At 47.1% G+C, this 57,671-nt stretch carries 51 protein-coding genes (2 of these 51 only partly in view); 19 read left to right on the plus strand and 32 right to left on the minus strand.

Annotated features, from left to right (window positions below; translation table 11 throughout):
• The 7 genes from G9U52_RS17085 to citZ form a co-directional block, all read right to left on the minus strand.
• Nucleotides 1-115, minus strand: the beginning of a protein-coding gene (locus tag G9U52_RS17085) for a DUF4253 domain-containing protein (RefSeq protein ID WP_166151665.1). 827 nt of this gene lie to the left of the window's left edge; the window shows 115 of its 942 coding nt (coding positions 1-115); it begins with the start codon at nt 113-115; its stop codon lies beyond the left edge, outside the window.
• A 134-nt stretch (nt 116-249) separates the two neighbouring features.
• On the minus strand, nt 250-666 hold the full coding sequence (locus tag G9U52_RS17090; RefSeq protein WP_166151667.1) for a hypothetical protein: 417 nt from the start codon (nt 664-666) through the stop codon (nt 250-252).
• Between the two features lie 111 nt (nt 667-777).
• Nucleotides 778-3,984 carry an efflux RND transporter permease subunit gene (locus tag G9U52_RS17095; protein WP_166151669.1) on the minus strand — a complete coding sequence of 1,069 codons (3,207 nt, stop codon included), beginning with the start codon at nt 3,982-3,984 and terminating at the stop codon, nt 778-780.
• Nucleotides 3,985-3,991: 7 nt separating this feature from the next.
• On the minus strand, nt 3,992-4,576 hold the full coding sequence (locus G9U52_RS17100; RefSeq protein WP_166151671.1) for a TetR/AcrR family transcriptional regulator: 585 nt from the start codon (nt 4,574-4,576) through the stop codon (nt 3,992-3,994).
• 207 nt (nt 4,577-4,783) lie between these two features.
• Nucleotides 4,784-5,725 carry a malate dehydrogenase gene (gene mdh, locus G9U52_RS17105; protein ID WP_166151673.1) on the minus strand — a complete coding sequence of 314 codons (942 nt, stop codon included), beginning with the start codon at nt 5,723-5,725 and terminating at the stop codon, nt 4,784-4,786.
• A gap of 509 nt (nt 5,726-6,234) precedes the next feature.
• Nucleotides 6,235-7,530, minus strand: coding sequence for an NADP-dependent isocitrate dehydrogenase (icd, locus tag G9U52_RS17110; protein WP_166151675.1), 1,296 nt, complete (start codon nt 7,528-7,530; stop codon nt 6,235-6,237).
• A gap of 137 nt (nt 7,531-7,667) precedes the next feature.
• Nucleotides 7,668-8,780 carry a citrate synthase gene (gene citZ, locus G9U52_RS17115; protein ID WP_166151677.1) on the minus strand — a complete coding sequence of 371 codons (1,113 nt, stop codon included), beginning with the start codon at nt 8,778-8,780 and terminating at the stop codon, nt 7,668-7,670.
• A gap of 695 nt (nt 8,781-9,475) precedes the next feature.
• Between citZ and G9U52_RS40070 the strand changes: the two genes are divergently transcribed.
• On the plus strand, nt 9,476-9,595 hold the full coding sequence (locus tag G9U52_RS40070) for a DUF6254 family protein (RefSeq protein WP_243767382.1): 120 nt from the start codon (nt 9,476-9,478) through the stop codon (nt 9,593-9,595).
• Between the two features lie 299 nt (nt 9,596-9,894).
• Nucleotides 9,895-11,433, plus strand: a complete 1,539-nt coding sequence (locus G9U52_RS17120; RefSeq protein WP_166151678.1) for a Ppx/GppA phosphatase family protein — start codon at nt 9,895-9,897, stop codon at nt 11,431-11,433.
• A 43-nt stretch (nt 11,434-11,476) separates the two neighbouring features.
• On the opposite strand, the gene G9U52_RS17125 is transcribed toward G9U52_RS17120, so the two are convergent.
• From G9U52_RS17125 to G9U52_RS17155, 7 genes are all read right to left on the minus strand, one after another.
• Nucleotides 11,477-13,564 carry an RNA degradosome polyphosphate kinase gene (locus tag G9U52_RS17125; RefSeq protein ID WP_375790259.1) on the minus strand — a complete coding sequence of 696 codons (2,088 nt, stop codon included), beginning with the start codon at nt 13,562-13,564 and terminating at the stop codon, nt 11,477-11,479.
• A 141-nt stretch (nt 13,565-13,705) separates the two neighbouring features.
• Nucleotides 13,706-14,134 (minus strand): acyl-CoA thioesterase, encoded by a 429-nt coding sequence (locus G9U52_RS17130; protein WP_166151682.1) that lies wholly within the window; start codon nt 14,132-14,134, stop codon nt 13,706-13,708.
• Between the two features lie 94 nt (nt 14,135-14,228).
• Entirely contained in the window at nt 14,229-15,986 is a 1,758-nt protein-coding gene (gene pyk / locus G9U52_RS17135; protein ID WP_166151684.1) for a pyruvate kinase, read from the minus strand.
• Nucleotides 15,979-16,959: an acetyl-CoA carboxylase carboxyl transferase subunit alpha gene (gene accA / locus G9U52_RS17140; protein WP_166151686.1), complete on the minus strand. Its 981-nt coding sequence runs from the start codon at nt 16,957-16,959 to the stop codon at nt 15,979-15,981. Before accA ends, pyk begins: the two co-directional genes overlap by 8 nt.
• Nucleotides 16,949-17,872, minus strand: a complete 924-nt coding sequence (gene accD, locus G9U52_RS17145) for an acetyl-CoA carboxylase, carboxyltransferase subunit beta (protein ID WP_166151688.1) — start codon at nt 17,870-17,872, stop codon at nt 16,949-16,951. The genes accA and accD overlap by 11 nt, the downstream gene beginning before the upstream one ends.
• A 64-nt stretch (nt 17,873-17,936) precedes the next feature.
• Nucleotides 17,937-18,128 (minus strand): glutamate decarboxylase, encoded by a 192-nt coding sequence (locus G9U52_RS17150; protein WP_166151690.1) that lies wholly within the window; start codon nt 18,126-18,128, stop codon nt 17,937-17,939.
• A gap of 458 nt (nt 18,129-18,586) precedes the next feature.
• Nucleotides 18,587-22,651: a DNA polymerase III subunit alpha gene (locus tag G9U52_RS17155; RefSeq protein ID WP_166151692.1), complete on the minus strand. Its 4,065-nt coding sequence runs from the start codon at nt 22,649-22,651 to the stop codon at nt 18,587-18,589.
• A 133-nt stretch (nt 22,652-22,784) separates the two neighbouring features.
• On the opposite strand from G9U52_RS17155, the gene G9U52_RS17160 reads away from it, so the two are divergent.
• Together G9U52_RS17160 and G9U52_RS17165 are read left to right on the plus strand one after the other, a co-directional pair.
• Nucleotides 22,785-23,117, plus strand: coding sequence for a YtrH family sporulation protein (locus G9U52_RS17160; protein ID WP_166151694.1), 333 nt, complete (start codon nt 22,785-22,787; stop codon nt 23,115-23,117).
• Complete coding sequence (locus G9U52_RS17165) at nt 23,087-23,614, plus strand: sporulation membrane protein YtrI (protein WP_243767383.1); 528 nt, start codon at nt 23,087-23,089, stop codon at nt 23,612-23,614. Before G9U52_RS17160 ends, G9U52_RS17165 begins: the two co-directional genes overlap by 31 nt.
• A gap of 80 nt (nt 23,615-23,694) precedes the next feature.
• Here the strand turns inward: G9U52_RS17165 and G9U52_RS17170 are convergent, their stop codons facing one another.
• Nucleotides 23,695-24,525, minus strand: a complete 831-nt coding sequence (locus tag G9U52_RS17170; protein WP_166151696.1) for a VOC family protein — start codon at nt 24,523-24,525, stop codon at nt 23,695-23,697.
• 103 nt (nt 24,526-24,628) lie between these two features.
• On the opposite strand from G9U52_RS17170, the gene G9U52_RS17175 reads away from it, so the two are divergent.
• Nucleotides 24,629-25,108, plus strand: a complete 480-nt coding sequence (locus G9U52_RS17175; protein ID WP_166151698.1) for a hypothetical protein — start codon at nt 24,629-24,631, stop codon at nt 25,106-25,108.
• A 44-nt stretch (nt 25,109-25,152) separates the two neighbouring features.
• Here the strand turns inward: G9U52_RS17175 and G9U52_RS17180 are convergent, their stop codons facing one another.
• Together G9U52_RS17180 and G9U52_RS17185 are read right to left on the minus strand one after the other, a co-directional pair.
• The gene (locus G9U52_RS17180) at nt 25,153-27,108 is read right to left on the minus strand and encodes an ATP-dependent DNA helicase (RefSeq protein WP_166151700.1); all 1,956 of its coding nucleotides are present in this window, start codon (nt 27,106-27,108) and stop codon (nt 25,153-25,155) included.
• Nucleotides 27,109-27,135: 27 nt separating this feature from the next.
• Entirely contained in the window at nt 27,136-27,417 is a 282-nt protein-coding gene (locus G9U52_RS17185) for a DUF1294 domain-containing protein (RefSeq protein WP_207953026.1), read from the minus strand.
• Between the two features lie 135 nt (nt 27,418-27,552).
• Between G9U52_RS17185 and G9U52_RS17190 the strand changes: the two genes are divergently transcribed.
• Complete coding sequence (locus tag G9U52_RS17190) at nt 27,553-27,840, plus strand: YtpI family protein (RefSeq protein ID WP_166151702.1); 288 nt, start codon at nt 27,553-27,555, stop codon at nt 27,838-27,840.
• Nucleotides 27,841-27,878: 38 nt separating this feature from the next.
• Here the strand turns inward: G9U52_RS17190 and G9U52_RS17195 are convergent, their stop codons facing one another.
• The gene (locus G9U52_RS17195; protein WP_166151713.1) at nt 27,879-29,222 is read right to left on the minus strand and encodes a DRTGG domain-containing protein; all 1,344 of its coding nucleotides are present in this window, start codon (nt 29,220-29,222) and stop codon (nt 27,879-27,881) included.
• A gap of 144 nt (nt 29,223-29,366) precedes the next feature.
• On the opposite strand from G9U52_RS17195, the gene G9U52_RS17200 reads away from it, so the two are divergent.
• The gene (locus G9U52_RS17200) at nt 29,367-29,702 is read left to right on the plus strand and encodes a hypothetical protein (RefSeq protein WP_166151715.1); all 336 of its coding nucleotides are present in this window, start codon (nt 29,367-29,369) and stop codon (nt 29,700-29,702) included.
• A 146-nt stretch (nt 29,703-29,848) separates the two neighbouring features.
• On the opposite strand, the gene G9U52_RS17205 is transcribed toward G9U52_RS17200, so the two are convergent.
• Nucleotides 29,849-30,127 carry a hypothetical protein gene (locus G9U52_RS17205; RefSeq protein ID WP_243767384.1) on the minus strand — a complete coding sequence of 93 codons (279 nt, stop codon included), beginning with the start codon at nt 30,125-30,127 and terminating at the stop codon, nt 29,849-29,851.
• Between the two features lie 165 nt (nt 30,128-30,292).
• Here G9U52_RS17205 and G9U52_RS17210 point away from each other — a divergent pair, with 165 nt between their 5' ends.
• Nucleotides 30,293-31,534, plus strand: coding sequence for a S8 family peptidase (locus tag G9U52_RS17210; protein WP_243767385.1), 1,242 nt, complete (start codon nt 30,293-30,295; stop codon nt 31,532-31,534).
• A gap of 96 nt (nt 31,535-31,630) precedes the next feature.
• On the opposite strand, the gene G9U52_RS17215 is transcribed toward G9U52_RS17210, so the two are convergent.
• Nucleotides 31,631-32,521: a helix-turn-helix domain-containing protein gene (locus G9U52_RS17215; protein WP_166151719.1), complete on the minus strand. Its 891-nt coding sequence runs from the start codon at nt 32,519-32,521 to the stop codon at nt 31,631-31,633.
• A gap of 134 nt (nt 32,522-32,655) precedes the next feature.
• Between G9U52_RS17215 and G9U52_RS17220 the strand changes: the two genes are divergently transcribed.
• Nucleotides 32,656-35,361, plus strand: a complete 2,706-nt coding sequence (locus tag G9U52_RS17220; RefSeq protein WP_311764881.1) for a family 78 glycoside hydrolase catalytic domain — start codon at nt 32,656-32,658, stop codon at nt 35,359-35,361.
• 114 nt (nt 35,362-35,475) lie between these two features.
• Here G9U52_RS17220 and G9U52_RS17225 read toward each other — a convergent pair whose 3' ends face one another.
• Entirely contained in the window at nt 35,476-36,615 is a 1,140-nt protein-coding gene (locus G9U52_RS17225) for an acyltransferase (RefSeq protein ID WP_166151721.1), read from the minus strand.
• 230 nt (nt 36,616-36,845) lie between these two features.
• On the opposite strand from G9U52_RS17225, the gene G9U52_RS17230 reads away from it, so the two are divergent.
• The 4 genes from G9U52_RS17230 to G9U52_RS17245 all read left to right on the plus strand — a co-directional run bounded on the left by G9U52_RS17230 (nt 36,846) and on the right by G9U52_RS17245 (nt 40,046).
• The gene (locus G9U52_RS17230; RefSeq protein ID WP_166151723.1) at nt 36,846-37,616 is read left to right on the plus strand and encodes a DeoR/GlpR family DNA-binding transcription regulator; all 771 of its coding nucleotides are present in this window, start codon (nt 36,846-36,848) and stop codon (nt 37,614-37,616) included.
• Between the two features lie 5 nt (nt 37,617-37,621).
• The gene (locus G9U52_RS17235) at nt 37,622-38,440 is read left to right on the plus strand and encodes an HAD family hydrolase (RefSeq protein ID WP_166151725.1); all 819 of its coding nucleotides are present in this window, start codon (nt 37,622-37,624) and stop codon (nt 38,438-38,440) included.
• Nucleotides 38,437-39,627, plus strand: coding sequence for an MFS transporter (locus G9U52_RS17240; protein WP_166151727.1), 1,191 nt, complete (start codon nt 38,437-38,439; stop codon nt 39,625-39,627). The genes G9U52_RS17235 and G9U52_RS17240 overlap by 4 nt, the downstream gene beginning before the upstream one ends.
• 116 nt (nt 39,628-39,743) lie before the next feature.
• Nucleotides 39,744-40,046, plus strand: a complete 303-nt coding sequence (locus G9U52_RS17245) for a hypothetical protein (protein WP_311764882.1) — start codon at nt 39,744-39,746, stop codon at nt 40,044-40,046.
• 193 nt (nt 40,047-40,239) lie between these two features.
• Here the strand turns inward: G9U52_RS17245 and G9U52_RS17250 are convergent, their stop codons facing one another.
• The 3 genes from G9U52_RS17250 to G9U52_RS17260 form a co-directional block, all read right to left on the minus strand.
• A complete protein-coding gene (locus tag G9U52_RS17250; protein ID WP_166151875.1) occupies nt 40,240-40,455 on the minus strand; it encodes a hypothetical protein in 216 nt (71 codons plus the stop codon).
• Nucleotides 40,456-40,660: 205 nt separating this feature from the next.
• Nucleotides 40,661-42,628, minus strand: coding sequence for a GAF domain-containing protein (locus G9U52_RS17255; RefSeq protein WP_166151731.1), 1,968 nt, complete (start codon nt 42,626-42,628; stop codon nt 40,661-40,663).
• Between the two features lie 17 nt (nt 42,629-42,645).
• Nucleotides 42,646-44,229: a flagellar assembly protein A gene (locus G9U52_RS17260; protein ID WP_166151733.1), complete on the minus strand. Its 1,584-nt coding sequence runs from the start codon at nt 44,227-44,229 to the stop codon at nt 42,646-42,648.
• A gap of 226 nt (nt 44,230-44,455) precedes the next feature.
• Here G9U52_RS17260 and G9U52_RS17265 point away from each other — a divergent pair, with 226 nt between their 5' ends.
• The 5 genes from G9U52_RS17265 (at nt 44,456) to G9U52_RS17285 (ending at nt 50,968) form a co-directional block, all read left to right on the plus strand.
• Complete coding sequence (locus tag G9U52_RS17265; protein ID WP_166151735.1) at nt 44,456-45,823, plus strand: YheC/YheD family endospore coat-associated protein; 1,368 nt, start codon at nt 44,456-44,458, stop codon at nt 45,821-45,823.
• 60 nt (nt 45,824-45,883) lie between these two features.
• Entirely contained in the window at nt 45,884-47,212 is a 1,329-nt protein-coding gene (locus G9U52_RS17270; RefSeq protein WP_243767386.1) for a YheC/YheD family endospore coat-associated protein, read from the plus strand.
• An 83-nt stretch (nt 47,213-47,295) separates the two neighbouring features.
• Nucleotides 47,296-48,663, plus strand: a complete 1,368-nt coding sequence (locus G9U52_RS17275) for a YheC/YheD family endospore coat-associated protein (protein ID WP_166151737.1) — start codon at nt 47,296-47,298, stop codon at nt 48,661-48,663.
• Nucleotides 48,664-49,845 carry a YheC/YheD family endospore coat-associated protein gene (locus tag G9U52_RS17280; RefSeq protein ID WP_166151739.1) on the plus strand — a complete coding sequence of 394 codons (1,182 nt, stop codon included), beginning with the start codon at nt 48,664-48,666 and terminating at the stop codon, nt 49,843-49,845.
• A gap of 13 nt (nt 49,846-49,858) precedes the next feature.
• Nucleotides 49,859-50,968: a YheC/YheD family endospore coat-associated protein gene (locus tag G9U52_RS17285; RefSeq protein ID WP_243767406.1), complete on the plus strand. Its 1,110-nt coding sequence runs from the start codon at nt 49,859-49,861 to the stop codon at nt 50,966-50,968.
• A gap of 73 nt (nt 50,969-51,041) precedes the next feature.
• Here the strand turns inward: G9U52_RS17285 and G9U52_RS17290 are convergent, their stop codons facing one another.
• Nucleotides 51,042-51,686 (minus strand): HAD family hydrolase, encoded by a 645-nt coding sequence (locus G9U52_RS17290; RefSeq protein WP_166151881.1) that lies wholly within the window; start codon nt 51,684-51,686, stop codon nt 51,042-51,044.
• A gap of 243 nt (nt 51,687-51,929) precedes the next feature.
• Between G9U52_RS17290 and G9U52_RS17295 the strand changes: the two genes are divergently transcribed.
• The gene (locus G9U52_RS17295) at nt 51,930-52,364 is read left to right on the plus strand and encodes a DUF6526 family protein (RefSeq protein ID WP_166151741.1); all 435 of its coding nucleotides are present in this window, start codon (nt 51,930-51,932) and stop codon (nt 52,362-52,364) included.
• A gap of 134 nt (nt 52,365-52,498) precedes the next feature.
• Here G9U52_RS17295 and G9U52_RS17300 read toward each other — a convergent pair whose 3' ends face one another.
• The 7 genes from G9U52_RS17300 to G9U52_RS17330 all read right to left on the minus strand — a co-directional run.
• Nucleotides 52,499-53,068, minus strand: coding sequence for a manganese catalase family protein (locus G9U52_RS17300; protein ID WP_166151743.1), 570 nt, complete (start codon nt 53,066-53,068; stop codon nt 52,499-52,501).
• Nucleotides 53,069-53,095: 27 nt separating this feature from the next.
• Nucleotides 53,096-53,359, minus strand: a complete 264-nt coding sequence (locus G9U52_RS17305) for a spore coat protein CotJB (protein ID WP_166151745.1) — start codon at nt 53,357-53,359, stop codon at nt 53,096-53,098.
• Nucleotides 53,360-53,383: 24 nt separating this feature from the next.
• Nucleotides 53,384-53,593 carry a spore coat associated protein CotJA gene (locus tag G9U52_RS17310; protein ID WP_166151747.1) on the minus strand — a complete coding sequence of 70 codons (210 nt, stop codon included), beginning with the start codon at nt 53,591-53,593 and terminating at the stop codon, nt 53,384-53,386.
• A gap of 244 nt (nt 53,594-53,837) precedes the next feature.
• Nucleotides 53,838-54,884, minus strand: a complete 1,047-nt coding sequence (ytvI, locus tag G9U52_RS17315; RefSeq protein ID WP_166151749.1) for a sporulation integral membrane protein YtvI — start codon at nt 54,882-54,884, stop codon at nt 53,838-53,840.
• Nucleotides 54,885-54,947: 63 nt separating this feature from the next.
• Nucleotides 54,948-56,288, minus strand: a complete 1,341-nt coding sequence (locus G9U52_RS17320; RefSeq protein WP_166151751.1) for a hemolysin family protein — start codon at nt 56,286-56,288, stop codon at nt 54,948-54,950.
• A 42-nt stretch (nt 56,289-56,330) separates the two neighbouring features.
• Nucleotides 56,331-57,455: a radical SAM/CxCxxxxC motif protein YfkAB gene (gene yfkAB / locus G9U52_RS17325; protein ID WP_166151753.1), complete on the minus strand. Its 1,125-nt coding sequence runs from the start codon at nt 57,453-57,455 to the stop codon at nt 56,331-56,333.
• 179 nt (nt 57,456-57,634) lie between these two features.
• Nucleotides 57,635-57,671: the 3' end of an HD-GYP domain-containing protein gene (locus G9U52_RS17330; RefSeq protein ID WP_311764883.1), read on the minus strand. 1,013 nt of this gene lie beyond the right edge of the window; 37 of the gene's 1,050 nt are visible here — the last part of the coding sequence; its start codon lies off the right edge, out of view; the stop codon is at nt 57,635-57,637.

The raw sequence follows: 57,671 nt of genomic DNA on the forward strand, positions 1-57,671 counted from the left end.
GCTCTTGGGGAGCGGGGGATTGATTGCGCTCCCGCTCCAGCTTTTTCTTTCTTTCTCTGCTATTCAGCCATTTAACAATAATAATCCCGACCAACACACCCATCAAAATCCACAATGTGATCACCCACCTATTGGAATAAAAAGCTTGGTTAAACCAACTACATCAAGCACCATAAGACAGAAAGGCCCAAGGGCATTCAATCCCTTGGGCATCTATCTGGTTATCGTTCATATACCGGCATGTTACCTTTAAAACTGGAACATCATAATGCCAACCATCAGGAAAAATAGGATTCCGCTAATGACACTCATCGATTTTATTTTGCCAAGATGCTCTTGGATCTTTGAACCAGAGGGTTCGCTTAACGACTTGCGCATCGCTCCGCCAAGCACACCTGTGATGGCTCCAAGCGCCAAAAATATCACAATTGTTGCGATTAACCAAGCCAAGGAATGTGGGCTTTTACTAACGAGGTAGCCACCCGAGAGCAAAGCGATAATTAACGCCATTTGACCGGTACGATTCAACGCGAACAACACACTTACAAAACCGAACTGAGCATGACCTGTAAGAACCTGGATTCGCATCGACAGGAAAGGCATCATCAAGTAAATCCCCATCATTATTGCTGATAGCACATGTAAAAACACAAAAAGTTGAATCATCAGGAAGCCCCCATATACATAATTAATGTACCTTCAGTATACCTGATTGTATGAAGTGTACGCAAATGAAAATGGTTATTTCTGTTCGTTTTCGCCGTTTTTTCGCCATAATTAAGCCTTATTCGTAGGTTCATGAATAATGATGCCCCTCCGTGCTGCCCGCTTCTCACGCCAGGTTTCCAGAATCACGAATAACGAAGGAACCACAATGAGCGTAAGCAATGTTGAATAAAGAAGTCCAGAGATAATCGTAATCCCCATTGGCCTCCATAAATTTCCACCCATTATCGTCATCGGCAGCAGCCCCCCGATAGCTGTCGCCATCGTTAGCAGGATCGGGCGCAGCCTTGCTCTGCCAGCTTCTGCGACTGCTTCGTGCAACGGCAGCCCACGTTTTCTCGCTTGCTCGATAAATTCAATAAGGATAATGCCATTCCTGACGACAATACCCGCGAGGCTGACCAGACCCATTAAAGCCATAAAGCCAATGGGCGAATCCGTGAGATAAAGCCCAATAACCGCCCCGCCAGCAGCCAAATATACCGTAGATAAAATAAGCAGCGGGATCGTTAAGGAATAAAATTGCATAACCATCAGAATATAAATAAGAAGTACAACGATAATAGATAGCTTGCCAATCGCTATAAAAGCATCATTACGTTCTTCATTTTCGCCTCCAAATTCAACCGTATAGCCACTCGGGAACGAATAATTGTTTAGCTTCGCCATAACCTCTTTCACAACATCATCCGGCAAGCGATCCTGCGTGTAGCTCCTCACTATGACTGTTCGGGATTGGTTGCGATGGTGGATGGCTTTAATCATGGTGCTGGGACGAATATCGCCCAGCTCTTTAACCGCCACAGTGCCACCATTTTGCGTAGGGACATACATTTTTTTCATCGTTTCAAGCGGATCAGCAGTGAATGCTTTAGCATAAAGGGTCACATCGATTAATTTATCACCCTGCTGCATGGACGCAACCTCCAAGCCCTCCGTGGCTATCCGTATAGTGCGTGTCAAATCCTTGTCCGTTACAGCAAAAAGACTAAGCTTAGCCGGGTCGGCTTGCACTTCAAAGGTAAGCATATCACTGCCCACATCATCCGAAACACTTGATGTACCCGGAATTTGCTTTAACATATCCTGCACATCATTGGATAATTGGCGAAGCTGCTCTAAATCATCACCGCTAATCCTTATCGCAATAGGCGCCCCGACAGGAGGTCCTTGCTCCAGCTCCCTTGGTGTAATCTCTATTTCCTCAGGCAAAAGCTGCTTCAGCCCTTGTCTCCACTCGCTTATCACTTTAGTCGTCTGGATCACCGTAGGATCGATTTTCACAAAAAGCTGGCCCACATTCGTGCCGCTGCGGTCCGACTCCGAATAATAGAACTTCGGTGTTGCTCTGCCTGAGTAAGCAGAAACGAACTTGACACCGTCTTGCTCCTGCAGCCAATCGGCTGCTTTACGCATCGTAAATTCCGTTTCTGCAAATATACGACCTGTTGGCAGCTTGAAATCAATCAGCATTTCGTCCTTCTCTGCAGGCGGAAAATATTGTACCCCCAGCAGCGGCAGCAGCCCAAAGCTGCTCGTTCCGATCAACAATGCCGCGATGCCTGTTAGCAGCGGCCTTTTCAGAAAGAGATAAATTTGCTTGCTGTAAAAGGAGCTCAGCCGTTGTATCGGCCGTCCAAGCAAGCCTGGCGACAGCTCCTCCTGCTTCGAGGCATCTTTAAAGGCAGCCGCGTTCTCTATGCCAAGACCAGCAGAGGGACTAGGCCTGGTGTCAAGGTCTAGGCTTACCTTTAAACCTTCAGCCGACGTAAGCTTTCTCTGCTTCTTATGTAAAGCGCGCTCGCCCACCCATTGGCGAAAAATCGGGATAATCGTCAATGACATCATCATCGAAGCTGCCAATGTCAACGAGATCACAACCGGCAAAGGCCGGATAAAGCTCCCGATATTGCCTTCGAGAAATAACAAAGGCAAGAAAGCGGCAGCTGTACAAATCGTAGCCGTCAATATCGACACTGCCACATCACGGCTCCCCTGCAGGGATGCCTGTGCTGGGGAATCGCCCAGCTGCAAACGCCGTTGGATATTATCATTGACGACAATCGCATCGTCAACCAAAATACCCAACACGATCACAATCCCTACAATCGTAATTTGATTCAAATCAATGCCCAGAAATTCAACAGGTATAAATCCGACTGTAATAGAAATAGGAATCGCTAACGCAACCACCCATGACGTACCAAACGTCAGCCCCAAGGAGCACACCACAATCACTACTGCAATACCAATTAGCAGTTCTTGGGCAAGATCGCTAAATAAGTGATCAAGGCTTTCTTTTTGTGTAAATAAGGATACCAATTGTACCTCGGAAGGCAGCGACTTCTGTATTTCAGCTACTTTGATATCAATCCGTTTTTGTAAGGACGGTATATCCGCACCTTTTTCCGCGTTAATGACCAGATCCAGTGCCGGCTTCCCATTGTGTATAATACTGATTTCTTGCTTTTTCGGACGCAGCTTAATGTCTCCAACATCTTTAATTTTCAATGTATTGCCGCCTGGCAGCCCTAAAATATCTGTATTTGCAACATCATCAGCAGACTTCCATTCTCCCGGCATATTCACATAATACGACTTAGCTGTTTGATCTACCATGCCTAGTGGTACGCGGTCGTGTCGGTTCATCAGTGCTTGGGCGACAGCACTCCAAGGAAGCTTGAAGGTATCCAGCTTCTCGGTATCGATCAGGATCGCGACCTCTTGCTCAGCCAAACCGACAATTTCCACATTACTTACACCCGACAACGTACTTAATTGCTTTTTCCAAAGCTCCATAACCGGACGCAAGGGCTCCAACTGCTCAGGGCTCTCCACTACAAAATGCAGAATCTGCTCGGCGATTTTATCCAACTCATTATTTACCACTGGCTTATTCGCTTCTGCTGGAAGCTCACTTTCGGCGGATTGAACCTTTTGTCGCAATGTGTCCCAGGTTCGTTTAATATCATTGGGGTGAATTTCCACCGTAATAACAGAGACATTCGCCATGGAAGTAGAGTTTAAAATCGAAATCTCGCTCATTTCCTTAATCTTCTGCTCAAGTGGATGGGTCACGAACTGCTCCACCTTTTCAGGCGATGCTCCTGGGTAAATGGTTCTGACAACCGCTGTTGTTAAATCGACCTCGGGGTTCTCCCTCTGCTTGAGCGTAAACACATTAACGATCCCCATCAATACAGCTACAACAAAAAACAACAAGGTAACCTTGCGGTATTTGATCAGCTTCTCGATCATCCTCCACTCACTCCATTGCTTTGAATTTGCATGGTCCAAGGTCTCCAACAATAATTTGTGCGAGGGCATTGATCGTCTCGCTTCCACAGTTTTTAACTACAAACCACTGGTAGGCCACCATTTCTACCATACCAATTTTGGAAAAGGCAATAATTTCCAATTGATCCTCTGAATAATTGGCATACATCGCTTCGTCTCGCAAGGCTTGTTTAATGACCATCATAATCTGCTGATAAAAAGCCTCCGATACGCCCGCTATTTCCTGGGAGCCTACACCATGCCTATTTATAATTTTTAAAATCGTTTTGTTTTCATGGTAAACCTCAAGCGCCCTACGGATCATCAAATAATCCTTTTGCTCATCCGTATCTTTACTCACACCACCTTGCTGTAAAGCCACAACAATTTCCTCAAGGCATGCTTCAGCTATGCTGCGAAACATATCCTCCTTACTTTTAAAATACAAATAAAATGTACCCTGCGCCACACCCGCTTCACGAACGATATCCGATATCTTCGTAGTATGGTAGCCCTGCTCCTCAAAAAGCATAAGCGCAGCTTGAATTAAATTATCTTTCTTGTCTTCTCCCAAAGGAAAGACCTCCTTAAAATGTACTTATGCTTTTATGCTTATGTATTTTTATGCTACGACCAACATGTTAAAGCTAAGTATCACCATTATGACTGACTCGTCAGTCATTTTATATTAACATGTTTTTCCAGCCTAAACAACAAGTAAAATAACCAAAAAACCAGCACGGCTTGGTTAGCCGAATGCTGGTTTGTACGGATTATTTAATTAAATGGTAACGATCTTAATTACACTTCTAACCGCATCAGCGGATTTGTCCAGCGCCGCTTTTTCTTCATCCAGCAATTCCAGAACAAAAATCTTCTCGATGCCTTCGCCACCAAGCAAAGTTGGCACACCCATGAACAGGTTGTCGTAGCCATATTCGCCTTCAAGCAAAGCAATCGCAGGAATAATGCGTTTCTTGTCTTTAATGATGGCTTCAGCCATTTGGACAAGGGATGCCGCAGGTGCATAATAGGCGCTGCCGTTTCCTAATAGGTTAACGATTTCGCCTCCGCCTGTACGAGTACGCTTAACAATCGCTTCAATACGTTCAGCCGAAATCAGCTTCTCGATAGGAATACCGCCAACGTTCGAATAACGAACCAATGGTACCATATCGTCGCCATGTCCGCCCAATACGAAGCCGCGAACATCTTCAACCGATACATTCAATTCTTGGGCGATAAATGTGCAATAACGAGCTGTATCCAATACGCCGGATTGGCCGATTACACGGCTTTTCGGGAAGCCTAAGGTTTCGTAAGCTACGTAAGTCATCGCATCAACCGGATTACTCAAAATAATCACGATGGAATCTGGGCAATGTTTCTTAACGTTCTCACAAACGGATTTAACGATCCCTGCATTGGTATTAACCAAATCATCGCGGCTCATCCCTGGCTTACGGGCGATACCAGCCGTAATAATAACAATATCGGAACCAGCTGCATCTTCATAATTGGATGTGCCTACGATATTGCTGTCAAAGCCTTGAACTGGAGAAGCCTCCAGCATATCCAATGCTTTGCCTTTAGTTGGGTTTTCCAGCTGTGGAATGTCTAGTAGAACGACATCTCCCAGCTCTTTTTGTGCTAGTAAAAATGCAGTTGTTGCACCTGTAAACCCTGCACCAACTACTGTGATTTTTTTGCGTTGGATTGCCATGAATATAGCCTCCTGATATGGTTTTATTGGAAAGTAAGGATGTAGAGCAGCAGTGAGTGTCCAAAAGATGCTATCAGGATCAGGTTTGTGCCTCCGCGGGAACAAACGTTCAAAGGCGGTACGTACTCTCTACGGCACAAACCCTAACTCCTAAATGCACAATTTGGAAATTAAAGCTTTCATTCAACCTTTCACTCGTTGAGTCAAAAAATCAAGACCAAGAGCTAAACCAAGACCCACATTCGCCGCGCATGAAGCTTATCAATACGATTGCTTCGCGAAGCTGAAGCAAAGCACTTATGACACACGCGCTCGTACAACTTAACAACCATCCACGTTCCGCTCACTTGGAAGCGGGTCAGCGGATAGCTTCACATAGGGAAGCTATCCGCTGATAGTCGCGTTCCACGCCACCCAAACCTACAAGCCCGCCCTGTCGCAATATCGCTCGTAATAAAGCTCTATCATCGTCCAGGGGGATTAACTTCGATTTAGGGGATGAACCACACTTACATATGCTTAATAATTTGGTTAGCGAACTCGGAGCATTTTACTTCAGTAGCGCCTTCCATCAAACGTGCGAAGTCATAAGTAACAGTTTTGTTGTGGATCGAAGTTTCCATACCTTTGTAGATCAGGTCAGCAGCTTCCAACCAGCCCAAATGCTCAAGCATCATAACGCCGGACAAAATAACGGAACCCGGGTTAACAACGTCCAAACCAGCATACTTAGGAGCAGTACCGTGAGTAGCTTCAAAAATAGCATGCCCAGTTACATAGTTAATGTTAGCTCCTGGTGCGATGCCGATGCCGCCAACTTGTGCAGCCAAAGCATCAGATAAGTAATCGCCATTCAAATTCAATGTTGCGATAACATCAAAGTCTGTAGGGCGTGTCAATACTTGTTGAAGAGCGATGTCAGCAATTGCATCTTTAACGATGATTTTACCAGCAGCTTCCGCTTCTTTTTGTGCTTGGTTAGCAGCGTCTGTGCCTTTTTCTGCTTTGATTCTATCGTATTGGTTCCATGTGAAGGTTTGATCAGCAAACTCTTTCTCAGCAAGCTCATAGCCCCAGTTTTTGAAAGCACCTTCTGTATATTTCATGATGTTACCTTTATGAACCAATGTCAAAGTTTTACGTTTGTGCTTGATCGCATGCACGATAGCAGCACGCACTAAACGCTCTGTACCTTCGGAGGAAACTGGTTTAACGCCGATACCGGAAGTTTCAGGGAAACGGATGTTTTTTACGCCCATTTCATTTTGCAGGAAATCAATTACTTTTTTCACTTCAGCGGAACCCGCTTCCCACTCAATACCTGCATAAATATCTTCAGTATTTTCGCGGAAAATGATCATGTCTACAAGCTCAGGACGTTTAACAGGTGAAGGAACGCCTGTGAAGTAACGAACTGGACGGGAGCATACATACAAATCCAATTCCTGGCGCAATGCCACGTTCAAAGAGCGAATACCGCCGCCAACTGGAGTTGTCAGAGGCCCTTTAATAGCCACTATGTATTCACGGATTGCTGTTAATGTATCAGCAGGTAACCAGCTTTCAAATTTATCGAATGCTTTTTGACCAGCAAATACTTCATACCAAGCAATTTTCTTCTCGCCGTTATATGCTTTCTCAACAGCAGCATCCAATACACGCTTGGAAGCAGCCCAAATGTCAGGACCTGTGCCATCGCCTTCGATGAAAGGGATAATTGGGTTATTAGGTACGTTAAGTACACCATCAACGATCGTAATTTTGTCGCCTTCAGTAGGTAGTGAATATTGTTCGAACTGTGCCATTATAATTTCCTCCTTAGAATAGGTGCTTTGTTTACACACAAAATTGAACGGGAGCTACAACGCTTGTCCCGCTTCCTTGAGAATGGGACAGACCTCGTTGTAACAACCCGTTGATAGCAATAGCTAGAAGCCAGGTACTAGCGATTTTCGATAGAGACGTACTTCTGGTTAACTGGACCTGTGTATTCAGCACGTGGGCGGATCAAACGGTTGTTATCGAATTGCTCCAGAATATGCGCGGTCCAACCAGATGCACGGCTGATCGCAAAGATCGGGGTGAACAAGTCACGCGGGATTTCCAAGGAAGTGTATACGGACGCGGAGTAGAAATCCACATTCGGCTTCAAACCTTTTTCTCCGGTAACGATGTCTTCGATCTTGATCGACATGTCATACCAATTCATGTTGCCTGTAATTTTACCGAGCTCTTGAGACATCTTTTGAAGATGCTTAGCACGTGGATCGCCGTTCTTGTAGACACGGTGACCAAAGCCCATAATCAATTGTTTCTTGGCCATCTTATCATGAACATAGCTGTCGACATTATCCACTGTGCCAATATCTTCAAGCATGGCCATAACCGCTTCGTTCGCACCACCATGAAGTGGTCCTTTCAATGCGCCGATCGCTGAAACTACACCAGAATAAATGTCCGACAAGGTAGCTACGGTCACGCGTGCAGCAAAGGTCGATGCGTTCAGCTCGTGGTCAGCATGAAGCACTAAAGCTGTGTCCAATGCTTGTACTGCTACTTTGTCAGGCTCTGTGCCAATTAGCATATACAGAAAATTTTCTGCAATGGATTGGCTTTGTTTAGGGGCAACAGGTTCTTTGCCTTCACGAATGCGAGCAAATGCAGCTATGATTGTCGGAATTTGTGCCTGCAGCTTAATCGCTTTACGCAGGTTAGATTCAGGTGTCATATCGTTCGCTTCTTCATCATACAAAGCCAAACAGGAAACGGCTGTACGAAGAGCTGCCATAGAATTCGCATCTTTTGGGTAAAGCTTTAATTGTTCAATAACTGCTTTCGGAATTGGAGCGTACGTATTAAAATCTTTAATTAATTGTTCCAATTCTGCAGCATTAGGCAGCTTGCCATACCACAGTAAATAAGCAACTTCTTCGAATGTTGCATTCTCGGCCAAATCGTCGATGTCAATTCCCCGATAAGTTAGAACACCATCAATTATGGAACTGATTGAGGATGTTGTTGCGACAATACCTTCTAAACCTTTGGTAGCAGTCAAAGCAATCTCTCCTTTATTCAATTCATATACTTAACTATATCACACATCACGTACCCCGTTGCAACTCATGAATGAGAATCAACTGCAAATCAGCTGCAAAAGCCTGATTTGGCAGTAAATAACCTTGTTGATAAACCACATAGAATTGACGCAGATTAATGCTTACTCTTCTACTATAAATGATTTGGCACGCAAAGTGAACAAATACAGACATAAAAGTTCATTATCAGTATCATAAACAGATGCTATCTAAAGGAATTCTCATATTGACCATTAAGAGTGGTTGACAATGAATGTTATGAGTTATGTATGCTCAGTATGAAAATAGAAAAGAAAAAAGACCCCTTTCGGAGTCCTTTTCAACGGTGAATTGATTTGGTACTACTGCCTTGAACCTCATTTGAAAACTTAGGTCTCACCAACATTAACACTATGCAGTACGGGTACTACCATAACGTCTCTGGGGCACATCCCCTCGCTTCTATTTGGATTCTAACAACTTCCCAAGATTGTTCGTTGAATAGCTCAACGGAACCACACCTCTCTTTTCACCGTTAAATATAGTATGGCTATCACGATGTGATTTTATACATGTATTTATTCGAGTGCTTGACCATAGTGAGTATATAATATTTATAAAATTCACAAACTAAATAAGCAACACCTATCCCAAATAAAGGAGTGTGTATATAGCGATGAGCACATCAAAGCGCCGTGAAGAAAATCAACGGAAAATTCGCAAGCAAACACAAAAGCCCCACGGAAAAATTAAATCGCTGGCGGAACACTCTGACGAATACGATGCGGGAAAGTAATTAAAGCTGTACTTTTGCCCAGCGTTCTGAAATTATCGTGTGGAAACATTTTCTGGCCCTCATAAACACAAAAAACCCTCGATCCTGATGAAGGAGAGAGGGTTATACCTCTAAATATCTAAACTTCCCCCCAGCAGTATTAGTCTAGCCTAACACTTCCCTATGCTCGTTTTCCTTTTAACACAATCATCAAAATTGTTTCTTAGCGACGATCAAAATTATACTTAAAGGTTTGCGTAAGGAGCATTCGGTGGTAAAATGAAGCTTGTTTGCAATCATTCAACGCTACGGGGGCTATCATGCATAATAATCGCAGAATCGGTATTGTCGATATTGGTTCCAATTCGATTCGGCTTGTTATTTACGAGCTTAACCCCCAGCAGGCTTATCGAGTTATTGGTGAGTTCAAAAAATCTGCGCGGTTAAGCCAAAGAATCGGAACGGATAATATACTTCACGCACCGGATATACGGGACATCGTAATTATTTTAAATCAATTTAAATTGATTTGCCAAGCACATCAGGTTACAGAAATTCGCGCCGCGGCAACCGCAGCCATCCGCAATGCGGTCAACGCCCAGGAAATTATCGACCAGCTAGTCCGGGATAGCGGAATCTTTGTTGAGCTTCTATCCGGCCAGGATGAAGCCTTGGTTGGCTTTCTGGGCATGAGCAATTCGCTGGATATTGAGGATGGCATCCTTGTCGATATTGGCGGCGGCAGCACAGAGGTTAGTGTGTTTCGCAATAGCAAGCTGGAGCAAAGCGTCTCTTTCCCTTTTGGAGCTGTTAACACTACAAAGCGATTTTCGCCTAATGGCATTTTTAGTGAAGAACTGTTGAAAAATATCAGGCTTATGGTAGTAAATGCGATTGCGGAGGAGCCGTGGATAGGGCAAAATCCGGACCTGCCCTTGATCGGAATGGGCGGGACGATTCGCAGCCTATGTAAAATTAGCCAAAAGAGACGGAAATATTCGTTGCCGCTTACTCACAATTACAAGATAGACACGGACGAAATGGATATGTTGATGAAGTGGCTGCCGTCGCTTTCAGCGGAGAAAAGGAAAAAGGTTGATGGCTTGTCCAAAGACCGCCACGATATTATTGTTCCGGGGATCATTATCCTGGAAACAATTTTTCAAGCAGCACGCTGCAGCCATTATGTAATTAGTGGAGCGGGTCTTCGGGATGGGCTTTTCCGCGAAAAATATTTGTCCAGTCTTACTAATGACAGCCATAGCATCTTGGAGCAAAGCACCAACAACCTGCTGGGGCTGCACTCCACTGCACCCTCCGAGCATTTGGCACAAGTCGCACGCCATGCCGTTGCGCTATTTGATGCCCTGCAGGATACGCATAAATATGATGCCAGAATGCGCCTATGCCTGCACACATCCAGCTTGCTCTATCGAATTGGGGTTTCGATGAACTATTACCAGTTCGCCAAGCATTCGTTTTACCTGATAGCCCATTCCCGTTTGGATGGACTGAGCCATCGGGAAATTTTGTTATGCGCTTGTATAGCGTCCTATAAAACTAAAGGCCGAGTCCACCAAATCTACAACCAGTACCCTGATATTTTGTTGGAGTCGGACGTCGACATGATCACGAAGCTGGGGACGTTGCTGCAATTGGCGGTGGCTTTGGATGCATCGGAAACGCAGGCGATTCCAGTCATTTCAGCAAAAAGCGATGGTGGGCAATTAAGCATACGTGCTGAAACCCAAATCGACCACTCTGCTGAACGCAAAGAGGTCGATGAAATCCAAAAGGATTTTATGAAAGCATGGACGATGAAATTTTCATTTCAAACCAATCAAATTTCAAACCAATGAATTTCAAACCAAAGAAGCTTCTGAAATCCCTCAGGGCTACGCTCTATAGGGGGCGGTGCGTTTTCTTCCAGGATTTGATTTTCATGGCTTCAAATTGGCTTCGGATCCGCGGAGAATCATTAACCACTCGGGTATACATGCTATTGGATTGCAGCTTGCGGGCCTTGACATTATCGTTAAGGCTTAGCTCCAATATGCGGATTAACGATTTGCGTAAATCCTTGTCAAACACCGGACAGATCAGCTCAATCCGCTTCATTAAATTCCTCGTCATCCAATCAGCGCTGGATAGGTAGACCTCTTCGTCCCCCCCATTGGCAAAATAAATAATTCGGGAATGCTCCAAAAAGCGGTCCACGATACTGATCACAGTAATGTTTTCACTCAAACCCTCAACACCCGGACGCAGACAGCAAATCCCGCGGACAATCAGGTCAATTTTGACACCCGCTTTGGAGGCTTCATATAGCTCATCAATCATTTCCTGATTCGAAACCGAGTTGAGCTTGGCAATAATATGTGCCGGCTTTCCTTCAGAGGCATGCTTCGCTTCACGGCGAATTTTCTCGAATAGCTTGTCCTTCATGTCTGTAGGGGCAACGCCAAAGGCTTTCCAGTTATGCGGTGCGGAATACCCCGTAACCTCGTTGAAAAGGGCAGACGCATCCTCACCAATAATAGGATGCGAAGTGAACAAGCCGATGTCCGTATACAGCTTCGCTGTGCTGTCATTGTAATTGCCAGTGCCCACATGCACATAACGGCGTAAGCCCTCAGGCTCCTGGCGGACAACCAGCGTTATTTTGGCATGCGTTTTTAAACCTACAAGCCCATAAACCACATGGCAGCCCGCTTGCTCCAGCTTTCTGGCCCAGGCAATATTACGCTCTTCATCAAACCGCGCTTTTAATTCAACGACCACAGTAACCTGCTTGCCTGATTCCGCCGCGCGCGCCAGCGCCTGAATCAAGGGGGAATTTCCGCTAACGCGATAAAGTGTCATTTTGATCGCAAGGACATCGGCGTCATAAGCAGCCTGGACAATAAAATCGGTTACGGCATCAAATGATTCATAAGGATGATACAGTAAAATATCCTGCTGTTTGAGCTTTTCGAAAATCTCTTCAACTTCCAGCAATTCAACAGGGTATTTGGGCTCGATTGGCTTATATTTTAGATGCTCAAAGCCTTTAAGTACGCCTGACAGCCTCATCAGAAAACTTAAATCCAAGGGACCGTCGATCTCCATAATGTTTTCGGCAACCTCGAATTCTTCCTGTAATCGACCCAGTGCATAAGGATGAATACCCTTCTGGACCTCAAGGCGCACGGCTGTCCCCCAACGCCGACGGCGAAGCTCTTTCTCAATCTCCTCAAGCAGATCCTCGGCGCCTTCCTCATTCAGTGTCAGATCCGCATTACGCGTTAAGCGGAAGCCATGCACGGCTTGCGGTGTGTAGCCAGAGAATAAGGTTTGAATATGGTGCTCGATTAAATTTTCCAGCAATACAAATTCATGCTTTTTACTATTCGAACGTGCGGGAACCTCGATCATGCGGGCCAGATTAGAAGGAACCTGGACGATAGCAAAATAAGGCTCTTCCTCCGGGTCATCCGTTTCCTTGCTTAAGACAACAGCCAAATAAACCGCTTGCGTATGAACTAAAGGAAACGGCCGGCTTTGATCAACTGCCATCGGCGTCAGCACAGGAAATACAATTTCATGAAAATAAATGTCCATCGCTTTTCGCTGGCTCATATTCAAATCTTCATAATCCGTAAATAAAATGCCCTCTTTGGCAAGCTGTCGGGAAACATCCCGATATGATTTGTATTGTTCATTCACCATTTTGGATGCACGCTTGGTAATTCGTTTGAATAAACCTGCTGGTGTGTATCCGGTGAAGTCTTTTTTGATATAACCTGCTTTGATCTGGTCTTTAATGCCTGCAACCCTTACACTCATATACTCATCCAGGTTGCTTGAAACGATAGAAAGAAACTTGGCCCTCTCCAGCAAAGGCATCTCCGTGTCCTGCGCTTCCTCCAAAACTCGCAAATTAAATTCAAGCCAGCTTAAGTCGCGGTTTATGTAATTCGATGAAGCTTCTTTGTCTCTAGGCGCCGCCATCTCTGCCATATTGTTGCGTTACCTCCAAGGATTGACTCAAATTTAAAATGAAAACAAGCAGCTTTCGCGCAATTTCTGTTTCATTCTTCTATTTTCATCCTAGCTCGACTTTGTAATCAGAAGATGCGACTTTTGTTAATTTTATGTAAACTGTTGAGAATTGTCCTGGATCAAGGTATATAGCGCCGGTGCTGCTCGATCAATACGTGAAAGCTTCCACTCCCGATTCAACCAAACATGGTTCGTCGAACCGCTCACTAGCAACTGCTCTCCACGGTGAATCTCCGAGTTAAATTGAATGCGCACATGCGTATATGTGGCAATTTGGGTGCGAATCGTAATAAGATCATCATAGCGGGCCGGAAGCTTAAATTGCATTTGCAGATCAATTAATGGCAATAACAAGCCCATCTCCTCGATGGAACGATAGGTCATGCCTAAGGAGCGGATTAATTCGGTACGCCCAATTTCAAACCAATTGACATAGTTCACATGATAGACAACACCCATTTGATCGGTTTCTTGATAGCGTACCCTTATATGATGCTCGAACCACGCAGACTCTTTCATAATAAGCCCCCTTATATAGGAATCAGGTAGTTAACCCAAAAAAGAGCGAAGCCGATATAGAGAATCGAGTTCACTCTTATGTGGACAAGCTTGTTTAAAGAATGTGTGCACGACCTGAGTAGATTACGCCAACTTCTGGGTAAATAGACACTTCGGTGCCATCTTTAATAAGCTCCAGAACCCGGTCTACGCCTACCACTACTGTTTTGCTTAGCGAGATGCCAACTACTGCCGCGTGAGAGGTAATCCCACCTGTTTCGGTTATAATCGCGCAAGCCTTTTCGATTGCAGGCATATAATCCTTGTCCGTTGTAGTAGTAACCAGAATACAACCTTCTACCGCCTTGGCGTTAGCTTCCTCAGCACTTCTGGCTGTAACTACCTTGCCTGAGGCGATTTGTGTACCAATCCCTTGGCCTTTAGCGATCATTTCACCAATTTGGTGAACTTTAATTAAGTTCGTAGTTCCTGAGCGGCCTACAGGCACACCCGCCGTAATAACAACAATATCACCAAGGCTAACAAGCCCTGCTTTCAAGCTGCTGTCTACCGCATGGTCGAATAATTCATCGGTAGTGGTACAATATTCACCTTTAAGTGGAATAACGCCCCATACCAAGGACAGTCTGCGAAGCACGTAGTCAATCGGAGTCACCGCGATAATCGGCGCTTTCGGGCGGTATTTCGATACCATACGTGCGGTGTAGCCACTTTCCGTTGAGGTCAAAATCGCTTTCGCTTCCAAATCCAGCGCCGAATTGGCAACCGCTTGGGAAATTGCCTCGGTTACTGTCTTCTGCTGGGCATTGCTTTGGCGAATGAAAATTTCACGATGCTCCAATGCACTTTCCGCGCGCTCCGAGATTCTTGCCATCATCAGTACGGACTCTACAGGGTATTTTCCGGCAGCAGTTTCACCCGAAAGCATAACTGCATCTGTACCATCAAAAATCGCGTTTGCCACGTCGCTTGCTTCTGCACGGGTAGGTCGTGGATTGCGTTGCATGGAATCCAGCATCATCGTTGCTGTAATTACCGGCTTGCCGGCTTGATTACATTTTTTAATCATCGCTTTTTGGACAATCGGCACGTCCTCGGCCGGGATTTCTACGCCAAGATCACCACGTGCTACCATCAATCCATCCGATACCTCAAGAATTTCGTCCAAATTATCGACGCCTTCTTGATTTTCAATCTTCGAAATAATTTGAATATGTGTAGCATTGTGGCGTTCGAGAATTTCGCGGATTTCAATAACGTCGCTTGCTTTGCGCACGAAAGAAGCTGCGATGAAATCAACGCCTTGCTCGATACCGAAAATAATATCGTTGGCATCCTTTTGGGTAATGCCCGGAAGGTTGATTTTAACGCCTGGGACGTTAACACCTTTTTTGCCGCCCAACAAACCGCCATTCACAATCCGGCATTGGATTTCAGTAAACGATTTCTCCACAACCTCCAAGCCAATAAGGCCGTCATCAATCAAAATCGTCGAACCCACTCTTACGTCTCTTGGCAAATCTGCATACGTGATATGCACACGATTGGCATCGCCAATAATTTCTTCTGTGGTTAAAGTAATAAATTGATCCTGTACCAGCTCAACCTTTTGGTCGTCCTTCAGCTTGCCCGTACGAATCTCCGGTCCTTTGGTATCCAACAAAATCGCAACGGTTTTATTCAATTCCTTGGCGGCTTGGCGGACGTTAATGATCCGGTTCCCGTGCTCTTCAAAATCACCATGTGAAAAATTAAGGCGGCAAACGTTCATGCCCGCATTAATCAGTTTTTTAAACATGTCCAGCGATTCACTCACAGGACCAATGGTACATACAATTTTCGTTTTACGCATGATTATGATTACCCTCCTGAATATAAGTAAAGCGACCGATTTTTCTAAATTTGTTATATCGGTCTTCCACTAACTCTTTCTTTGATAGCACAGCTAATTCCTGCAAATGTTTTATTAAGGTTTGTTTAACGATATCCGCAGTAGAAGCTACGTTGCGGTGGGCGCCCCCACGGGGCTCGGGGATAATCTCATCGATTACACCTAAGCGCAAAATATGGTCAGCCGTAATCTTCATCGCCGCCGCAGCTTCACCTGCCCGTGTTGCATCCTTATACAGGATGGAGGAAGCGGCTTCCGGCGTGCTAACGGAATAAATCGCGTTCTCCAACATCAATACCCGGTTGCCTACACCTAAAGCAAGCGCACCTCCGCTGCCGCCTTCGCCGATCACCACGCACAAGATGGGCACACCAAAGCCAGCCATCTCCATCAGGTTTCTGGCAATAGCCTCCCCTTGCCCCCGCTCTTCAGCCGCACTGCCTGGATATGCGCCTGGCGTGTCGATAAAAGTAATGATTGGGCGATTGAACTTGTTCGCTTGCTTCATTAACCGCAAACCTTTGCGCAAGCCATCTGGATGTGGCATCCCAAAGTGGCGAGCAATATTATCCTTCGTATCCTTACCCTTCTGGTGGCCGATTACGGTTACAGGAATCCCGTTCAAACGTGCTAACCCACCCACAACAGCCAGGTCATCGCCATACAGACGGTCTCCGTGCAGCTCCATAAAATCGGTAAAAATATGCTGGATATAATCAAGCGTCGTAGGACGCTGAGGATGACGTGCCAACTGCATTTTCTCAGCTGTCGACATCCCGCTGTAGAGCTCTGTTGCCAATTGCTCATAACGGCTCTCCAAGCGGGCTATCTCCTCGGACAGATCCATCTGCTTGTCTGCTCCTAGCTTGCGCAGCATCTCAATATTATTTCTCAGCTCCAGCAATGGCTGTTCAAAGGGCATTTCAGCTGCCATGGGCCACATCCCCCTTTACCACATGCAGATCCAGCAGGCGGACCAGCGTGTTCTTAATGTCCTTGCGTACCACAACCATATCCACTTGTCCGTGGCTCAAGTTAAACTCGGCTGTCTGAAAATTATCAGGCAGCTTCTGGCGGATTGTTTGTTCAATAACGCGTCGTCCGGTAAATCCAAAAGCCGCTCCTGGCTCGGCAATAATATAATCGCCTAACATCGCATAGCTTGCGGATACCCCTCCAAAGGTTGGATCTGTAATAACAGACACAAACAAGCCACCTTGTTCATTCATTTGCGCCAAGGCAGCACTCGTTTTGGCCATCTGCATCAGGCTGAGGATACTCTCTTGCATCCGTGCCCCACCCGAGGTAGAGAAGATAATAATCGGATACTTCTTCTGCATCGCGTGCTCAATAGCCGAGGTTACCTTTTCCCCCACGACTGAGCCCAGCGATCCGCCCATAAAATCAAAGCTCATCACAGCAGCAACAACCGGAAATCCACCAATCGTTCCTTCGCCTGTAATGACAGCATCATTCATGCCTGTTGTTTCTATAGCTTTACGGTATTTACTGGCATACTCAGGAAATTCGAGCGGATCCTCGGATATCATCTCACTGTCATACTCAAAAAAGCGGCCTTCATCCATAACCATCTGAATGCGTTCAACCGCACTTAATTTGAAATGGTATCCACAGGAGTTGCATACCTTTAGATTTTTTTCTAATTCCTTCGAAAATTGAATCGAAGCACACTTCGGGCATTTGGTCATGATCCCTTCGGGAATCTCCCGTCTTGGCTTGTCTTCTGCAATAATTTCACCGTTCTCGCCAACCCGATTCGATGTTCGCTCAACACCGGGAATGGTCGCGTACTTTCTTTTCTTCTGAAACAGATCCTTGAATGGCACGGCTACACCTCACTTGCTGTTGTTGTTCATATGCAACCCATGTAAGCTCATGTAAGCTTTGGCTTTATGGTCGATGCAAAATGGAATTTAATACATCCTGAACCTCTTCCACTTCACCTTCTGGGACTACAATCTCAAATTGGTTCTTAGTCATATTGATTGCCCGAACTTGAACAAGAAAGCCCTCTTCCGTCAGCTTTTCCCTAATCCGCTCTGCAATTTTGGGTGTTGGTGCAATATAAATAACGGTCCACATGAAAAAAGACCTCCCGAACATAATGCACTAATGATATCATACCTTCTCTTTTTATCGCAAGAAAGGCGAAAAAATAGTTATAGAGGATTAATACCCTCATATTCGGAACTGATCGGAGGGGCATGGGGCATGGATGGAGAAGATGATTGAGCGGGAAAAATTTACGTTAATTCTTTCGAAAATCTCTATTTCGAAGAAATAAATGGAAAAAATACCGTTAATTTGAACCGAATGGACTCAAAGCTGAAAAGCAGGCGATTTTAGCTGGATTTTTCCAGTTACCTTCTTTTTGCCAGAGTTTCAGCGCAATTAGCGATAGTTTTTCCCTGTAATTTGAAAACAAGTATACTGGTGCTGATCCGACTGGATACGAGGCAACATTCAAGAATAGGTTAGTTTGTGATGTATCTGGGCGATAACTGAGATGCTTGTCTGGTGCAGGATAGTCTGCTAATTATTCACTTTACTTTCGCTGTATCCTTACCCAGCAGCCCTTCAATCGCTTGGATCAGCTTCTCGGAAGGCTTGACCTTAAATTGGTCGTTAAGGCTTAACATTTTTTGGCTTTTCTCGTAGTACAGCAGTACGGAGAGTGGCCCCTCATGCTGGACAAGCAGCTGCTTTAAGCTGGTTAATATATCAGGCTTCTCATGTAAAGGAGAAATTTTGATATATACCCGCTGGCTGCGGTCAGTTGCAGGCACCTCTGCCTTGCCGACTGTAGACCGGCTTGGGGTGGAAGCCAGCTGGTTCCCTTGGGCTTCTGTTGGACGTGCCGGTGAGTGCTCCGCTGCGCTTCTAGCCGAGTCGTTGCGCTTGCCTGAACCTCCCGCTGCGCTAAGGCCACCTGCGCTTCCTGCAACGCTGTGCTCGCTCAGGCTGCCACCTGCGCTGCGCTGACCTGTACTTGCGGCTGCGCTGCGTTCACTCAAGCTTCTAGCCATGCTGCGCTCACCCGCCTTGTTCTCGCCTGTCGTGTTAGGGCCACCAACGCTTCCTGCCGTGCTGCGTTCGCCTGCATTCCCTGCTGCGCTGCGCCCGCCTGTGCTCCTAGACGCAGGGCTGCTGGCCTTCGCCGCTGCACCGCCTCGGCTTGCGGCAGGCAAGCGGCGTGCCGCATTTTGCAGCAGGTTTGGGTCATTCAAAGCGTAGACTTGCTCCGCAAGCAGTTTAACTTCTTCATCGCCCTGCTGCAGCTTTGCTTTAATCAGTATCGGGTTACCCTTCTGGACAAGAGGAGCGTATTGCTTCCATACTTCTGGAAACAGTACAACCTCCACCTTGGACACACGATCCTCCAGCTCCATGAAGGCCATGGGTTTGCCATTTTTAGTAACAATTGTTTTGTTAGATAGCACCAAGCCTGCGGCCATAACCTCGCTATGATCTGGCATTTCCGGTAGAAAATGCAGCAAATCAATATCAAGCTTGCGCAGCACCTCCTCGTAATCATCAAGAGGGCTACCGGAAATGTACAACCCTAACAGCTCACGTTCATGCTCCAGCTGCTGCGTCATTGTATAAGGCGTAATCTGCGGGTATTCGACATCCCAGTTTACATCCTCAACAAAACCAAACAGGTGAAGCTGGAGGTCATCGCGCTCTTTGCGCCATTTGAGGGCAGCATTGATCGTATCCTCCAGCATCGCAAGCTGTTGGGCGCGGTGCCCAGGCAAGGAGCCTGTTGCGCCGCCTTGAATCAGCGATTCCAGCACCCGCTTATTGCAGACACGTAAATCCACCCGGCGGCACAAGTCAATCAAGCTCTCAAAAGGACCTTCGGTGCTTCGGCGTACCTGCATAATGGATTCTATCGCATGGGTGCCTACGTTTTTGATTGCGGCAAGCCCGAAGCGAATCGCATTAAAGTTCAAGGATGCGGTTTGCGACTGTGAAGGATCTAAATACGTATTTGCTATGGTCACCCCTTCAGGGCCAATAGCGTCTCTGGAAGCGTCCTCAGCCAATGTACCTTCTATGGCTGCTCCCTCTTCCTGAGCATTCACGGCCTCGAAAGGATCTGCCACGCCAGCCGCTTTGGCAGCATCGCCAGCTTCAGCAGGCTGCACGGCAGGCGTGAACACCACGCCGCTTTCGTTGACGTCCGGCGGCAAGACGGCAATGCCCATCCGGCGGCACTCATCGACATATTCTGCCACCTTGTTATGGTTGCCCATGACAGCGGTCAGCATGGACGCCATAAACTGCACGGGATAATGGGCTTTTAGGTAGGCGGTTTGGAACGCCAATACACCATAAGCGGTAGCATGTGCCCGCGGAAAGCCATAATCGGCGAAACGGACGATCATATCGTAGACCTTGTTCGCCTCGGCTTCGCTGTAGTTGAGCGACAGGCTGCCTTTAACAAAATGTGCGCGCTCCTCATCGAGCACCTCGCGTTTCTTTTTGCTTACAGCCCTGCGCAGCAGATCCGCTTCACCTAAGCTAAAGCCCGCCATTTTTGATGCAATTTGCATAATTTGCTCTTGGTACACGATGATACCATACGTATCACGAAGAATAGGTTCCAGCTCCAGATGCGGGTATTCTACTTCGATTTCGCCGTGCTTGCCTTGGATAAATCGTGGAATAAATTCCATCGGCCCTGGGCGGTACAACGCTCCTACCGATATGATATCCTCAAATTCGGAGGGACGCAGATCCCTCAGTACCCGTCGCATACCTGGTGACTCTAATTGAAAAACACCAGTGGTATCGCCGCGTTTGAGCAGTTCGTAGGTATGTGGATCATCCATATCAATTTTATGAAAATCGATGGTTCGTCCGGTCTGCTCCTTGATCCAAAGTAACGTCCGTTCGATAATCGATAAGGTTCGCAGTCCTAAGAAATCCATTTTAAGCAGCCCGATTGCTTCCAGATGCTCCATCGAATATTGTGTTAAGGCCGTTTGCTCATTCCCCTCCTGGAGGGGCACATATTGGGTGAGCGGCTCACGTGAAATGACCACACCTGCGGCGTGGGTTGATGCATGGCGGGGCATCCCCTCAACCTTCATCGCAAGTTCCAGCAGCTCCGCCGTCTTGGGCTGCTTCGCTACAAGCGACTTCAGATCGGGATTTTGCTCAACTGCCTCCGCAAGCGTCATGCCTAGCTGATGGGGAATCATTTTCGCAGCGCGGTCAACCTCACTATAGGGCAGGTTCAGCACCCGCCCCACGTCGCGAATAGCAGCTTTGGCGGCCATCGTCCCGAAGGTAATGATTTGCGCAACATGCGCTGTCCCATACTTGGCAACCACGTATTCAATCACTTCATCGCGCCGCAGATCGCTGAAATCGATATCAATATCCGGCATCGAGACGCGCTCTGGATTCAAAAACCGTTCAAACAACAGCCGATAACGGATCGGATCAACATCCGTAATACGCAGCACATAAGCAACAAGGCTACCGGCAGATGACCCGCGGCCAGGCCCTGTTACAATGTTCTTCTCATGGGCGAAGCGAATAAAATCCCAAACAATCAGGAAATAATCTGAGAAGCCCATTCGCTCAATAACGGACAGCTCGTATACAAGGCGCTCCTCTACTTCCTTACGGTAGCTTGGATCGTTCCAAGAATCCGTGTCCTTATAACGCATTCGCAGCCCTTGGGTACATAATTCGGCAAGATACGACCCTGCTGTCATATTGGCGGGAATCGGCTCGAATTGAGGCAGGATGGATCGGCCGAATTCGATCTCTAGCTTGCAGCGCTCTGCCACTACCAACGTGTTGAGAATCGCTTGCGGCACATGAGGAAACAGCCTGTTCATTTCCTCGGCGCTCTTCAAATAGAGCTGGCTCGACTGCATGCGCAGACGATCCTTGTCTTCTACGGTTTTGCCTGTGCCAATGCATATTAGAATGTCTTGCATGACATGGTCCGGCTCTCGTACATAATGCACATCATTGGTCGCGATTAACGGAATACCCGTATCCTCACTGAGCTTCAGCATGCTTTGCATCACTTTTTTCTGCTCCATCAAGCCATGGTCCTGCAGCTCCAGAAAAAAATCCTCGCCGAATATCGCCTGATAACGCAAGGCCGCTTCCTTTGCTTGCTCGTAGCGGTCGTTCAGCAGATGCTGGGAAACCTCGCTGCCCAGGCATGAGCTCGTACAAATAAGCCCTTCTGAATACTGCGCCAAATGAAGCGGATCGATCCGTGGTTTATAGTGATGCCCTTGCAGGTGACCGATTGAGCATAGCTTCATCAGATTCTGGTAGCCCACCTGATTTTTGGCAAGCAATATTAAATGATAGATGGGCTGCTCCTTGCGTGTGCCTTTATCACGAAGTGAGCCCGCTGTATAGTAAACTTCGCAGCCGATAATTGGGTTAATCCCGTGCTGCTTGCATGCTTTATAAAAAGGAATAGCTCCGTACATAACACCATGGTCAGTTAGGGCAAGCGACTTCATCCCTAATGCTGCTGCTTGTCCAACTAAATCGTTGATGCGTGCCGCGCCATCCAGTAAGCTGTATTCGCTATGCACATGCAGATGGACAAAACCACTCATCTGCCCCGCCCCCTTAAATAGTCCGAGTCCCTATATTCTTTTATTTTATCATAATACGAACACGTGTACCATACAATTTATAATAGAAGAAAAGTGGACTTGCATGCAAATGTAGGAGAGGGCGAGAGGCGAAATGGCGAGTTTTTTAACGAAATGTGTGATGGATTTCTTTATTTCATTTGGAGTAGTTCTCGGGGGAACCATGCTTGGCGGAATCGCTGCCACACTTGTCTTGGAGCCACCAACCACAAGAATGCTGATCATTTCCGAGCAAATTAAAATATGGGCGGTTGTAGCTGCAGTAGGCGGCACGATCGATCCCCTCCGCTTCATCGAGAGCAATCTGACCGAAGGCTATATTTCCCCAGCCCTTAAACAGATCCTGTACATCGTATTCGCCTTCATCGGGGCGCAGATGGGCACTACGTTGGTCCAATGGATATGCAAAGGAGGCAGCAGCAGTTGAAGGTGCCCCCTTATGAACAATTTAGCGGTATGCTCCAAGCAACGGGTTTGCTCATCGCTGGCATGATTATCGGCAGTGCTTTATTTTTGGGCATCTACCATCACCACCTCAACAGCACGCTTATTTATAACCGTGAGCTTCAGGATGCAAATGAGCAGCTTCTCCAGGACAATAGCTCCTACAGGTCCAACAAAAATGTACAAAGCCGAATCAATCGCTTGGATGTTGTTATTGAGTCCGGTGTAGCCGAGCCCTTGGACAAACTGGTGGAACAAGAACTTGAACGGCGCATACGTAATGACCTCAATGTGATCAAAGGGCAAAGGATTAGCAGCTTCAGCGAATCGCCCCATCTGTTCCAAGCTCTTATCGCTCAAAAAACGTATCATAATGTTCTGGACAAGGATTACTCCGTGCATGTGACTACCATGGTGCTGGTGCAGACGGAATTGAAGGTGTGGGTGACCGCCAAGGAATGGAAGCGAAGCCCAACTTAGGCTTACGACTCCGTAGCTGGCCTCTTGTCCCCTGTTATCATGGGGCACCTTTAGACGCACAAGATTTAGAAAAAGGTTTTCTAATTATTGGAAAACGCATCCTTAGCCCTAGACAATGGCAAATTCAACATCGCGGGCAGGGTCTGCGCGAACTGCGTAGGAACCAAGCGAAAGTGGTAGCCATTAAAGGCAAAATGCAGCGCTCCTTCCGTGCACTCGAGATCGTCAAGCATATGCTCGATCCCCTGCTTCTCCAGCAAAGTACGAACATGCTCAATAAACCGCTGGTCCGATACACCAAAGCTTACGACCATCCGAGGTGGCAAAGCCATCATCGCAATAGGTACCCACCTTCTATGTATAGAGGTGACAATCGCATGGGCGGTTCCACTTATAACAAAATTAAACGTATCCGTTTCTTTTATCGTTTGGAGCTGGAGTGTGCTTTTTAACCATTCTCTAAATCCCACTACGTCCTCCACAGGTAAGCCAATTTCACGTAAATACATCACCTTCAACACACCGCGCGGCGGAAGAATGCCTTCTTTAATATAATGATGAGCAATGATTTCCAGCAAATTTCCATCGCTATCCCGGAAGTAAATATTTTTACCTGTTTCGAATTCGTCAATTTCTCGGCTGTCCGGCCATCGCAATAAACAAACTCCTGCATTCCTAAGTGCATCCACACTACAATCAAATTCCGAGAATGGCACCTCAAAAGCGATATGCGCCGGAGAAAGCGGCTCGTTGACCTCTGTAAATGACAAAGTAAAATGCTCGGTCGGTTGAAAGCTAATTTCATGATCCGATTCTGATACCACGGGAAATTGCAGCTGCCCTTGGTAAAATTGCTTTATTGCCTGCTTGGAAACCGTATTCAATTGTAGCCCCGCAAAATGAGTGATCATATAAACCCGCCCTTTGAGTTTCAATTTGTTAGGCTGATCCTGATGTTTCCGTCCCGAATGTGTTATAATCACTACCACAATAATTAACTTATGGAGGTAGTGTATGCTTACTTTTGAACAAAAGCTAGAGGTATTGGAATCATTCCCTGAGCTGCAGCGCAATAATGTATCGATGGGTCGCGTTAATTTTCATTATGAGGATAGTGGCTTTGATAAAAAAAACGTCGCCTATCATCTTCATCCCAATGGTAACGGTTATGTATATGGAGGTCGGCTGCACGATTATGAAACGGATGATAAAGGGTTTGTGAACATTCGTGAATATAGCGCCGAGGAGCTTCGTGCTTTGGTTGCCAAGTCGATTCAGTCACTTACTGTCAAAAGGTCGAACAAGCCCCTCGCCAGCAGCGAAGGCGTGCAGGAGGAGCTATGGACCGGACCTAATAACGAATCGTTGCTTGTCAAATATGAAGACGAGCTTTGGTATATTTATGCAGGCGTGAACCTAGAGTCTGCGTTTGAAACCTATGAAGAAGCCGAGCAGTATTGTGAGGAGGAAGGCTTCTCGAAGGCTCAGGACTAACGACCAAGCCCTGTGGGATCAAGTCCGGCATAAAGCCTAACCACTTAATCCAGCGAATCCTTAAGCTGCACGCCAGCTGGCAGGATCGCTTCGATATGCTCCCGCACCGCTGGCTGCCCTTCCTGCTCGACACTGAGGATAGCGACGATGCCGCTATCCCCATGGGTGCGGATCAACCGTCCCATGCCTTGTCGAAGGCGCAGCAGCATGTAGGGAAGATCCACTTCCTCAAAGGGAGCAGCAGACGCATTGCGCTTTGCCATAAATACCGGATCTTGCGGAGGAAACGGCAACGACCAAATAATTACATTGGATAGTGATGGACCGGGCACATCAAGCCCCTCCCACAAAGTAACCGCGCATAGCACGCTTTGTTCATCACGCTGAAACGCCGAAATCAGATGGCTGATTTCTTGGTCGCCTTCGAATAGAAACCGCAGCTCAGAGAGGGCTGGGTACAGCTCCATTTCTTTTTTAAACTGCCGCAGCTCTTCTTTAGTCGGGAATAACAGCAAGGCTTTACCTTGCGTCCGCTCCAGAAGCTGCGCAGTAAACTGCATTTTCTCCGTAAACGTTCCCCCTTCGTTCCACTTGGGAGCCACCGCTTGCATTTGCTTCGCATAATCATAGGGCGAGGCGACAGAGAAGGACAAATACTGCTCAACTCCAAGGCTTTCGCTCACATAATCGAAGGAGCCTTCAACAGACAAAGTTGCCGACGAGAAAACAATCGGGATTTTGCTGGATTTAAACACCTGCTCACGCAGCACTTCCTTGACCGTGCGAGGCATAATGGAAAGAGTAAGCCCATCTTTGCTATCCGTAACCCAGCAAATTAAACCATCAGCTTGCTCGAACAGCAGCAATGCCCTCTGCAGCATCTCCAAATGCTCTTCGACAATACGTAGCTGGTAATCATTTAAGGTGTACATTTCGCTTTCAAAAACAAGCTCCTCCTCAATCGCTGTAAGCACACTGCGGAAGCGCTGCACCTCTTTGATCAGCCTGTTATTCAGAATGACCTGCTTGCGATCCGTGCCGGGAATGTCCCTGCTCTGGCGAGCCAGCACCTCAAACATCGTTTCGCTGCGCAAAATCGCTTCATCTATAAGCACAGCCAGTGTTTCGCGCACTTCTCCCTCAAGCAACCGGATAACCAGCTCTTCAAAGATCACATGCTTCAATTTAAACGTTAGCGCCTTTTGTCCAGCCGATTCCAGCAAATGCCCTTCATCGAACACAACTGCACAGTGGTCCGGCAATAACGGCAGCTGACCCTCCCGCTTCCTGCCCTCATAGGTCCATACATGCTCCATATAAAAGTCATGGGAGCAAATAATCAAATCGCCCGATTTGCGGTAATGCTCACGCGACAACGTCTGCCCACAACGATGCCGCTTCTCACAGGTGAAGCAATCCTGGAAGGAATCCCAGTTGATTTTTTCCCATTGGTCATCATTCATATGCGGGTAATGCTTCCTGTCGCCATAAGCTTCGAACGACTGCAGAGGCTTGTACGTATGAACGAACTCCGGCAGGCTCTCATAAATCTCCTGGAACAGGTCCGCCTCTTCGTCGCGGATTCTCGCATCCTCCAGCTTGACTAGACATACATATTTATCCGGCGACTTGCCTAAACGGGCATCAATTGCCAAGCTGAGATGCTGGGCCAGCTTCGCAATATCACCTTCTGGCTTCACTAGCTGCTCGATTAAGGACTCATCCGCACAGGCGATAACGGCCGGTTTACGCATATAACGTGCATAACAAATCGTGTACAGCAAATACACCAAGGTTTTGCCAGTACCCACACCTGCTTCTGCAAAAATCGTTTGTTTATCCGCAAATGCCCGTTCCAGCTGGAACGCCATATAAATCTGTTCGTCGCGAACCTCAAAGCCGGATTCCGGCAATATATCGTAAAATACATCTGCGATCCAGTCACCGGCCTGTTGGGTGAAGGACTGTTTGGGGTCATAAGTAAAAGGGTAACGCTCCACTATAGCTGTGCCTCCATAAAATAAATTCTAGTTCAAATAGGTGATCGCCAAATAAATAACACCCACATTCACAACAACTAGCAGCGGAATACCGATTGTGAAGGAACGGTGGTTGGTTTTATGGCGCCAAACCCTCATACCGATCCATGAGCCTATCGCTCCACCAAGTAAAGCGATCATGAAGAGCTGGCGCTCGGACACACGCCGCCGCCTTTTCTTGGCGTATTGCTTATCTTGGCCCATACGGATAAAGCCTATTACATTCATGATGATAAGGATGATCGCAAGTATGACATATAGGTTATTCATTCGAACCTCCAATTTAAGGCCATTTTGTTATCACTTCAACAATGAACCCTGAATGAAATGGGTCTATTCGTTGCTTTTCAGAAGAAAAATCGTTACATTTGTAACAACGATAACAATAAAGGATGTGCGGCTCTCATGCAAACGATTCAAACTATTTTATTTGCGCTTTTAGTTGTAACCTTGGTTATGTCCGTTTATTATAGCTTCCGCTCACGTAAACAAATCGATCCAAAGCTACGGGGTATCTATAGCTCAAGAACGAATATCATGATGGGCCTGATGCTGATTATTATCGCGATTACGCAGCTCTTCTTTTTTACCGATTCCAATACCCGCCGTGTATTTGGCGTGATCTGCTTCCTGCTTGGCGCCTTCAATCTATTCGCAGGCTTGCGCAACCACTCTCATTTTAATCGGCAATAAGGCAAGCTGCAAGCCTTCAAGCTGTATCTCCTGTATGCCTAAGCCTGGTCGATAAATTGGGCAGTCAGCATCGCCTTGGCGACGAGGGTGTTCGTATTTCGATGATAAATCGCCACATCGATTTTCCCGAATTTACGGCTGACTTCGATTATTTTCGGCAAAATATCGATTTCACTCTCGATCTGCACAGGCTTCACGAAATAGGAGGACATATTGTCCATTACCAAATCGCCCTTTTTTATACCCTGTACGACATGGTAAGCGGCTTGTGTCATCAATATCGTCAATACGCCCTCCGAGACTGTACCGAGTTGGTTCGTCATCTGCGGCGTGATCGCACCCCGAAATACCGGCTGCCCCTCTTTATTCCGTTCTTCTGCAAAGCCCGCCCAAATTAAGTCTTCAAAGGTTTCGCCGTTCTGCGGCTGCCGTTGAATATGCTGCATCGCCTTCAGCACGTCCTTACGGCTAATAACAGCCATCAGCTTGCGGTTAGCATCAATGATCGGGAGCAGATCAATCCCTTCCCACACCATCATGTGGGCAGCGGTAGCCACCGAGGTATTCGGTGTGGCCGTGACTGGATTGCGCGTCATCAGCTTGTCCATCGTTTGCTCAGGCTCCGCGCCGATTAAATCCTTCGAGGTAATCATGCCCAACACACGGTTCCATTCATCAACTACCGGAAAGCGGCTATGCCCTGCCTGTTCATGCAGGCGTTGCCAATCCTTTAACGTGTGATGGCTTTTCAAGGCAATGACCTCCATGGACGGAGGCACGATATCTTCGATGAGTAATATTTTTTTCTTAATCAGCCTGTCATAAATGGCACGATTAATCATGGAAGCTACGGTGAAGGTATCATAGCTGCTCGAAATAATCGGAAGCTCCAGCTGGTTTGCGAGCTTTGTCACCTCTTCACTAGTACCGAATCCACCCGTTATTAATACGCCGGCGCCCTGCTCTAAAGCGCAAATATGGGCTTTACTGCGGTTACCCACGATCAGCAGGCTGCCCGGATCAATATAACGCATCATCGCATCCTGCTGCATAGCGCCGATCACAAATTTATTCAATGTTTTTTGCAAGCCGCCAAGCCCGCCCAACACTTCGCCGTCCACCATATTAACGACCTCGGCAAACGTCAGCTTGTCGATATTGTCACGCAGCTTTTTCTCCACACGAACCGTCCCGACACGCTCTTTGGTACTGACCAAGCCCAAATTATCGGCTTCCTTAATCGCCCGGTATGCCGTGCCTTCGCTGACGGCGAGCTTTTCGGCTATTTTTCGCACAGAAATTTTCGTGCCGATTTTCAAGCTTTCAATATACTTCAATATTTGTTCATGCTTGGTTGCCGATTCCTGTGCGGTATGCTCCATAACTGTACCACCATTCTTATTTTATCTGTATTAGTCTGTACGACCTATTATATACGTTCTTCGCTATAAAAAATAGTGGGCATTCCGCGAACCAAATCTAGGCTAACGCATAGGATGAAGTAAACACTTGGAGGTGCTCAACCGATGTACAATCAACCCGCAGTCGTCCAAACGGCCCCTAAAGAAGCGATTTACAAAATGGATCCGGCTATGGTCCAATCGCTTCACAACATGAAGCAGCAAATTCATGGCCTTTGCCAGGAGCATATGAATCGCCCGGTACGCGTGCAAACCATCCACGGCCAAACCTTTGAAGGGCATATTGTCCATATTGACGCAGTCATTATGTATTTGAAGCCCATGCAGGGCCACGTACGGAGCTTCTTCAATCCCATAGGCGCGTTCGGGCAGCAAGCCGCTTTTAATAACATTATTTTGCCATTGGTGCTGTATGAGCTGCTAGTCATTTCCTTGCTGTAGTGAGCGATTGCCTGGTAACTCCAGTAAAGGTAAAGGTTCGCAAGCTTTACTTATATACCAAAACGCAAAAGAACCGAACAGCCCAAAGGGCATGTTCGGTTCTTTTGCGTCTGGAATGACTACGGGGAAGCCGGCATCACCCAGCCTTATTTTTTAAATTGCATCAGCTTGCGGCGACCCAGCACCAGCTGCTCCAGCTGCCAGCTTTTCATTTTTTTGACCCGTGAGAGCTCCTGCTTCTTCTGCTCATCTACCCCAATCAGCTCATACAGATGCGCGGCAACAATCATTAAGGCAAACAGCACCCAAACTACACCAAAAACCGTTGGCAGCGTCAAGCCCGACCGCAGGTCTAGCCTGGGGACGGCAAAAAATAACATGCCCAGCGCCAAACCCATGTACATCATTGACTTTATCCCTTTCAAGCAAGCATCCCTCCGCTTCGTTATTCCATCTCATGTTCCATTTTTAAAAAAGCTCGTACCCTATAGCCTATGAGGCTTACCGGAAAATTAGCCCAAAAATAAGCGGAATAATAGAATAAAATGGAATTTCTGCATATTTTGATGGCAAAGGAGATGCATATTCATTTGAAAAAACACCGAAAGCTAACCAAGTCGCTCTACCATGCCGCTTGCCAATGCGAACGCTCGAAGAAGCAAAAAACCGTACGCGTCATTGTCCGCTTCTCAGGCTCCCATCACAAACAACAGGTGGCATCCCTCAAACGAAAGCTGGATAAAAGTAAGCACCATTTCAAGGAAAAAAGCCGTCTTCGCCTCATTGGCTCATGGGTAGCCCATGTTTCACCCGATTGCCTGGAAACCATTTGCTCACATAAAAGTGTCGCTAAGGTCGTGCTTGACCGCAAAAACCGCATAAATCTAGACATAGCCACACCTGCTGTAGGCGCGGCTGCCGTCCGGCAAAGCGGGACGACTGGACGCGGGGTCACTGTAGCCGTGCTCGATACGGGAGTAGCACCTCATCCTGATTTGGTTAAGCCTACGAATCGGATTAAGGCATTTAAGGATTTTGTCAACAATCGCACAAGTCCTTATGACGACAATGGCCACGGCACACATGTAGCAGGAGATGTAGCAGGCAATGGTTATTCCAGCAAGGGCAAATATAGAGGGGCAGCGCCTGGGGCAACCATCGTTGGCGTCAAGGTACTTGACCAGCAAGGAAGCGGCTTCGATTCAACAATTATTAGAGGTATCGAATGGTGCGTCAATAACCGGCGAAGGCTTGGCATCCGCGTCTTGAATTTATCGCTCGGTAAAGAAGCGTTGGAGCGCTGCAGCAACGATCCGTTGTGCCAAGCTGTGGGCAAAGCCGTCCGCGCCGGCCTCGTCGTTACGGTGTCCGCCGGCAATCATGGCCCCGGTAGGGGAACGATTGATTCACCGGGCATAAGCCCATCGGCTATTACCGTTGGCGCAACCGACGACCGGAATACTGTCCGTGAATCCGATGACCGGATCGCAGCATTTTCCAGCCGCGGACCTGCCATTGGCGGCTTATTGAAGCCAGATCTGATAGCTCCCGGCGTCAATATTATTTCGCTGCGGGCCGATGGCTCAGAGCTTGACCGCACGCTGCCCAAGAACAGGGTGGGCAGGCGTTATTTCCGCTTATCGGGCACCAGCTTCTCCGCCCCGATTACCGCGGGCTCTGCGGCTCTGCTACTGCAAAAGCAGCCCCGCTTAACACCTTCGCAGGTAAAAGGCTTGCTCAAGCGCAATGCCTTCTCCTTGAAGCTGCCAGCGAACACGCAAGGGGTCGGCGAGCTGAATATGCGCTTTGCCGCTTCCAGGGCGAAGCGCTGAAGCCGTGGACGACGGAAGGTTGGCCGCTTTCCCCTTCCGTTCCACCCCATCATCAGCTTGCTTCGTCACCACCTAGGCTTTTGAGGCTTCTGCAACTCACTCAGGCTTCGCCCGCGACTGCATTCGAAACTGTCGCGGAGACAAACCGGTCTTGCGCTTAAACAGCGCGTGAAAATATTTCATATCCTTATAGCCGATTTGCTCGGCGACCAGGCTGATTTTATGATCGGTCTTCTTCAGCAGCTCGCAGCATTTTTGCATCCGCAAGGATTGTATATATTCCATGTAGGTTTGGCCGGTTGCTTTTTTGATCAGCCGATGAAATTGCCTCGTGCCTAGATTGAGCGCTGCCGCGATATCCGTCAATGAAGGCGGATCGGCGAGCTGCTGCTCCATATCGGCTAACACGAGATCCAAGCGGTTTATTACCGCTCCCGTCTCCATCTCCACCCACCCTCTGGATGAGCGGACCAGGCACACAAGCAGCTGCAACGCATAGGAAAATAGCATAATTCGGCGCGCCGCTTTTTTATCGGAAAATTCCAAATGCAGCTGGTTCATTAACACGCCCACTTCCCCAAACTGTTCCCGGTGCACGAACCAGCTTTTTTCGTTTTGCAAAGCGCGCAATGCTTCAACATCATCGGCTGCCCATAGGTCGGAAATGCTCGTCGCAATCCGCTCAAAAAATTGCGGGTGGAAGATGCAATTGTACACGATCAACCGATCATTCGTTGAAATATCCGCCGGCCTGAATACATGGGAGGTGCCGACCGGAATGAAAAACAGGTCACCCTTTTGCACAGCAACCACACGGTCGCCTATATAATGAAATCCTTTGCCTTCACTTATATAAGTGACCTCCACAAAATCATGCGAATGCTCCACCAGCTCGAAGGATTCCGTAGCTCGGTTTACATACAGGGGGAAATCAGGTCCAAAAAAAGAGTGGCCGGTCATCGACCCAATTGTTCTGCGAATGGCCATAAAAGCTTCACCTCAGCTTCATTTTTCAATTACAGGCATAATGTCAGTATACACCTATAAAAAGGTCAAATCTAACCCATTCTTTTATCGCCCAGCCGTACTAAAATAAAGACAAATCTAATCCTATAAAAGAGGTGTTTCCCATTCAAGATTTAATAGTAGCCCAATTAACCTGCGAATACCGCGTCAACCCAGTAGGCATCGATGTAGCTAAGCCAAGGCTGAGCTGGAAGCTTACATCCTCATCACCCACACCACGCCGCGGTGTTAAACAAACCGCTTATCAAATCCAAGTTGCAGCAAGCGGCGATTTTTCTGACAGCTTGATTTGGGATAGTGGAAAGGTTGCCTCCGACCAGTCCGTCTTGGTTTCATATGAAGGTCCAGCCCTTGAAGCCCGTACCCGTTATGTATATCGCGTCCAAGTATGGAATGACCAAGGCAAAGCGAGCGGCTGGAGTGAAACCGCTTACTGGGAAACCGGGCTATTGACTACCGCCGAATGGAAAGCTTCCTGGATTACCACAGCACAGCTCCGCAATCCAGAGGTAGAAGAGCCTGCGGACTTGTTCCGTAAAGCTTTTGAAATTAACGGGCAGGTTACAAAAGCTACTGTCTATGCTACTGCGCTTGGACTTTATGAGCTAACGCTTAATGGCAGCCGTGTTGGTGAGGACTTGTTCAGCCCGGGCTGGACCAGCTATACGAAGCGCCTGCAATACCAAACCTATGATGTGACAACACACCTGCAAAACGGCGGCAATGCTCTTGGCATGATGGTAGCCGATGGCTGGTACAAAGGAAACATGGGCTGGAAGGACCGACGTAATTTATTCGGAAGTGAACGTGCGGCGTTATTGCAGCTGCATATCACTTTTGAGGACGGCAGCGAGCAGGTTGTTATAAGCGATGATAGCTGGACAACATCAGAGGGAGCGATCCAGCTGTCCGAAATTTATCACGGCGAAACCTATGACGCCAGGCTGGAGAAGCAAGGCTGGGATACGTTTAGCTACAGCGCCACAGCTACAGATTGGATAGCTGCTGCAATTTACGACCACCCCAAGGAGCAGTTGATCGCCCAAGAAAATGAGCCAGCGCGAATTGTTGAGCAGCTCAAGCCGATTGCGATTTTCCAGACACCCTCTGGTGAAACCGTGCTCGATATGGGTCAAAATATGGTCGGCTGGATCCGTTTCTCGGTTACAGGTGAAGCTGGGCAAACCATCACGCTGCAGCATGCCGAGGTGCTGGATAAAGAGGGCAACTTCTATATCGGCAATTTAAGAAAAGCCAAGCAAACCAATGTTTATATATGTAAAGGCGAAGGCGAAGAAAGCTATGCGCCAAGATTCACCTTCCAGGGCTTTCGTTATGTAAAGGTAGTCGGCTATCCTGGCGACGTACTGCCTGAGCATTTCACAGGCTGCGTAATCACTACGGATTTGGCAACGACCGGACAATTTGAATGCTCGAATCCGCTTGTTAACCAATTGCAGCGCAACATCGTCTGGGGACAGATTGGCAATTTCCTTGATGTACCAACGGACTGCCCGCAGCGTGATGAGCGGCTTGGTTGGACGGGCGATGCCCAAGCGTTTATCCGCACATCCGCTTTTAACCGGAATGTGGCACCCTTTTTCACCAAATGGGTTCGCGATCTAAAGGCAGACCAGGCACCTGACGGTGCGGTTCCCTTCGTCATTCCCGATGTATTGCCAGATGACCTCCATTCCTCATCGGCTTGGGGCGATGCTGCTGTGATTTGCCCATGGACCATCTACCTTTGCTATGGCGACAAGCGCCTGTTGGAAGAGCAATATGACAGCATGAAGGGCTGGGTGGAGTACCAACGTAATCAGGGAGACAACCCTTACTTGTGGAATACCGGATTCCATTTTGGCGACTGGCTTGGCTTGGATGCCAAGGAGGGCAGCTATAAGGGATCGACTCCGGAGGATTTGATCGCGACTGCTTTTTATGCTTATTCCTCCAAGCTGCTAGCCCAAGCTGCCGAGGTATTGGGAAAAGCCGACGACGCAGCCTCGTATCGAAGCTTGTTTACCAAGGTTAAGGAGCACTTCCGCAATGAGTTTATTACACCTTCCGGCAGGCTTTGCGCTTCTACGCAAACGGGCACCGTGCTTGCCTTAATGTTCGAGCTTGTTGAAGGCGAGCAAAAAGCCCGAGTCATCCAAACGCTAGTTAAGCTTGTTGAAGACCAGGAATACCATCTGACTACCGGCTTTGTAGGCACCCCTTACTTATGTCATGTTTTGTCCGAAAATGGGCACCATGATGTGGCTTTAAAGCTGGCGCTGCAAGAAAGTTTCCCTTCTTGGCTCTACCCGGTGACGCAAGGCGCAACCACGATTTGGGAGCATTGGGATGGGGTGAAAGCAGATGGCTCATTCTGGAGCGATGATATGAACTCCTTTAACCATTATGCATACGGAGCGATTGGCGATTGGCTTTACCAAGTAGTTGCAGGTATCGATACGGACCATCAAGAGGCTGGATATAAGCTGATCAAGCTCCGCCCCAGAATAGGCGAAGGCTTCGAATACGCCAAGGCTACGCTGGATTCGATGTACGGCGAGATCTATTCTGGATGGGAGCTAAACGATAGCCATAGCGGACAATGGACAGCCAACCTATCCATCCCGGCCAATACAACAGCGGAATTGTTCCTGCCTAATGCAAAGCTGGAGTCCTTATTAGAAGGCGGCCTGCCGATCTTCGAGGCTGAGGGCATCTATGCGCGTAAGCAAACCTTTAATGGAGTTACCCTTACTTTGGGCTCCGGCAGCTACCAATTTACAACGAGTGCTGCCAAGTAGTCTCTGGATAGCCGCTATTATCGAGCCCGTCCTCAAGGACAGGCAAAAGCACCTCTGCCCCTATTGAAGTGGGTAGAGGTGCTTTTTGGGGAGCGTGCTCAGCATGTTTTATAATTAAGCTGTTCCTCGTTGGGGCTGGATCGTGCGGCGAGGAGGCTTCAGCTTCCTTACAATCATCCCATAAAGGGAAACAAGCAGCCAAGGCAAAAACAAGCTTACTAAAAAGGCACCCATCGTATATAAATGGTAGTCCATCATGCTTCCTGTATCATGAGGAACGTTTTGGCGCCAATAGCTTAACAACGCCGGATGCATCAGATAAATGCCGAAGGAGGCGGCGCCCAACGAGATCAATGCCTGGGCAAGCTTGGCTGCATGCTTCAACAGCTTGCGTCCCAGCCATATAAAGCTCAGCGCGGCAAACATCGGATATAGATTGAAAATAACCGCGTACCAAAGGTTCACGAATATGATCCCTTGTGACTGCTCCAATAAAAAGAGGCTCATAAAGCTGGCGCCAAGCAGCACAGTAACAGGCAGTATCCAAGCTATATGCTTCTGGATAAAGGCGATACAAGCATCGTAATGCATACCGATAAAACCACCCAGTGTAAATAAGCTAAAGTAAGTCACACACAAGGATGCGGAATGGTCAAAGGGCTCGACCCAACGCTCATAACTATATGCAGCCACTTGCACAGCAATACCAAACACGAACAAGCCATTCCTAAAACCTTTCCAAGCCCTGCATATCCAGATCAAGAGCGGGAATACCAGGTAAAACTGGACAATAATCACCATAAAATATAGGTGGTAGGAGGCGTCAGCCCAAGGAAGCATATCGAGAAATTCCTGCCAATCCCAATGAAGATTTTCACGGTCATACATCCACTGGTTATATACATAATAAAATAGCGACCAGAGCAAATAGGGAAACAGGATTTGTTTAACTCTTTTGAGATAAAAGTTAACCGCCTGCTTGCCGCTCCAATCATCGATATAACGGTAGAACAGCACCAATCCGCTCATTAAAATAAATAAAGGAACGGCAAAGTTGCCTAGCTTATTCAGCCCAAGATAAAAAGCCTGTGAGATGGAGCCTATAGGTATTTCAACTGTAGCTTCTGATGTACCATGAATGACGAGCACAGCGAGGATGGCAATTCCTCTTACAATATCCAGCTCTAAAAGCTTGGGTTTTTTTGTTGCCGTTTTTGCGGCTGCCAAATTTTTTGCCGTATTTTCTACTGCCAAAATATACGCCTTCCCCCCGTCCCGATTCTTGATCGGATCATTGTCTATGTAGAGTAGCAGCTACTATTGTAACATAATAGGAAGAATACAAACTGTAACTTTTTTGTAAAAACTTAAATAAGTGCACATTTACTTATAAATACTTATATTTACCTTGCGTTATGACGGCCAATTTCTTATAATCGATAGGAAGCTAAGTAACTAAGCCGTTTATCAAAGGAGGCTTCCATTTGTATCAAGAAGAGCGGTTGATCAGTATGCTGCAATTTTTGCAAGCCAACCACCGAATTAGCATCGAAAATATTTGTGAGCTATTTGATGTTTCCAGAGATACCGCAAGGAGGGATATCATCAAGCTGGAGGAGCAGGGCCAAATTCTGCGGACTCGCGGCGGCGCGATCCTTCCTACTTTATCCAAGTCTGTTGCCACCTATATGGCAAGGCTTCATGATGAAACGACTACAGATTCCAAAAAAGTAATCGGTCGCCTAGCGGCTACACTACTGCATGATGGCGATTATTTGCTGCTGGATGCCTCAACGACCGTGCAATTGGCCGCTGAGCAAATACGCACCCATGACCATGTTGTCGTGACCAATTCGATCGATATTGCCGGGATTCTTAATCAAAAGCAAGGAATTTCGATCCACCTTCTCGGAGGCATCCTGCATGCCGAGCATCGCTTTATATATGGAGCAAAGACGATTGAGATGCTGGGCGACTACCACGTCCACAAGCTGCTGATGGGTACGTGCGCGATTACTGAGGATGGGATTACGAATCCTTTTGAAGAAGAAGGGTATGTGACCAAGGAAATGATCCGGTGTGCCGACCAAGTCATCCTGCTGGCGGACCATACCAAATTTGGCATCAAGCACTTCCACCGGATAGCCGGTCTTGAATGTATCGACATTCTGATTACCGATCGTGAACCGGACGACGCCATGAAAGAAATATTACTCAAGCATGAAATCAACCTACTGGTTGCCAAAGGAGATTAAACATTATGATCAAATTAATTGTCAGCGATTTGGACGGAACCCTTCTGCAGAAGGGCCATATTGTAAAGCCTACTGACCAGGAAGCTTTGGCTAAAGCCAGTGCAGCCGGAATAATTGTCAGCATTGCTTCAGGACGGATGCACCCGGAGATTCTCCATATCGTCAAGGATTTACATATACAAGCCCATGCCATCTCACAAAATGGCGCATACGTACATAACTCTGCCCATGAGCTGATCCAGCAAGACGTATTCGAGACCGAGCTTATAAAGCAATTGGCAACGACGGCGGCTGAGCTTCCGTTCTACACCATCTTGTGTGCCCCCGACCACTATGTGATTACAGAAATGAATGAAGGCTATGCCGCTCTGGAGGCCAACCTGCTGGCTCCACTAAAAGTGATGCCCCATGCGGTTCAGGCTCTTGGAAGCGAGCTTATTTGCTCCAAGCTCTCGTATATCGGTCCTATTGAAGAGCTATTAAAGCTGCAACAGCAGTTGATCTCCACATACGGAGACAAGATCGACCCCTACATTTCGGATGTAAACTGCCTTGATGTCATGCCTCGCCATATCTCCAAAGGCCTTGCCTTACAGGCCTTGCAAGCTTACCTAGGTGTTAATCCGGAAGAAACGATCTGTATTGGCGATTCCTTCAACGATATCTCAATGTTTCATGTAACGCCCAATAGCTTTGCCATCCGCACCAGCCACCTGGATGTCCAAGCCGAGGCAGCACATGTCGTGGATAGTGTAGCCGAAGCCATAGCATGGGTGCTGCAAGCCAATACCGATGAAGCAGAAACGGGTGCAAAATTGTTATGAATAAACTCATTTGGGTTTGCTGCTGTTTCTACCTGCTGATCGGTATTAATTCGGTCGTCATTGCCGCCCTGCTGCCTGAGCTGCTTAATTATTATGGACGTAATTATGCCGATGGCGGCAATCTGTTATTTGCCCAGTTTTGCGGCTTGCTGCTGGGCGTCCTTAGCCAACCCTGGTTGTCCAAGAAGCTTGGGCGCACCAAGATGTTATCTTCAACCTTATGGCTTATATTTGCCGGGCTGCTGCTCATTGCAGTGCTACCGCCCTGGATCTTCGTCCTCTGCCTGATTCCCTTGGTTGGCTTCGGCTCCGGCATTATTGAATCGACAATCGGCGCTATGATTATCGATACCATTAAAGAACGGACAGCGGTCGCTTTAAGCCGCCTGGAGGTGTTCTATGGCGTGGGTGCCTTGATCATGCCCATCCTGATCAGCATTCTTATAGCTTCGGGCCAGTGGAAGCTTAGCTTTTATGCCACCTGCTTGTTGGCCTTGGGACTGGCATGGGCATGGGCGCGTTTTAGCCGGAACCATGCACAGCTGCTACAGCAAAAACCTATAATTGAAAGCCATGGTCTTCCCCACCAGTATCAACAAGGCTTGCTGCCACTGGCAATGATATCTATATGTATAGCCGTATTTTTCATCTATGTAGGCCTTGAAATGAGCCTTGTGAATTTCTTGCCTTCCATCCTAATCGAAACCATGCAGCTTGATGCGGCTTTTGCTGCACTTAGCGTCAGCTTTTATTGGAGTGCCATGATTGCCGGACGTATGGTTTGCGGGCTGCTGGCAGAGCGTTTTGGCTACAAGCGTTACATGCTTTGGTGCGCTACGGGCACGCTATTCGTGCTGGCCTCCTTCCTGTTTGTACAAACGGTCTGGCTCGCCTTTGCCGTTATTACATTAATAGGACTGTTAATGTCCGGATTGTTCGCAATTGCGCTTATTTTTGCCAATAGCTTGTTTCCGGGACGCACTGAACAAACCACGAGTAAAATGATCGCAGCAAGTGGTCTAGGGGGGGCATGTATGTCTTGGCTAACGGGCCGATTTATGGAGAACATCTCCGTCTTCTTTACGCTTAGCTTTCTGGTTGGGCTCTCACTGATATTGGTTGCGCTGCTTGTAGCTATGACACGAATGAAGCCTTCACAAATAGGATTATCTGCGATCATAAAATAAATAGTTGCAATTCTTATAATTCCCAGTATAATACTCGGTATAAGCATTTTACTTATCCCGAACGGAGTGTTGATCTTATGTCTGCCCCAACTTTAAATAAATTAGCCCAAGCGTGGGTGGATGATTATTTGGATCTCTACAACTACGCGAAACATATCAGTGACGAACAATGGCAACAGCAAATTATAGAGGTATTAGCGAACAAGGATTTGCTCCTTCAAGCTTACGCCCAAGAAATGCAACAAAAATTAAAGCAGGATTTATGGAAAATGTTCGATGCCATTAATCGTCATATGCTGGAAATATATGCCGAATTACGCAAAAGCCAGGATCAACAGCAAGTGGAATATTTAAGGAAACAGGTGTGGGATTTAAAATCACAGCGGGTAGATATTTCGCGAAAAATCAGAAGAGGATAGCCAAGTGGATAAATAAGTGGCATGCAGACGACCGCTCTGCCAGTGGGATGGATCGAAAGGTTAGCAGTTGACTGCCCAACCTGCGGAAATCAATAGCATGCAGCTTACTGCTCTGCTCATATTTTATTAAAAAATCATAGCATGCAGTTGACTACTCTGCTCATATTCATCGGGAAATGAATATGTATATGACTTACATTGAAGTTGCTTTCATTTCACGCATCGTCGTCATCATCATTGTCATCATTTCGTCGCATTCTTGCATTTTGGACATCATCATACTCATATCCATGTTTTCCATCATGTTCATTTCAGTCATTTTGTCCATCATGGATTTCATGGACTTCATCTTGCACATCATATCTTCCATACACATGCCCATCATCATTTCCATGCACATTTTATTCATATTCATCATTTCCATATTGGCTGCCTCCTCTCAAGCTAATCCATACTAATATTTCCAGTTACTTGGTACATTCGTTACCTTACTATAATCCATGTAAAAAATCAAGATTTGTTATGTTTTTTCAAATGTAAAACAAGCCTCCAACCCACTTTGTATGTGGCGTTGGAGGCTTGTTTTTGGGCTCAAATTTACTACCAGCTCTCGACTAATCCGTGTAGGAATAGGTAAGTACCGCCTCTAGGTCGTGCTGGTTGGGGACTTGCCGCCACTGTAGGTCGGCAATTGGCTCAGCGCTAATCATAAAGTGGTAGCCATCGAAGCTAAATAACATCTGCTCGCTACCCTGCCCGCTTTCTGTTGAATCGGCTTGTAAGGCAGCGGCAAATGGATGCTCCTTGTACACTTGGTAGCTAACAAAGAAATCAATCTGGTACAGCTCCCAGCCTTTGATATGCTCTTTCAGGGCCCGTATAAAAGCACGACGCTCATCAGGCTTATACTGCTCACGGACGGTGCTGGTAACACTCATCTGGTGAAGCACGGGAGATATGTTTTTGGCAACAGTATCCACCACCAGCACTTCCTCTTCCTGCAGCGAGGAGGCCGCCTCAAGAACGATCAGGAAGCCAAGCGGATAGGGGTTATAGGCGCGGACCAGGCGGCTGCCTAAAGTAAGCGGAGCAATAACGGCACCATTGCTGGCTCCCATCCATTGCAGCACTTCCTCTGAAAAAAAGCATGCTGCTCCGTCTTCCATATAATCGGATAAAGTCTCTCCCTCGATGCAAGCCTCTGCCCAGTCAGGCAACGGCAAGCTCAGGACCGTTCGCCCTTTAATATCTACAGCTTTTTCCACGGCAGGCGACAAGTCGCCTGTGAAGAGGTCTGTTGCCAAATCTATTGCCGGGTCCTCACTTACCTGCTCCTCAGCCGTTGCTTTTGGTTCCCAGCCTATCGCTTCCTTTACGATATAATCATCGCCCTCTCGAAGGCAAATCATGGCCTTACGAATACCAAAAGACTTCTGGAGTGTCTTCAAGGTGAAATAACACAGCTCATCAGGTGTTGTGCATTCATTTAAATTACGAATCAGCTTGTTGAGCGTAACCAACAATTTCAGCTTTATTTCTGCGCTTTCGCGCTGTCTGTTCGCCTCTTGAAACAGTATAGCATTGGAAATAGCGATAAACGTGGAGGTAGCCAGCGATTCAATCAGCTCAAATGTAGACTCATCGTAAACACGGTCGTTCACGGGCAAGCTGAGTGTGACTATCCCGATGATCCGTTCCTTCACGATCAGAATAATATATTCAGCTTCCAGCTCCAGCAGCTGCTCCGGATTTACGAACAACGCACGTATACGTTCTTGGTCTCTCACCCTATGCAGCACGACAGGTCCGTTATAAGCCAATCCATATAATTCAAAATCACCATAATAGTTTTTGTAGGAAGTCACATTCCGATAGCCTGTAATTTTAAGCCTGCCCGTAATCGGGTCAACAACCCCAAAAGATGTGATTTGGCTGGAGGAAACCTCGCTGAATACATCGGTCGCAATTTCATGCAGGCGATACAGGTGAACTTCGGAGAGCAAGGCCTTGGTGCTATGGTTAATGGCAAATAAATTAAATATTTTCTGATCCAGCATATGGTTGGATTGCTGTAATTCGTCAAAATGCTTGCTGTTCTCCAAGGAATTGTTAATAAGTCGCATTAGCGTATCCGACATGACCACATCTTCGGCTGTGAACCTCCCCATGATCTTGCCGTTAGACACGATAAAGCCGTGCAAGCTGTCGTCGATCATTAAAGGGATGACCCATTTCATATCAAAATGCGCTACATCCTTGGGATCAAAGAAAGCCGCAAAGTCGCTATTAACCGTCCGCCCGTGGAAGGTTACGAGCCGCCGTAGCTGTCCCGTATAAGGAATAAAATATTCCTTGTCGGAATACAACCGTTTTTGCTTCATAACGAAACGTTCGCCATCTCTAATAAAAAGCGCTGACGCATTTAATGTCAAAATTTCATTAATAAATTCGAATGAAAATTCGGAAAGCTGCTCTATGTGAAAGCGTTGCGTGAAAAACTCAATAGCTAGTAGCAGCCCTTCAAAACGATAAGATGTGTGGTTAGAATCTCCTGAATCAATATGCATATTTGAAGATGTCATCTGGAGAACCCCCCTAATCACTCATAAAAGAGCTTATTTTCACTAACATAAAAGCTGCCTGTTGTAATGAATTCAATATGCTTTTCCATCTCTTTTATTTGAATAATCGTGCGAGGGAATGCTTTACGGATGATCGCGATCTCACCATCACCTTTGGCACTTAAATACGACATCAGTTTTTGCCTTGTTTCTTCTAGCTGGTGAATTTTATCCATGGATGACTCTTGCTTGGCCCAGTAATAAATAAAATCCTTCTTTGGGATGCCATCATTGGCTTTGGCGGGCTCTCCTTCTTCATCGAATATATCAACCTCTTTGCGAATCTTTTCAACCTCACTTAATAGATCCTGGTATTCCTTCAGAAGGTTTTCCAGCTCTTTTTTCACCTCGTTACGGTTAAAGCCCTCAATTTGTACTACCGTTGGCCGCTCCATCTCATTGCCGATATAAGCTGATACTACCTGCACTTGTGCCTGGACAAGCCCTCCAATAATTTTCCCCCTTATTTTATCCAGATACACATACTTCGCGTATAGCTTACTGCCCATCGCATACAAACCAATATTAATTTTCTCGCCCGCCCGAATGGTGCAATCATTGGCCAGCTTTACAAAAACATCTCGTTCTGCCGTAATCACAGCACGTTCTTTGCCAAATATACCGCCTTTGATATATATATCACCCGTCTCGGAAGTGATGCTCTCTACCGCACCAATACCCATCGTGCCCAGAATCGAAATATCCTGGGTAGCTTTGACCGAGTACCCATCGGTCACGGTCCCGGTAATCTGAATACTGCCATCATAATCAATATTACCCGTCTTTGGACCTACATCGCCATGAATCGTTAATACTTTTTGAACCGAAATATTACGTCCTAGCATCATGATCGCTCCCGTAATTTTGGCTCGTAGCTCGGTCTTACCCTCCATCACTACTTCTTCAACGGTTTCTTTATCGTAATATAGCGGCTTATCCCGCCCTGTCCTCGCTGGCACGATACTGCCTTTGAGCGTACGGCCTGGGATACCTTCGGTAGCAAAAACCTTTTCCCCCAGCCATGCGCCTACTTCAACCTCATCGATAAAATTCAACTCATAATAGTCGGCACTGCCATCCTGGTGAATGGTCGGCTTGCGCTCAGACAGTTCATAGTAGCGAATAATTGCATCCTCGCCATTAATGGGCGCTTTGCCCTGTGCGATGATTAGCTCCTGATTCGTATAGGGCCCATTAAGCGTATCATACAGAATACCCTCTGTTATCCCCTTTTGCTGGAGGGCTTTAAAAATCTCACTCGTAATTTCGCGATGCTTTGCCTTAAAATCTTCTTCACCAAGGTGCAGGCGCACAGTAACTCTCATGTGGTCGGGACTGAAATTAAGCTCGTATTCTGGCTTCAAGCGGCCTACTTCCACACGGTCTGAAAGGCTTTGCTGAATGGCATTGCGCAAATTCCCAAATTGGGTAATCTGGACACGAGGAATCGCTTGAAGCACCTTATTAAATTCTGTAAATGGGTACTCAGGTGCAAATACAGATATGTAAACCCGGTTCTCCACTGCGGTTAGAGTGAAGTATTCGTTTGAGAATATATTCATTAGGTCTACCTCCTCTAACATACCTATCTATACCTACTTAAAATTAGACAAATTTCGCATATTACCTTCCTCACATAGGTATTTTGTCTCAAATTTAACAAAATATTTTTATAATTAGTAAAAGGTTGTCTTTATAGTTTCTTTTCACCAAGGGGAAAACGCCCTCATATGATGGAGTAGTTCATTTGTTCAGCCCAAGAGTCGGCGCAAGGAAGGAGTTGCAAGAGTGAAAAGAACGAAGGTCAAGATCCAAATTCAGCCTGCCGGTACACTGATAGACGATCACACCATTATGCTTAGCGATGCCTTGGTGAAAAAATGGAAGATCCCAACGCAATCATCGCTACAGCTGCGCTTTGGCTCAGCCAAACATGAGGTGAAGGTCGTTCCCCTGCCCCAAGCCGGCGCCCTTCGGATCCATGACTCCATAGCCGCTAAATGGGGGCTTGCCCAAGGCATTCCGCTATGCCTTCACTATAAATCGTCCACTCGCACGATCCACATCGGTCCGCTAATCAGCGTTATGGTTAGCCGTGTCCATGCTGGAGCACCCGAGCGGCCATTTGGCAATGTAACTGCTTTTTGCCGTGAGATGGATGATGCTTGCCGCCTGTACGGCGCCGCCGTTTTTTTCGTGACGCCTGATGAGGTATCCGGTTCTGGTGATACAGTAAAAGGCTGGCATTATGCAGGCAGATGGATAAAACGGACATTTCCGTTGCCCCATATTATTTATAACCGGCTGACATCCCGCAGGTACGAAAATCGCGCCAATGTCCAGCACTTTATACGCCATGCCAAATCGCAGCAGCAAACCATTTTATTTAATGAGAAATATTTAAACAAGACTGAAGTATTCGATGCGCTTCGCAAGGAAAGCGGACTTCCTATCTATTTGCCCGATTCGCATTTGCTGCATAATCGACAGCTTTTGAAAATGATGTGCACGAAATATTCGACTGTTTTTTTAAAACCCATTACTGGGAGCCTTGGCAAAGGAATTATTCGTATTAAAAGACAGACGGATGGAAGTTATATGTGTCATTTTACCAATTTGAATGGTTCACGTAAACAAACATTTGGAAATTTACAACAACTCAGCAATTATCTATCCCCCAAAATTAAAAAGCAGCGCTACCAAATCCAGCAAGGGCTGACGCTTATTTCGGTAAGCAAGCGTCCTGTGGATTTCCGTGCTTTGGTGCAATTAAATGAAACCGGGCAATGGAGCGTTACTTCGATTGTGGCAAGGACGGCGGGGAACAATCATTTTGTCTCCAATCTGGCTAGAGGCGGCAGCCTGTCAACGGTACGGGAAGCACTTGCCAGATCGAATTCGAGCGCAACTGGGGGAGGGGCATTAAAGCTGAGGCGCGCCGCCTTGGCGATCGCTAAAGGGATTGAAACGCAAGTCCCGGGGCATTTTGCGGAATTAGGTATAGACCTGGCCATGGATACGCAAGGCAAAGTATGGCTGTTGGAGGTTAACTCCAAGCCTTCCAAGGATGACAATACACCATTGCCAGGGGCGCGAACCATACGCCCTTCCATAAAGAAGGTCGTGCAATATTCACGTTTTGCCGCAAAGTTTTAAAGAGCGAGCAGTGCAGCGAATGAAAAGCCTCTAACAGGCTAAGGAAGGGAGTTGAGGGCTTTGCTCAAACGAACCTTAGGTATTCTGGCGACAAGAGCAGTCGGCGAACCGCCGTTTGGCAGCCGCACTTTCTATCGACAGCTTTGCCTGGCAGGAAAGCGGGCAGGATTGGAGGTCTTCGTTTTTACACCCCAGGGCATCAATTGGCTGGATGCTACGGCTGAAGGCTATAGCTTTGACGAACGGAATGATCGGTGGATACGAGGCTTTTATCCTTTTCCCACTGCTGTATATGATCGATGCTTTTTTACGAATCGGATTCAGCTTGATGCCTACCGGATCGCTGTCCGCAGACTCCGGGAGGAATTTCACGTCCTTTTCCTGGGCTGTGGCCTAAAGGGCAAATGGACGGTTCAGCGTATGCTGGAGCAGGACGGCCGCTTTAGCGCCTACCTGCCACGGACTGTAGCCATGCGCAGCGTAGGCTCGATAGCAGGCTGGCTGCAGGCGCATAGCGAGGTGCTGCTGAAGCCGCAGGCCGGCTCGCAAGGGCGTGGCGTGCTGCTGGTGCAGCGCAGGGAGCCTGCGGGAGAGGCAGCCGGAGCGCAGACGCAAGGCTGGAGAGCAAGCGGGAGGCAACGTAAGGAGCGCACAGCGGTTGCCGACGGAGCGAAACCCAGCAAGCGACAGGCGGAGCCGGCTGGGGCGGCGATGCAGGGCAGCCGATGGCTCGCGGGGCAGAAGCCGGGAGCCAGCCCGCTGCGTGCCGCCACGCCGGCGGTGTTTAGCGTGCGCGGCCGCGACGCGCGCAATCGGCGCATTGCGCGCGACTTCGCCGACGAGGCGGCGCTATTGCTTTGGCTGCGCCGGTTCACGGCGCGTCGCCGCTATTTGCAGCAGCAATACCTGCTGCTGCAGACGCACACCGGCGACGCGTACGATGTGCGCGCGCTCGTGCAAAAGGACGGCAGCGGCCGCTGGGCGCTGACCGGCATGGCAGTCCGCCAGGGTCAGGATGGCAGCCTGACCTCGAATTTGCATGGCGGCGGCACCACACAGCCTGCTTGCGATTTTCTTGAGCAGCAGTTCGGCGCCGCCCAAGCCGCTTCAATAATCAGTGAGCTTGGGCGGCTCTCCGAGCTTATTCCAGAAGCTCTTGAAGCCCGCCATGGCCGCTTAGTGGAGCTAGGTATCGATTATGGCATCGATACCGCGGGGAAGCCCTGGATACTCGAAGTCAACTCCAAGCCCGGCCGCTCTATTTTTGCCCATATTGAGGATAACAAGATGCGAATACGTGCAATCACTAATCCAATCCGTTATGCCCGATACTTGCTCCAGCAAGCTAAGCTACCCTTATACCGCATCCCTACTGGCAGCTCTTTATAGATGGTTTACAGCGTATTTTACGTAGGATATAACGCCCAGTTTAAGCCCGGGCAGGGCATTTAGTTTAGGAGGAAACCCCAACCATGAGTTTGACAACTTGCACGATTCATGTGACACAGAGACAGGAAAAAGTCATCTACTTGACCAGTGAATTGGCGAGGTCTCTTAAGCTGGCGAAAACTAGGTCGGTCATTCTGCATGTAGGAGGAAAAAGTGTACCAACCAATGTAAAGCTGCTAAAAAAAGCAGGCCATCACCTGCATGTGCCTCTCTCTATCATGTCTCAGCTACGCATTCCCCAGCTCGGCTCCACCTTGATTGTATGCAACAATGGCAAGGATATCCGTTTAGGGCCGCTCATCGGCATTTTAACGAATGCTTCAGCCAGCGGAACGTCCCCATTCGGATCTCGTACCGGATTTATTCGCGAGTTTATGCAGGTAGGCTCTGAGAAATCGTTTTACTTTGGATTCTCGCCCCGTGATGTCAATTGGTCCCAAGAGACCGTGACCGGCACATTTCCGCGTAAAGAGGGCGGCTGGTTTCGCAAAACCGTACCCTTGCCAGATGTCGTGTATAACCGCTTGCCAAGCCGTAAAGCTGAAAAAACGGCTTCTATGAATGCATTTAAGCAACGATTTGTACGTAAAGGCATTCCTCTGTTCAACTGGGCTTTTTATGAGAAATGGGATGTTTACAACTTGCTTGAAGGAACCGATGCTTTCCGGCATGTACCTGAATCGCATATTAATCCTTCCTCCACCCAGATCAAGGAAATGCTCGACAAGCACAAGTTTATTTACCTGAAACCAACCGGCGGCAGCCTTGGCATCGGCATTTATCGGGTTACCTATAACCCCAAACGCGGCTATTATGTACGTTTTCGCCGGCCCGGCAAAAATGTGCTGCTGCGCTTCAGCCGATTTGATGCCTTGATGTCGATGCTTAATCGCAGTAGTGCGAAGCTTAACCATTACGTCGCCCAGCAGGGCATCCGCCTGATTGAAATTGATAATTGCCCGATCGACTTCCGGTTCCATTTAACTAAAAATATTAATAACCAATGGGTAGTAGCCGGCATCGGCGCCAAAAAAGCAGGTAAAGGCAGCGTAACTACCCATGTTCGCACAGGCGGGCAACTCATGACACCCGAGCAGGTGCTGCGCCAAATTTTCGGCTCACGGGCTGACTCGGTTTTGAATAGTGCCAAAGATGCAGCTATTAAGCTGGCTGAAGCTCTTGAACGCAATGACAAGCATATGCTGGGTGAGCTAGGGTTTGATCTCGGTATTGACCAAAGCGAGCGAATTTGGATGTTCGAAGCCAATTCCAAGCCTGGCCGCTCCATTTTCAAGCATCCCGCACTTAAAGGAGAAGGTAAGGCAGCACTCAAGCACGTCTATGACTACTGTCTGTACCTAAGCCGATTTCGCGCAAGGAGGGAATCTTGAGTGGAGCTACTCCTACACAAAAAACCGCGACGCCCTACCCTGGCCATTCTCACTCATTCCGATGACAAGAGACTTTTTAGGGGAAATCAAGAAAATTATATCGACTTGATCAGTGCTGGCGAGGAAAAAGGCGTCAATGTTTATGTAATGACGACCTCTGACTTCAAGCTCTCAGCCAAACAGGCTGTCGGTTACTCTTATAATCCCAAGCTGCGAAGCTGGAAAAAAGAGCTGCTGCCGCTCCCGCATGTTATTTATAACCGGATTCCGTTCCGCAAATTCGAGCAGCTTCCTGAGGTGCAGCCGATCCTGCAAAGCTGTAGCCGCCATAGAAAGATCCATTTTTTCAATCCTTCCTTCTTCAACAAATGGACACTGTTCGAGTGGTTGAACAAATCCAAGGAAACTGCGCCTTATATTCCTGCCACCCAAAAGCTGACGACCAGCGATGAATTGGAAAAATTGCTGCATAAGCATTCCAGTCTTTATTTGAAGCCGATACGCGGAAAAGCCGGCAAGGGCATTATGAAGGTCAGCCAGATTATCGAAAAAACATCGAAGGTGTCCAAATACCAATTAAGTGTCCAGGATAAAACAAGAAGCCATATTTCCCGATATTCAAGCGTCTCCCAGCTATGGAACCAAATTAATCAAATGATGGTGACCCAGGATTATATTATGCAGCAGGCCATCACGCTTTCCCTTTATCGCCACCGGCCTTTCGACCTTCGCGTGTTAGCCCAAAAAAACAGCAAAGGCCTTTGGAGTATCGCCGGGATTGGTGCAAGGCTTGCAGGAAAAATGAGCATTACAACCCATGTACCGCGTGGCGGCTCAATTGATGACCCTGCGAAGCTGCTGGCAGCCAGCTTTGGAGCGCTTGAAAGCAAGCGCATATTACGGCGTGCCAAAACAGCTTCATTGATGATAGCTAAACAAATTGAGAAAGCAAGCGGTAGCACTTTGGGGGAAATGTCACTTGATTTAGGGGTCGATACGTCGGGGCAAATCTGGTTTTTCGAAGCGAACTCCAAGCCTATGAAGTTTGATGAGCCCCCTATCCGCAAAAAATCTTTGGACAATTTAATCAACTATTGTATCTATTTATCCAAGCAGCCGATTAAAAAAGTAAGCACATCCTTCAAAAGGAAAATACAAGCAAAGGCCAAAAAAGCAAGATGAGCGGGTGATTATAATGACCTCCTACCGATTAGGAATTTTGGCGATGTACCTATCGGAGCGTAAGCTTGAAGAGCTCGCTTATTTCCGAAAGCTTAGCATAGCTGGGCGTAAGCTGGGGCTACAGGTGCTCGTCTTCACTCCCGATGATATCGATGGAAGCAAACGTAAAATTAAAGCGCTCGTGTACGATCCGCCCTCTGGCAAATGGCAACGCAAGATGGCGCTTATTCCCGATTTGATTTATGACCGATGCCGCTACCATGGCGTTCATAATTACCATAAAATTTCGCGGTTTCGCTCCCAATATAACAAGCTTCATTATATAAGCCACCCTTTGGCTAATAAATGGAATATGCACCAAGCTTTATCGGAAAATGCGGATATTGCTCCCCACCTCCCTGCAACCATTCGTTATAACAGCCAAAAAGATATGATCGGCTTGTTAAAGCAGCATCAGCGGATTTTTCTGAAGCCCCGTAATGGCACGGGGGGGCGCGGCATTGTTCGCCTGCAGCGAATATCAAATTCGTTATTCCTGATGCAGGGCCGGGATGAGCAAAGGCGTATCATCCCTCCACAACGGATTAGTGAAACGCAAATTTCCGCCAAATTAAGCACTTGGCGCCTACAGGGTCGCTATATTATCCAGCAAGGTATTCCTCTCACCTTAAAGGACGGGCGTGTCCACGATTTCCGCATGCTGATCCAGAAGGACGGCAAAGGTGATTGGCAGGTTACCGGCTGTGCCGGACGGATCGGTCCCAGGCATTCCGTCACCTCCAATCTCCATGGAGGCGGCACGGCGATAGCCATGGAGAAGCTGCTGCTGCAACGCTTCGGCAGCCCAGATAAGGTTGCATCCATTAAAGAGGAAGCTTATAAGCTTGGCATGGATGTCGCTCAATTTCTTGAGCAAAAATTCGGAAAGCAATGTGAGATCGGCATCGATCTGGCCATAGATCCCAAAGGCAAGGTCTGGCTGCTGGAGGTCAATCCTAAGCCTTCCCGTGAAGTGTTTTACCGGATTGGCGAACGCGTTACGTATCGCAGAGCTATAACCAGACCATTAGAATACGCGTTATGGTTATTGAAGAAAAGCCCTTCGGTTAGAGATGAAGAATGACTTAAAAAAACCAGGTCCATTACAGTGATATGTCACTGTAATGCCTGGTTTTTCACCTTTTAGCACTCTGCACTTATTTCTCTATTAACGCCAATATATCGGAGAACTGCGCTATACGCACATGTGCATCCTCCAGCTCGCCTTCCTTGCGGAAGCCTGCATAATCACAGCCGACGACGGTTAAACCATTCTCAATACCAGCTTCAACATCAGAAGATCGGTCTCCGACCATCCATGCCGATTTAACACCATATATATCTAGCAGCTTTTTGACTAACACTACCTTGGATCTTGTCTGAAATTCTCCAGCACTGTACAAGCCTTCAAAAATAGGGCTTAAGCCTTTAAATTCCATAACCCCTTTAACATAACCTTCAAGACCATTGCTTGCTATAAATAAACGGATACCTTGGGCATGCAACGCAGATAGTGTATCAGCAACACCTTCGTATAAGGAGCCTTCCCTATTGGCCAAGCCCTTCATTTGGTAATCCAGCAATAGCTCATCAGCACGTCTATGTACAGCCATATCCACATCAGGCATAACCCGCTGCCAAATATGTTCAAGCAGCATCCCCAAGCTTCCCAAGATTGCACTCTCAGGGGGCGTTTCACCGATATAGGTCCCCTCCGCCTTCATTTGGTCGAAAGTAGCATGGTAAGCTGGCAGCAGTAAGGTTTCTGTTTGAAATAATGTCCCGTCTAAGTCAAAAATCATAGCTTCAGGCTTCTGAAAAGTTGGCAGCAAGCTTATTCCCCTCCCAAGTTAAATCGTTCACGTTCTATACAAACATGATTTTCTTTATATGTCAAACTGAGATGCTGCCAGCGCTTTGCAGCTCTCCAAAATTTTAATAATGATAATGGATATAGACGAATAAGCTATAAGCTTTGCCTATATTGATTACTTGTATATGGAATGCCATAATTAAGATGACTTTATTCAGGAGGCTAAATCATAATGCAGCAGCAAAACTACCAGAACCACCGTAAAATGGATCCACTTTACCACTATCTGCTCTCCTTATTTTCCTTGCTGTTCCTGATTGGATCGCTTATTTATTTGGGAATATCCTTGGCGAAAGGAGAACGTGTTTTCGAGGCTTTACTCTTTTTGACCGGTGCCTTGTCAGTGATGATTGTTTTTCTTAAGCTTCGCATGTATGCTTTAAAAGCACAGGATCGAGGCATTGTCGCTGAGGAGCAGCTACGTTATTACATCTTGACGGGCAAACGGATCGACGCCAAGCTGACGTTAAAACAAATTATTGCTTTGCGTTTTGCCTCTGATGAGGAGCTTCCCTCCCTTGCGAGCAGAGCGGTTACAGAAGGCTTAAAACCAGACGATATCAAAAAAGCAATTTTACATTGGAAATCCGATAACAATCGCTTGTAAAGCCTATAATTCCCCAAAAGGAAAGGCATCACATGCAATAACTAGCTCTAGAGCTAGCTCCCAGCAGCTCGGCGCACTAAAAAAACTCGTTGTGGTTTTTAGCCACAACGAGTTTTTTTTCAGATCCAAGCGGACTAAAATATTTTTTTTAAATCCTGCTCCGATTTCAAAATTTCTACAGCCTCGCGGAACCGCAATGAGTGAACGACTTCCCGTTCACGCAAAAATTTCAAGCTATCCTGTAAATCCACATCATCTGTCAAATCAATTAACCATTGGTAAGTTGCTCTCGCTTTTTCCTCGGCCGCTATATCCTCATACAAGTCTGCAATTGGATCACCCTTCGCCTGAATATAGGCCGCTGTCCAAGGAACACCCGCTGCATTCGTATAAAACAGCGCACGATCATGGCTCACATAAATCTCATCAAGCCCCGCAGCCTTCAATTCGGCTACACTCGAATCCTTTGTAAGCTTATAAATCATCGTTGCAATCATTTCGAGATGCGCAAATTCTTCCGTCGAGATATCTGTTAGTAAGCCTATGATTTTACTAGGAATCGAGTACCGCTGGTTCATGTAACGCAATGCCGCGGCAAGCTCTCCATCAGCTCCGCCATATTGCTCTAGCAGCAGCTTTGCCATGCGCGGGTCACATTTACTGACCTTCACCGGATATTGCAGCTTTTTCTCATAAACCCACATGATCGAATAGCTCCTCTCCTACGCGTTTTAAACTTGCCAGGGCCACGGTGTATCTATCCATTGCCAGGGCTGGCGTGTAAAGCTTTGACCAAAGCTTTTGAGGGGACCAAACTCCAATTCAAAGCGTCCAGCGAGCTGCATCCTTTTTTGGGCGCATTGGTTGTATTGTTGAATTGCCTGACTGTCCAAGGGGTGCGTATCCAAATATAAGGTTAACTCCACCAATACAAAATCGACCTGCTGAAGCTCTTCAAGCATCGTATAGAACTGCTCAGGCATTATCTTATCCATAGCTTGCATGCCTCCTCTCTGTGCTTAACATTGGGGCTCATAGGAACTATAGAGCATCGGCCATAGGGTTCCATGCCTAAGCGCTTCCCGGGGAGAGAATTGAGGCAGATTCATCGGCTGGAACTGGATAAATAAGTTCGGTGGTAAAACATAGGTTTTAATCCGGATGGGGGGACATGGATCACAAGGGCCTATATATGGATGCCATGCCTTTACCTGATTTAGTGGATTCATGGGTACACCTCCTTTACCATTGTGGAAATCCTATCCATATGTATATAGGCTACCGGTTGTCCAATATGTTAGCTCAGCACAAAAAAACCTCTAGAGGCTGTAAGATCTACAGTCCAGAAGGTTTATTAATCGATTTCCATTTATGATATCAGAAATGCCAGTACCTCTTCGTATGATTCTCGTAACAACCAATTAAGCTTATCCTTTGAAAAGCCACTTCGTCCATATTTGTCGAAAAACATACTCAGGTTAGCTTAATATTAAGCTTCAAAAGCCCCACACGTCGAAGCGCCATATATACAACGATAATAACTGGACCAAGCACAAGCCCGACGACTCCTGCCAGCTTAAAGCCAACATACATGCTAACTAAAGTGGCTAGAGCGTTAATACCCACTGCGTTGCTAATAATTTGCGGCTCTACAAGCCTGCGGAATAACATAATGACAGCCAACAGGATGAGTAAGCCTACCCCCAATGAGAGGTTGCCCGCAAGCATGTTATATAACGCCCACGGGACAAGAACCACGCTTGTTCCTAGTACCGGAAGTACATCCAAGGCTACAATCAGCAAAGCAATAGCCAGCGGGTATTCAACTCTTAATAAAAGCAGCCCGATGAGCGTTACAAAATAGGCAAGGAAGCTGATCAGAATTTGAGCGAATAAAAAGCCGAAAACCGCCTTTCTTAGGTCAAGCAATACACGGCTTGCCTTGGACTGCGACTCTTTATCAAATAAGCCAATGAAGGATTCATAAAGCGCAGGCAGGCTTAGCGAAATCAAATAAAGCCCGATCACAAATACAGCAAATACAACAAACAAATTCGGAATGGTCTTCGCCGCATCCAATACATAAACGGATATAGCGGTAACAATCTCCCTCATATTGGCCGTTAGCGTCTGGACTCCAGCCTCTGTCCATTGTTGAAGCTGCTCCGCCCAGCCTGCGGGCAGGGTTTGATAAAAGATCCGCGTTTGCTCAAATGTGCGATCCAAAAGAGATTTACCCTCGTTCAAATAATCCGGGGCATTTTCCCAAAAATCGATTAATTCCGAAACCATTTTAAAGCCCAGCAAATAAAAGAACCCAAGCACCGCAGCCGTAAATAACGAGCAGGTTAAACTGGCCGCCCAAAACCTGCTCATTCGGGTGAGCCTCATCATCCATTGAATGGGTTGCTCCAGCAAGATAGCTACCAGCAGTGCAAGCATAAAAGGAAATCCTATCGTAAACAGGGCATAAAGCAGGAGTACGCCTAACACACCAAACAGGATAAGCCTTAATGACATGAAAAGGGTATCCCTCCTAAGAAATTTCGTGGAAAACTCAATTCTTAAGCCCTGCTACTCTGCCTAAGTAATAACAGGCTTGGCAGCTTCTGTATTTTTATAAATCATCACCCTCATAATCCGTAGCCTTCTAACCTCGGTGATTTCAAAAATAAAGTTTTCATACTCTAACTTCTTGCCCTTGGAGACCACCCCGTCCAGCTTCGTGAACAGCCAGCCGCCAATGGAATCCACTTCATCGTCTTCAATACCCAGTCCTAGCTTGTCATCCAATTCCTCAAGCAACACACGGCCATCGACCGAATAGCCATTGCCTTTTTTCTCGACGCTTGGGATTTCATTATCATCAAATTCATCGTGGATTTCGCCGACGATTTCCTCCAATATATCCTCTGCCGTCAAAATACCAGCGGTGCCTCCATACTCATCTACAACAATGACTAGCTGAGAATACTTTTTTTGCATGAGTTTTAATACATGGCTAATTTCCATCGATTCCGCCACCATCAATACTGGGCGAATGAAGTCCTGCAAGGAATGCACCTCGTCCGGATCTGCTGTCAACACGTCGGTAATATGGACAAAACCGATGATATTATCCTTGTCCTCACTAGCAACTGGATAACGAGTGTGCTTTGTTTTGTAAACAACTCTTAAATTCTCTTCGAAGGATAGCTCGGTAAACAAACAGTCCATATCTGTGCGCGGCAGCATGATCTCCCGCGCGACTCGATCCGAAAACTCGAAGATATTATCAAATAACGCAAGCTCGTCTTTATCAATATGGCCGCTTTTTGCGCTTTGATTCATTAATATGCGTATTTCTTCCTCCGTATGCGCAGCTTCATGCTCGGTTGCAGGCTTTATGCCAAACCAACTAAGCAAACGGTTCGCTGCACCATTGAGTACCCATATGACCGGAAAAAAGATTTTATGGAAAATCAGTAACGGTGCGGATGTCCATAGCGCCGTGCCTTCAGATCTTTGAATGGCAAGCGATTTGGGTGCCAATTCCCCTAATACGATATGTAAAAAGGTGATCACTGAAAATCCTATAAACACGGAAAGCGCGGATGAAAACCAGCTGTTATTCCAATTCAGCATGGCAAATAGCGGGTCTACAACAAGATGCGTAATGGCCGGTTCGCCGATCCAGCCTAAGCCCAGGGAAGCCAGCGTAATACCAAGCTGCGTTGCCGACAAATACGCATCGAGCTTTTTGGTAACCGTAAGCGCATATTTGGCTTTGACTACTCCTTCATTTTGCAATTGCTGAAGCTTAGTTTGACGTACCTTGACCAAAGCAAACTCCGATGCCACAAAAAATCCGTTCAACAATACAAGAAATAAGACCAAGGCTGCATTAAGAACGATAGAACCCCATTCAAAGCTTGTATGCTCCAAAGACTTCAAACTCCTTTTCTGCAAAATGATACTGCGAATTGCTTAAATCAAGGCCGCGCGCGTAGTAAAGTCCACTCCCTTATAATACGAATCCGCCACGAGCAGATTGGGCCCGCAGCAGCTTACGGCAGGACAATAGCAATTCACAGAGGCATGGAGCGGATGTGCCTCCCACCGCTCGAACACCTCTTGAAACTTATCTGTATGTATATTACCCAAAGATGGCACATCAGAAAAGTCCGTGACATAAACATCACCTGTGAATAAGTTCACATTCAACCGGTTACGCCCATCGGGATCATTGCGAACCGTAACGTTCGGTTCCATTCTTAGCCTCTGTAGCAGGCGCTGGCCTGCCTCATCTGTATTGCAAGCATAATAAGGCAAGGTGCCAAATAACATCCACAGATCGCGGTCTCGGCTGTCTAGCAGGCGGTGAATCGCATAGCTGTACTGATCCAAGGAAAGCCTGGGCAAATTTGCTGCAAATGAGCTTGGGTACATCGGATGGACCTCATGCCGCTGGCAGCCCATCTCGACAATCAGCCGATGAATATCGGCCAGCTTATCCAGCGTCAAATAATTAATCATCGACTCCGCCGAAATGAACATGCCGCCGCGGCTTAAAGCGATCGTGTTCTCCACCATGGTTTCATAAAGCTTGCCTGCGGCTTTATCAGATACCTGCCGTCCTGCACGGACAAAGCCCACCCGATGAAAGTCTTGAGCCGACGTATAATTAAAGGAGATATGCATCACATCCAAATAAGGCGCCATCATTTCATAACGGGCAATGGGCATCGTTAAATTGGAATTAAGCTGGGTATGGATTCCGCGCTCACGGGCATATTTAAGCACCGGAACGATATAATCACGGACGGATTGCTCGTGGTAACTGGGCTCTCCCCCGGTTATGGATATTGTTTCCAGATGCTCCACTTGGTCAAGCCTTTGCAAGATAGTGGCTACAGGAATGCGTGGGCCTTCCTTCATGGTTAAGGAATCCCCTACAGCGCAATGCTCGCAGCGCATGTTGCACAAATTGGTTACCGTTAATTCTACACTTGTTAATATGTGTTTTCCGTGCCTTTGCAAGGAGCGAATTGGATCCCATGGATCATTCTCGGGAGACATCGCCTGCAGCATGGAAGTAAGCTTAGTATTCATAATCTCGTTCACCTGACTCTTGAAGTATTTTACAGTCTATTGTAGCGTAAGCCTGCCAAAATTGAAACTGACCACAGCCAACTCAAAAAAACCCGTCAAAAACGGGCCCATGGTTTCAATCATCCTAACTGAATGCAGCAAGTATGACATTGCTGGGTTCAACTTGCCAGATTATACTATTACCCATTAACCGCGGTGATCATAACGGATAGCTTA

Origin of the sequence: Paenibacillus agricola, assembly GCF_011440305.1 — a bacterium.
In the GTDB taxonomy this organism is placed as follows: Bacteria; Bacillota; Bacilli; order Paenibacillales; family NBRC-103111; genus Paenibacillus_S; species Paenibacillus_S agricola.

Excerpts from the sequence above, each read along its gene's own strand:
- G9U52_RS17090 (WP_166151667.1), bottom strand. The coding sequence starts at position 666 with ATGATTCAACTTTTTGTGTTTTTACATGTGCTATCAGCAATAATGATG.
- G9U52_RS17095 (WP_166151669.1), bottom strand. The coding sequence starts at position 3,984 with ATGATCGAGAAGCTGATCAAATACCGCAAGGTTACCTTGTTGTTTTTT.
- mdh (WP_166151673.1), bottom strand. The coding sequence starts at position 5,725 with ATGGCAATCCAACGCAAAAAAATCACAGTAGTTGGTGCAGGGTTTACA.
- icd (WP_166151675.1), bottom strand. The coding sequence starts at position 7,530 with ATGGCACAGTTCGAACAATATTCACTACCTACTGAAGGCGACAAAATT.
- G9U52_RS40070 (WP_243767382.1), top strand. The coding sequence starts at position 9,476 with ATGAGCACATCAAAGCGCCGTGAAGAAAATCAACGGAAAATTCGCAAG.
- G9U52_RS17120 (WP_166151678.1), top strand. The coding sequence starts at position 9,895 with ATGCATAATAATCGCAGAATCGGTATTGTCGATATTGGTTCCAATTCG.
- G9U52_RS17125 (WP_375790259.1), bottom strand. The coding sequence starts at position 13,564 with ATGGCGGCGCCTAGAGACAAAGAAGCTTCATCGAATTACATAAACCGC.
- G9U52_RS17130 (WP_166151682.1), bottom strand. The coding sequence starts at position 14,134 with ATGAAAGAGTCTGCGTGGTTCGAGCATCATATAAGGGTACGCTATCAA.
- pyk (WP_166151684.1), bottom strand. The coding sequence starts at position 15,986 with ATGCGTAAAACGAAAATTGTATGTACCATTGGTCCTGTGAGTGAATCG.
- accA (WP_166151686.1), bottom strand. The coding sequence starts at position 16,959 with ATGGCAGCTGAAATGCCCTTTGAACAGCCATTGCTGGAGCTGAGAAAT.
- G9U52_RS17150 (WP_166151690.1), bottom strand. The coding sequence starts at position 18,128 with ATGTGGACCGTTATTTATATTGCACCAACACCCAAAATTGCAGAGCGG.
- G9U52_RS17155 (WP_166151692.1), bottom strand. The coding sequence starts at position 22,651 with ATGAGTGGTTTTGTCCATCTGCATGTGCATAGCGAATACAGCTTACTG.
- G9U52_RS17160 (WP_166151694.1), top strand. The coding sequence starts at position 22,785 with ATGGCGAGTTTTTTAACGAAATGTGTGATGGATTTCTTTATTTCATTT.
- G9U52_RS17165 (WP_243767383.1), top strand. The coding sequence starts at position 23,087 with ATGGATATGCAAAGGAGGCAGCAGCAGTTGAAGGTGCCCCCTTATGAA.
- G9U52_RS17170 (WP_166151696.1), bottom strand. The coding sequence starts at position 24,525 with ATGATCACTCATTTTGCGGGGCTACAATTGAATACGGTTTCCAAGCAG.
- G9U52_RS17175 (WP_166151698.1), top strand. The coding sequence starts at position 24,629 with ATGCTTACTTTTGAACAAAAGCTAGAGGTATTGGAATCATTCCCTGAG.
- G9U52_RS17185 (WP_207953026.1), bottom strand. The coding sequence starts at position 27,417 with ATGAATAACCTATATGTCATACTTGCGATCATCCTTATCATCATGAAT.
- G9U52_RS17190 (WP_166151702.1), top strand. The coding sequence starts at position 27,553 with ATGCAAACGATTCAAACTATTTTATTTGCGCTTTTAGTTGTAACCTTG.
- G9U52_RS17195 (WP_166151713.1), bottom strand. The coding sequence starts at position 29,222 with ATGGAGCATACCGCACAGGAATCGGCAACCAAGCATGAACAAATATTG.
- G9U52_RS17200 (WP_166151715.1), top strand. The coding sequence starts at position 29,367 with ATGTACAATCAACCCGCAGTCGTCCAAACGGCCCCTAAAGAAGCGATT.
- G9U52_RS17215 (WP_166151719.1), bottom strand. The coding sequence starts at position 32,521 with ATGGCCATTCGCAGAACAATTGGGTCGATGACCGGCCACTCTTTTTTT.
- G9U52_RS17235 (WP_166151725.1), top strand. The coding sequence starts at position 37,622 with ATGATCAAATTAATTGTCAGCGATTTGGACGGAACCCTTCTGCAGAAG.
- G9U52_RS17240 (WP_166151727.1), top strand. The coding sequence starts at position 38,437 with ATGAATAAACTCATTTGGGTTTGCTGCTGTTTCTACCTGCTGATCGGT.
- G9U52_RS17250 (WP_166151875.1), bottom strand. The coding sequence starts at position 40,455 with ATGAATAAAATGTGCATGGAAATGATGATGGGCATGTGTATGGAAGAT.
- G9U52_RS17255 (WP_166151731.1), bottom strand. The coding sequence starts at position 42,628 with ATGACATCTTCAAATATGCATATTGATTCAGGAGATTCTAACCACACA.
- G9U52_RS17260 (WP_166151733.1), bottom strand. The coding sequence starts at position 44,229 with ATGAATATATTCTCAAACGAATACTTCACTCTAACCGCAGTGGAGAAC.
- G9U52_RS17275 (WP_166151737.1), top strand. The coding sequence starts at position 47,296 with ATGAGTTTGACAACTTGCACGATTCATGTGACACAGAGACAGGAAAAA.
- G9U52_RS17285 (WP_243767406.1), top strand. The coding sequence starts at position 49,859 with ATGACCTCCTACCGATTAGGAATTTTGGCGATGTACCTATCGGAGCGT.
- G9U52_RS17290 (WP_166151881.1), bottom strand. The coding sequence starts at position 51,686 with ATGATTTTTGACTTAGACGGGACATTATTTCAAACAGAAACCTTACTG.
- G9U52_RS17295 (WP_166151741.1), top strand. The coding sequence starts at position 51,930 with ATGCAGCAGCAAAACTACCAGAACCACCGTAAAATGGATCCACTTTAC.
- G9U52_RS17300 (WP_166151743.1), bottom strand. The coding sequence starts at position 53,068 with ATGTGGGTTTATGAGAAAAAGCTGCAATATCCGGTGAAGGTCAGTAAA.
- G9U52_RS17305 (WP_166151745.1), bottom strand. The coding sequence starts at position 53,359 with ATGGATAAGATAATGCCTGAGCAGTTCTATACGATGCTTGAAGAGCTT.
- G9U52_RS17310 (WP_166151747.1), bottom strand. The coding sequence starts at position 53,593 with ATGAATCCACTAAATCAGGTAAAGGCATGGCATCCATATATAGGCCCT.
- ytvI (WP_166151749.1), bottom strand. The coding sequence starts at position 54,884 with ATGTCATTAAGGCTTATCCTGTTTGGTGTGTTAGGCGTACTCCTGCTT.
- yfkAB (WP_166151753.1), bottom strand. The coding sequence starts at position 57,455 with ATGAATACTAAGCTTACTTCCATGCTGCAGGCGATGTCTCCCGAGAAT.